Raw genomic sequence first — 56,296 nt, 5'->3', positions numbered from 1 at the left:
GTCGCCAACCTCGACATGCGCGGACACGGTGAGTCGAGCATGAACTGGACCTCGCACGACGGCAGCACCGGCATCACGCAGACCGACGTCGCGGGCGACATCCTCGACCTGATCCGCCACCTTGGCGGGCCGGCGGTCATCGTGGGAAACTCGCTGTCCGGCGGGTCGGCCACCATCGCCGCCGCCACCGCACCCGAACTGGTCACCGCCATCGTCGAGATCGGCCCGTTCACCCGCATCCAGAGCTTCACGACCGGGGCGTTCTTCACCACCGCGCGCTACCGCAAGGGCCTGGTGCGGCTGGCCGGCACCGCGCTCCTGAAGAGCCTGCCCATCTGGATGAGCTACCAGAACATCGCCGCGCCGATCAAGCCCGCCGACTACGCCGAGGCCATGGCCGGCCTGAAGGCCAAGCTGAGCGAACCCGGCCGCTTTGCCGAATTCATGAAGACCGGCAAGGCCGTCCCCGCCGAATCCGCCCCGAAGCTGGCCGACGTCAAGTGCCCAGCCCTGATCATCATGGGCACCGCCGAACCCGACTTCGCCGACCCGAAAGCCGAGGCCGAGGCCATTGTCGCGGAGCTACGGCCCGGGCTGGGCCACATCGGCCTGGTGGAAGGCTCTGGGCACTACCCACAGGCCGACTCCGCCGAGCGGGTCGCCGAACTGATCACCGAGTTCCTGAGCGGCCACGTACGTGTCTGAAATCTGGAAGTGGGCCAACCTGACGGTCGCATTCGCCGCGGAGCTGGTCGCATTCGGTGCACTCGCACTGTGGGGTTGGCACTGCGGCGACCGCTGGTCGACCGCGTTCCCATCCTTATAGTGCCCCGCCGGGGGCACAGACCTGCGCGACTTTTTCGCAGGTCAACCTGCTGCCCAGCTAGGAGCCCCCACGGGAAGCACAAAACATGGGCACCTTGGCCAGCGAACCCAAAATCGCGGTCCGCCAGCTCCCGACCACTCTGCCCGCCAATTCAACAGTGCGGCAAGCACTTTCGCCTGCACAGCCACTACACTGGCTGGCCCACCGTCCGATCCGGCCGACATGTCGCCGACACCGCAGATCCCGTCGCCCACCAATGCCCGACTCGACAACCCGCCCACGTCGGGTCCGGGAACTGACGTCCATCAGTCCGGAGATCTGCCGTCCGCCCAACCGGGTGCTGCAGGTCCACCTACATGGAAGTCCAGATGCCTGTTGACATCTGATACACCAACGATAACCAAGCGCTAACGGAAATACCCGGCCCACCCGCGCAGGAAGCGGTTGACCTCCCCCACGATCGTCTCGACCCGCAGACTCGTCCGCAGCCGGCCAGTCATGTCCCGAATCCGCAGCCCCAGAAGGGCTTTCGACACTGAGCTCCGACCCCACCCCTTACCAGATGAAGCCGCCAGTCTGCCACCGGGCCACCTGGCAGCTACCCGGACCAGACTTCCACCGGCAAGCGACGACATGCTTACGAACCAAGTCCTCGTCTGCGAATTCTTTTGTAGCAGAACAATTTTGCTGGAACGAGGGCCGCTGCTCCCGCAGCGACACGCCGAGTCCGCCCTCACCACTGGTTCCCGAATCGATAGCCGGGCCATTGCAGATCCCGCCATCGCGAAACCTACCGAGCGAAGCCGAAAAGCTGCACTCAGGCCGCTGAATAAGCCTAAATGTCTACTGGAGTCCTGCCGGGCGACTACAGTCGGCGCACATGTCGGCGTTGGACCCAAGGCGTAGAGGTTTGTCGGCGGCGGCGGGCGATTTCGTGGGCCGTGGTTCGGAGCTGGACAAGATCCGCACTTTGCTGCTCGGTTCCGCTCCGTTGATTACATTGACCGGTGCCGGTGGCATCGGGAAAACACGACTCGCGACCGAGACCCTGCGTGGATTCCAAAAGGCCAGTCGCACAATGGTCTACTGGGTCCGGCTGGCGCAGCTGGCGTGGGGCTCCGATGTCGACGCGATCGAGGCTGCGGTTGCACGGTCGGTGGTCGACGCCGACTCCTCGCGACGATCAGCCTGGGACACGATTGTCGATACGCTGACCGGTACAGATGCGGTGGGACGGAGCCTGCAGACGGTGCTGGTGATGGACAACTGTGAGCATGTCCGCCTCGCGGCTGGACAGTTCATCGCTGAGTTGCTCGAGGCGGTGCCGGGGTTAACTATCCTGGCGACCAGCCGCGAACCGGTGGGGTGGGTCGACGAGCACGTGGTCTTGGTTCCTCCGTTGACGCAGAAGCAGGCTGTGACCTTGTTTCGTCAACGTGCCGAACTCGCCGGCCACGTCGTGACCGGCGCTGGTGAGGTGGCGATGGCAACCCTGATCTGCCGTCACCTACACGATCACCCGCTGTTTATCCGGCTGGCCGCCGCACGGCTGCGGTACCAGCCGTTGGCAATGATCCTTCAGGAATTGAGCGGCGAGGCGACCGACAAGCGGCTGAAGTGGTCACACGGGCCAAGCGTCGGTGCCGAACCACGCCACCGGGGGATCCGGGATGTCATTTCCTGGTCGTATGCCCTGTGCCGGGACAACGAACGGCTGTTGCTGGATCGCATGTCGGTCTTCGCCGCCGGATACGACACCAACCTCCAAGACGACACCAGCTCTGTGCTGGATGTCGGGGCTGACCTGGAAGCGATCGAAGCGGTGTGCGCCGATCGCCCGACACCGGTCCTCGATCACAGTCATGGAGAGCGGTCGGTCAGTGTGGCACGCGAGGAGGTCGAGGGCTTGCTCGAGCGGCTCGCCGACCAGTCGCTGATCATGGTGCACATCACGCCGACAACGGTGCGATACTCCTTGCTGGAAAGCATTCGGCTATTCGCCCAGCAGCGGCTGGCAGAACGGTCCACCAGCGAGATGGACGAATCAGCGCGGATCGCCCAGCGTTACTGCCGATACTACCGAGACAAACTCGTTGAAGTGCAGTACAACTGGTACAGCCTCGACGAACAGCATTGGGCCCGCGGGGCGTGGGACAATATCGTGGCCGCGATCGAGAAAAGCATCGCTACGGGCGAGCCCGCACTCGGCCTGGAAATCGCCGCAAACTTGATCGCCTTGCCCATCTTCAAGGGTTCATCCAGAGAAATACGCCAGTGGGTCGAACGCACACTGGAGGCTAGCCGCGCGCTGACTGTGCAGCCGACCGAACTCCAAATAGCTGCAATGACTTCGATCGGGTGGTTGTCGATGGTGCAAGGCAGCTACGACGATCTGGAGCGGATGCTGGAGGAATGCGCGGCCGCCTGCATCGAAGATCCGAATGTCAGACAGAATTGGCGGAGAGCGCCGGAAACCGATATCGGCCTTCCCGCTCCGCTCGAATTCTTGTGGGGAGCGCAACTGATGTTCGCTCAACGCGATGCGAGAGCTGTCACCGTGTTGTCGCGGGCCCGCGAAAAGTTCCATTCTCTTGGTAACTCCGGTGGTGAGGGGAGAAGCGAGCTCTACGAGGCATGGGCCACTGCCATGTTCGGATCTGCTCAGCAGGCGCTGCAGATTACACGTCGCCACCTCGATCACGCCACCGCATCGGGAGCCGGATGGGCGACTGCCTGGGCCGAGTTGTGTCGTGTGGTCGCGTTGACCAAACACGGTGATCCCACCGAGGCATTGGCCATCGGCCGCACAACACTCGCGCGGCAGATGGCCGCGCACGACCAGTTCGGCGCGTCGCTGACGGTCGGTGTTCGGACATGGTCACTGGCGCAGATCATTACAGACTTGATCTCGACCGGAAGTACCGATCGGGCAAGACTCAGGACACTGGCCATTGAAATCGCTCAACTCTCCGGGGGAGCCAAGACGCTGCGAGCGGGGCCGGGTTTCGATTTGAACAATCTGGCGCTCATGGCCTATGAAAACAACAAAGCAAACGACGTCGCCCGTCAAGTATTGGGAGACGAGGTGTTCGCAGCCGCTTACCGGCAGGGCTCCCTACTGCGTCCCGAGTCTTGCGAGGTGCAGCGGCTGGCGCTGGGCACTTTGTCGATAGGCAAGATGCCGCTCGACCATCCCGCCAGAGCGAACCTCCACTCGCGCTGGGACGAGCTGTCGAAAGCCGAGCGGCAGGTCGCGACGTTGGCCGCGGCAGGATGGACGAACACCGCGATCGCGGCCCGTAGAGGTAATTCCACCAGGACGGTCGACGCACAAATGGCCGCGATCTTCCAAAAGCTGACAATCACCTCACGACAAGACATCATCAAGCTTATTCCCCAAGACCAGATCGGCCTGGTCCGGAAAGAAGTAGAAGAAGCGGCGAAGCGGCCGCCCCGTAGACGAGCGATTGCTTCCAAGGCTTAGAGCGTGTCTCACGCGGCTGCTATATTTTCGATCAACCAGCGGTGCCGACCGACCGGACTCAGCCCGGTCATATCGCCCCCTTTTTTTCGGGCTCTGTTGACCAATGTGTGGGTGCGGTCGGGTAATTCGGGGCAGTAGCCGCCGAGGGCCAGTCGTTTCATACCCGACTGTCCTCCGGAAACGACACGATCGCCGCAACCTCCCACATCGGGAGTGTTGCAGCGATCGCGTGAACCCGCGCAGACCGGGGGCCTGCCGAGGTCGGTCAGGCCGCGTAGTTGGTGGGGGGACCGAACGTGCCGTCACCGTTGCCGTAGCGCAGGGTGATGTTCCCCGAGCCGGTATTGCCGATGACGAGATCCAACTTTCCGTCGCCGTTGAAGTCGGCGAGAATCGGGGTGGACAGGGGGACGAGTCCGCCGGAGGGGTAGGTGTGGGGCGGGCCGAAGGTGCCGTTCCCGGTCCCCAGCAGGACGCTGATACTGGAGCTGCCGCCATTGGCGACCACCATGTCGAGCTTGCCGTCGCCGTTGAGGTCGCCGAGATCGAAGCACTGCGGGAGCAGGCCGCCCGTCGAGTATGCCTTGGCCGGTCCGAAGGTGCCGTCCCCCTTGTTGATGAGTGTGGACACTGTGCCGGCGGCGAGGTTGGAAAAGAGGATGTCGGGCTTGCCGTCGCCGTTGATATCGTGCGCCTTGCCGTACCAGGCGGTCAGGGCGCCCTCGCTGAACGTCGTCGGGGCGGCGAAGGTGCCGTCACCGCGGCCGCGGTAGATCTGAATGGTGCTGTTGGCGTAGTTGCCGCGGAGCAGGTCGAGGTTGCCGTCCCCATCGAAGTCCGCGGCGTCGGCGGACCCGGAGCCGACGCCAAGGTTGCTGGGATAGTTGACAGCCTTGGCGAAGGTGCCGTCACCCTTGCCCAGGAGTACCGACATCGACGGGGCCTGATTGGAGGTGGCGAGATCGGGGATGCCATCGTGGTTGAAGTCGCCGACGACCACCGCCCCAGGGGCGAGGTCGGTCGGGTAGTTGACGGCCTTGGCGAAGGTGCCGTCACCGTTGCCCATCAGAATGGACACGTCGTTCGAGGTGAAATTGGTCACGGCCAGGTCGAGCTTGCCGTCGTGGTTGAAGTCTGCGATCGCGACGTAATCCGCTTGACCACCGGTGGCGTAGCGGACAGCGGGCTGGAAGCCCCCGCCGGGCTTACCCAGGAAAACCGACACGCCGAGCCCGAGAACGAAGTCGCTGAATACGACGTCCGGGATGCCGTCGCCGTTAAGGTCGGCGACCGCAGGAACCGCAGGGCCTGGGGCGGGGAGCGCATTGGCGGATGCCGGGGTGCTCGTCAAGGTGGGTCCGGCCAGCACGGCGCCCGCTAGCGCAAGAGAGGCGAGGAGGCTGATGAAGAGCCTGGTATATGACACGAATTCTCCCGATTTGTCCGAGATTGGGCCCCGACTCTCCCAGAACCTAACGTTCACCGGGCCACGGGAATTACGGCGTATTCCCAACCTTGGGAGGAAAACCAACCGGCCTGTAGCCAAACGAGCGGCAGCGGCGGCTGGTGCTGGCCAGCGAGGCAAAGTCGCTGGGACATGGTGGGGTGCGAGCTGTTGCGTTGACGGGCGGGGTCAGCGAAAACCGAGCAGGAGCACCGGGACGAGCAGGACTGGGACGACAGCGGGGCGATCCCGACCAGTGTCGAAGCCGCCGCACTCGACAAATTCCTGTTCAACACCGACACCACCGGGTACGCGTGCTTCTCCTTGATCGTCGCCAAGGTTTGCAGCGACGGGTCCAGCAATGCCCATGCGATTGCAGGAGGCTAGCCATCAGGTGACGCTCGCCGATGCCAGAGCCTGCATGAGAGCGTGTATGCCCGCCAGCGTATGCGCGGGCATCATGATGTCGCAGTACGGCAGGGCTGCCGCCATCGCACCGGTGGCCGGCTGGAATCGGGTGTCGCCCGCACGGGGATTGAGCCAGATGACGCGCCAAGCCCGGCGTCGGATCCGGGCCATCGCGCGGGCGAGGACATCGGGGGCGTCGCTGTCCCAGCCGTCCGATGCGATGACGACGACGGCGCCGCGCACCGCGTTGCCGGACGGAGTTGCGAGCAGCGTGCCGAGGCACCGGCCGATATGCGTGCCGCCGTAGCGGTCGACCACCTTGTCGTTGGCCCGGGCCACCGCGACATCCGGGGAACGGTGCGCCAGCACCGAGGTCAGCCTGGTCAGCGAGGTGGAGAAGACGAACACCTCGGGTCGATCGGGCGAACGGCGCGCCGTCGCGGCCCGCATCAGGTGCAGGTAGATCGTCGAATACGGCTGCATCGATCGGCTGACGTCGCAGATCATGACGATTCGGCGCGGGCGGCGCCGGGGACGAGTGCGGACCAGCACCGCCGACTCCCAGCCGGTGCGACGGGAGTTGTTCATCGTCGCCCGGAAGTCGATCCGCTTGCCGTGCGGATGGTTCGCGTAGCGCCTGCTGCGGCGCTGCGGCCACAGCGCCGACGCCTGTTCCAGCCAGGCGCCGACCGTCCGCAGGTCGTCCGGATCGAAGCGGGCGAACGGCTCGGCTTCCCGTGCAGCGAACCGGCTCGGCAGCAGGTCCGGCAGCGCCACGCCCCGGTCGGTCGATCGGTCGGCACCAGTCGCTGATTGCAGTGTCGCCCACGGGACTTCACCGCCTTGCCGGGACTGCCCCCGACGGCCCGTGCCCGGCGCCGACGCACGTTCGGGCGGCAGTCCGTGCGTCCGGCTCGGCGGGTCCACACCCAGCACCGCGTCGGCGAACACCGTCGCGAAGACCGCGTCGAAGGCCGCGAGATCCTGCATGCGATCGACGAGCGTGAGTCGCGCAGCCCAGTAGAGTTCGGTGCGCGACCGCGGCACCATGCGACGCAAGGCCTGCACGAACAACGCGGGCCCGCTCGGCGCCACCGCAACGCCACCACGCCGCAGCCGCGCGACCATCGCAACGGCGAATGCGGCCAGATCGACACCGCGCAGCAGCACCGCTCGTGTCATCGCTTCCCGCGTATCCGCCTGCGTACCAGGACAATCGCGAGCACGGTCGCCAGCCCGACCGCGATCGCGGGCGCATACTTCTTGATCATCGCGGGCCCGACGAGATCGACGAGGTCGAGCGGTGCCGCCGCGGGTTGTGCAACCGGTTGGGGCCGTGCCGCTGCGCTATCCGGCCCGACCACCGGCTCCGCAGCGCCCGAATCGCCCACTGCGAGTTTCGATTCCAAGGAGGCGACGAATTGTCCGATCAGTTTCTCGGACACCTGCTGCAGCATCCCGCTGCCGAACTGGGCGAGCTTGCCGACGATCTTGAGGTCGGTGTCCACGGTGACGCGGGTCTTGTCGCCGTCTTCGCGCAGTTGCGTGGTGATGGTCGCCGCTGCGTTTCCGGATCCGCGTGAATCCCGGCCGCTGCCGTTGATGACGGCGCGATGGTCGTGTTCGTCGCGCTCGACGAAATGTGCCTTCCCGGTGAATTCGCTGGTCACCGGGCCGACTTTGACCCTCAGTTTGCCGAGGAAGTCGTCTCCCTCCCAGCCGACCATTTGTGCGCCGGGCATGAGTGGGACCACCTGTTCGAGGTCGGTCAGCACCTCCCATGCCTGCTCGACGGGTGCGTTGACGGTGAACTCGTTGGCGATCTTCATCGGAGTATCCCTCTCATCCGGTAGCCAGGCTTCGGGTGTATTCGACGAATGCCTCGTGGACGGTGGCGCGGTCGTCGGGGGTCTTCGCCAGTGCGCTGAGCGCGGCGACCGCCTCCGGCGCGGTGAGATCGGCGACGTCGAGCGTCACCAGCGCGGCGATCCAGTCGATGGTCTCGGCGACGCCGGGCGGCTTGTCGAGATCGAGATCGCGCGCGCGGCCGACGAATTGGGTGGCGTGCTCGATCAGCGCGTCGGTTGCCCCGGGCACGGTGCGTCGCACGATCGCTACCGCACGGGCCGGTTCCGGGTAGTCGATCCAGTGGTAGAGGCAGCGCCGCCGCAGCGCGTCGTGCAGGTCGCGACTGCGGTTCGAGGTCAGCACCGCGAGCGGCGGGTGTTCGGTGACAAAGGTCCCGAGTTCGGGAACGGTCACCGTGGCCTCACCGAGGAATTCGAGCAGCAGCGCTTCGAATTCGTCGTCGGCACGGTCGATTTCGTCGATCAGCAGCACCGGGGGCGTCGGGCCGCGATATCGCACACAGCGTAGGATCGGGCGGTCGACCAGATATGCCTCGGTGAACAGGTCAGCTTCGGTGAGGTCGGCGCCGCGCGCCTCGGCGAGCCGGATGCTGAGCAGCTGACGCTGGTAGTTCCAGTCGTACAGCGCTTCGCTCACGGTGAGGCCCTCGTAGCACTGCAGGCGGATCAGCGGTGCACCCAGCACGGTGGCCAGGGTCTTCGCCGCCGTCGTCTTGCCCACTCCCGGTTCACCTTCCAGCAGCAGTGGCCGGCCCAACGTGGTGGCCAGATAGAAGGCGGCGGCGGTTCCGGTATCGAGCAGGTAGTCGTCGGCGTCGAATCGCCGCACCACGTCCTCGATATCGTCGAACGGCGACATCATGGCGACGTCGCGGCGCGCAGGCGCTGGTAGTCGTCCCAGGTGTCGACGTCCAGAGGCACCGGTGCGTCGACGTCGAGTTGCGACACCGGGACGCGGCCCGACTCGATGATCTTCCACACGGCCTTGTCGCCGCGCAATCGCGCCAACTCGCCGAATATGCTGCGCCTGAGCCAAAATGGATGCCCGATACCGTCGTGGTAGCGGCAGACCGTGATCGCGGCGGACGTTCCCTCGGCGATCAGCCGCTCGACGGTCGCCGCCGACACACCCGGTTGATCACCGAGCATCAGCACGATTCCGGCGGCCCGCGGATGCACCAGGTTCAGAGCCGAACGCAACGACGACGAACAGCCTGAACCGAAGTCTTCGGCCAGCACGACCTCCACCCCGGTGAGATCGACCTGCTGGGCCACCGCCGCCGCCGCGCCACCGAGCGTGACGATGATCTGATCGAACGCGCAGGACCGCACCATGTCGAGGGTGGCGCCGAGAACCGTCGTATTCCGGTACGGCAGTAGCTGTTTCGCCGTGCCGAGACGCTCCGAGGTTCCCGCCGCGAGCACCACTCCGGTGACGACCCCGTTCGTCATGAGCCTGTCCTCGTCGCTGCGAAAGAGGTGCGGCAGCCGGAGCTGCAGAACCAGTGGTCGACACCGTCGACAATGAGATGCGGTGTGTCCGGCCCGACGGCCACGGTCATGCCGCACACCGGATCGAGCACCTCGATCGCGACCTTCGCCGCGCGGGGCGTGACGGCCAAGCCACCTTTACGGATCGCCTGGATCACTTCCGCGACAATCGAGACCGCTATCTCCGCGGACGTCTTGGCGCCGATCGGCAAGCCCACCGGGGTGCGGACGCGAGCCCGCTCGGCGTCGGTCAATTCGAGTTCGTCGAGGATCGACGCGCCCCGAATCGTGCTGGCCACCAACCCGATGTACCCCACACCCGCGTCGAGCGCGACGCGGATCATCTCGGCCTCCGGGCCACCGTGACTGGCGATCACCACCACCGTCGTATCGGCCAGCGAATCCAGCGAGCCGGCTTCGGCCACACTGCGCCGCACCCCGAAACCCACCAGTTCGCACATGTCGGCCAAGGCATCCGCGATGGGTGTCGCGCCGCAGATGCGCACCAGCGGCGCCGGAATCTGCGGCTCCAGGAAGATCTCCAGCGCGCCGCCTGACAGACAGGGATTCACCACCACCGCCGCGCCGGGCGCCTCGGGAAAATGCAGATCGCCGTCGGGCAGTACGCGCAGCAGCACACTCTCGTGCGACTGCAGGGCACCCAGCGCCGCCTTGCGGACCGAGTTCTGGGCGCACTGGCCGCCGACGAATCCTTCGATCGTCCCGTCCTGCAACAGGATCGCCTCGTCCCCGGCGTGGGCCGAGGTCGGCTGCTGGGCGCGCACGACGGTCGCGTGCACGAACGGGGTCCGGGCGCGGGCCAGCTCCTCTGCACGCTCGTTCATCTTCATCGGTGACCCCATCGCTCGGACCCCACTCAAATGGGCGGTGTGGCCCGGCCCCGCATCGCGTCCCACACCCGCGACGGCGTCAACGGCATGTCGGCGTGCCGAACCCCGAACGGCGCCAGCGCATCCACCACCGCGTTGACCACCGCCGCAGGCGATCCGACGGTGGCAGATTCGCCGATGCCCTTCGCGCCGATCGGATGATGCGGCGACGGCGTGACCGTGTAACCGGTCTCGAAATGCGGAACCTCGAGCGCCGTCGGGATGAGGTAGTCCATCAGGGATCCGCCGAGGCAGTTGCCGTCCTCGTCGAAGGCCATGATCTCCATCAGCGCCATGCCGATGCCGTCGGTGATGCCGCCGTGCACCTGACCCTCGATGATCATCGGATTGATCCGGGTGCCGCAGTCGTCGACGGCGAGGAAGCGCCGCACCTTCACCACGGCCGTACCCGGGTCGATGTCGACGACGCAGAAGTACGCACCGTAGGGGAAGGTGAGATTCTCCGGGTTGTAACAGATCTGCGCGTCGAGTCCGCCCTCGATCCCCTCGGGCAGATCACCGGCGCCGTGTGCGCGCATCGCGATCTGCTGGATCGTCACGGCCGCGGACGGATCGCCCTTGACGTGGAACGAGCCCTTCTCCCACTCGAGGTCGGCGACGGAGACCTCGAGCATGCCCGACGCGATGATTCGCGCCTTGTCGCGCACCTTCCGCGCCACCAGTGCGGCAGCGGCGCCCGAGACCGGTGTCGACCGGCTGCCGTAGGTGCCGAGGCCGAACGGTGTCTGATCGGTGTCGCCGTGCACAACGTCGATGTCGTCGGGCGGGATGCCGAGTTCCTCGGCGACGATCTGGGCGAACGTCGTCTCGTGCCCCTGCCCCTGAGTTTGAACCGATAGCCGCACAACGGCTTTGCCGGTCGGATGGACGCGCAGCTCGCACCCGTCGGCCATCCCGAGCCCGAGGATGTCCATATCCTTGCGCGGACCCGCGCCTGCGGCCTCGGTGAAGAAGGACATTCCGATGCCCATCAGCTCGCCGCGGGCGCGCCTGTCCCGCTGTTCCTTTCGCAACGCGTCGTAGCCGATCATGTCCATTGCCAGACGCATGGTCTTCTCGTAGTCGCCGGAGTCGTAGACCCAGCCGGTCTTGCTGGTGTACGGGAACTGTTCGGCGCGAAGAAGATTCCGCAGCCGCAGCTGCGCCGGATCCATCTTCAGTTCGTAGGCGAGGCAATCCACCAACCGCTCGACGAAGTAGACTGCCTCGGTGATCCGGAACGAGCACGCGTAGGCGACGCCGCCGGGGGCCTTGTTGGTGTAGACCGCGGTCATCTTGCAGTAGGCGGCCTCGATGTCATAGCTACCGGTGAAGACGCCGAAGAAGCCCGCCGGATACTTCAGCGGCGCGGCCGTGCCATTGAAGGCGCCGTGATCGGCGAGCACGGTCGACCGGATGGCCAGGATCTTGCCGTCGGTGGTGGCGGCGATCTCGCCGAGCATGATGTAGTCGCGGGCGAATCCGGTGCTGGTGAGGTTCTCGCTGCGATCCTCCATCCACTTCACCGGTTTGCCCAGCAACAGCGACCCGACGATGGCGCAGACGTACCCCGGATAGATGGGCACCTTGTTGCCGAACCCGCCGCCGATATCGGGTGAGATCACCCGGATCTTGTGTTCGGGCAGTCCGGCCACCATCGCGTAGATCGTGCGGTGGGCGTGCGGCGCCTGACTCGTCGACCACAGCGTGAGCTTCCCCGTCACGGGATCCAGATCGGCGACGGCGCCGCAGGTTTCCATCGGGGCGGGATGCACTCGCGGATAGACGATCTCCTGCTTGACGACGACATCGGCGCGCGCGAACACCGCTTCGGTCGCGGCGGCATCGCCGGTCTCCCAGTCGAAGCAGTGGTTGTCCCGCTTGCCGTCGAGATCGTCGCGGATCACCGGTGTATCGGGCGCCAGTGCGGTCCGGGCGTCGATTACCGGATCGAGCATCTCGTACTCGACATTGATGAGCTCCAACGCATCACGCGCGGAGTAGCGATCCTCGGCGACGACGAAGGCCACCTCCTGGCCCTGGAATCGGACCTTGTCCGTCGCCAGCACCGCCTGCACATCATTGGACAGCGTCGGCATCCAGGCCAGTCCCTTCGCCGCGAGGTCCGCACCGGTGACGACCGCCTTGACCTTCGGATGTGCCTGTGCCGCAGAGACATCGACGCTCACGATCCGCGCGTGCGCGAACGGGGAACGCAGTATCGCCATGTGCAGCATGCCGGGCAACTGCACGTCGTCGACGTAATTGCCGCGCCCGCGAATGAACCGCGGATCCTCCTTGCGGAGCATCCTGCCGTGACCGCACGGCTTGCGATCGTTGTCGACTCGGTCTTCGGGCCGGGGCTCGACGGCGGTCATGACGTGCTCCCTACCGGCGTCGGCGTGGCCGCGGGTTCGGGCTCCACCGCTTCGCCACGTTGCTTCGCCGCGGCCCACTGGATCGACCGCACGATGGTCGTGTATCCGGTGCAGCGGCAGATCTGGCCCGAGATCGCCTCCCGAATGGTCTGCTCGTCGGGATTCGGATTGCGGTCGAGCAGGGCGCGGGCGGTGATCATCATTCCGGGCGTGCAGAAGCCGCACTGCAACCCGTGACACTGCATGAAGCCCTCCTGCACGGGATCGAGTCGCCCGTCCACCTCGAGCCCCTCGACGGTGCGCACCGCGTGGCCGCCGGCCATGACGGCGAGCATCGTGCACGACTTCACCGGTTCGCCGTCGACCTCCACCACACAGGTACCACAGTTGCTGGTGTCACAGCCCCAATGGGTTCCGGTGAGCCGCAACTGATCTCGCAGGAAATGCACGAGCAGGGTGCGGGGCTCGACCTCCGCGGTCACCGGCTCGCCGTTGACGGTCATGGTTACCTGCATGGCTAATTCCCTTCCAGCGCAGATTCGTTCAGTGCGCGCTCGACCGCGGTACGCAGCACGCGAATCGTCAGTTCGGACGCGAGATGGCGCTTGTAGTCCGCGCTGCCGCGCGCATCGGAGACAGGTGAGCATGCTGCGCTCGCGCGGCGGCCCACCTCGGAGAAGACCTCCTCGGTAGGCGGCTCACCGAGAAGTACCTCCACCGCGGAGGCGAGCGCCGCCGGATCGGGGTTGACCGCTGTCAGACCGATCCGCGCGGCCGCGATCGTCTCGCCGCGCAGGGTCACCGTTGCGCCGGCCGCCGTGATTGCCCAGTCGCCGACCCGGCGCTCCACCTTCGCGTACGCGCTCGAGGTCCGATGCCGCAGGGGAATCCGGATCTCGATCAGGAGTTCGTTGTGCGACATGGCGGTTTCGTACGGACCGACCAGGAAGTCGTCCATCGCGATCTCCCGGTCGCCGGACGGTCCGCGCACCAGGCAGGTGGCGCCCAAGACGGTGCAGACCGTCGTGAGATCTTCGGCGGGATCGGCCTGGCACAGCGAACCGCCGATCGTGCCGCGGTTGCGCACGACCGGGTCGGCGATCACCCGCTCGGCGTCACGGAAGATCGGGCACACCGCGGCGAGATCGTCGGACTCGAGTACGTGCCGATGCCGGACCATCGCACCGATTCGCACCAGCGTCGGATCGGTGACGATGTAACCCAGTTCAGCCGCTAGGTCGTTGATGTCGATGAGATATTCCGGATTGGCCAGACGTAGCTTCATCATCGGCAGCAGGCTGTGCCCGCCCGCGACGATGCTCGCCTCCTCCCCGAGTCGGTCCAGTAGTCCGATGGCGTGATCCACGCCCGTTGCGCGCTCGTATTCGAATGGCCCAGGAACTTGCATGTGATCGACCTCACATCAATGGGAAGAAACTCAGCCTCTGTCCCGCTGATGCCGTCGTCAAGACCGAGTTAAGCAATCACTTAACTGGCCGTTTGCGCCTGGTGGTGGATGCGGCCGCCGGTCCGGGTCAGGGAGCGACCGTGCCCGCCCCAGCGGCGCGCGATGATCTCCGCCGCGATGGACACCGCCGTCTCTTCGGGTGTCCGGCCGCCCAGATCCAGCCCGATCGGGCTGGCGAGCCGGGCGAGTTGCTCGTCGGTGAGACCCGCCTGTCGCAGCCGGGCCAGCCGCTCGTCGTGTGTGCGGCGCGACCCCATGGCGCCGACATAGCCGATCTCCGGCGCGCGCAGGGCCACCTCGAGCAGTGGAACGTCGAACTTGGGATCGTGGGTCAGCACGCAGACGACGGTCTGCGAATCGATCGCGCCGGCCGCGATCTGCGCGGCCAGGTAGCGGTGCGGCCAGTCGACGACGACCTCGTCGGCGGTCGGAAACCGGGCGGAGGTGGCGAAGACCGGCCGCGCGTCGCACACCGTCACCCGGTACCCGAGGAAGGATCCCTGCTGCGCGAGGGCGGCTGCGAAATCGATCGCCCCGAACACCAGCATCCGTGGCTGCCGGGCATAGCCGGCGACGAAAACCGCCATGCCCTCACCGCGGCGCTGCCCGTCCGGCCCGTAGGACAGCACCTCGCTACGGCCTGCCGCGAGCAGCCCGCGTGCGTCATCGATCACCGCATCGTCGGCCCGCTCCGACCCGAGGGTGCCGTGCGCGGTGCCCGGCCGGATCAGCAGCCGGCGCCCTATCCGAGCGGCGTCGGGGTGCTCGATGACGGTCGCGATCGCGACCGGCCGGTCAGCAGCGATCTCTGCGGCGACCTCGCCGAGTTCCGGAAACGTTTCCCGCGAGATCGCCTCGACGAAGATGTCGATGATGCCACCGCAGGTGAGACCGACGGCGAATGCATCGTCGTCGGAGATGCCGAACCGCTCCAGCACCGGACGACCGGTCCGGATGACGTCGGTGGCGAGTTCGTAGACCGCGCCCTCGACGCAGCCACCGGAGACCGAACCACCAACCGTCCCATCCGAGGCGACGACCATGGCCGCGCCGGGCGGTCGCGGCGCCGAACGGAAGGTCCGCACGACCGTCGCGACCCCAGCCGTGCCCCCGGCGTTCCAGGTTGTCATCAGATCCGTGAGCACGTCCTGCATGGTGCGTCCTCCAGGCGCGATGCGGCTGTAGGCACTGCGTCCACCTCCAAACTAGACTCGGATTGTGACGCCCGCCCAGCTTCGGGCCTACTCGACGGTGGTGCGGCTCGGCTCCGTCCATGCGGCGGCCAGAGAGCTGGGGATATCCGACGCCGGTGTCTCGACGCACATCGCGCAGCTGCGTAAAGAGCTCGACGACCCGCTGTTCACTCGCACGGCGGCCGGTCTGGCCTTCACGCCCGGTGGGCTGCGCCTGGCCAGCCGGGCGATCGAGATTCTCGGACTCCAGCGCCAGACCGCCATCGAGGTGAGCGAGGCGGCGCACGGTCGGCGGCTGCTGCGCATCGCGGCATCGAGCGCGTTCGCCGAACATGCCGCGCCCGGCCTCATCGACCTGTTCGCGGCGCGGGCGAAGGATCTGTCGGTGGAGCTGAGTGTGCATCCCACCAGTCAATTCCGGAGCCTGATCGAGACCCGTGCGGTGGATATCGCGTTGGGGCCCGGGCAGGACGGCGCCGACACGACCATCACCGCACGGCCGTTCCTGAAGTATCAGATCATTTCGGTCGCGCGCCCCGACAGCCCGCTGGCCGACATCGCACCGCATCCCGCGCTGCTGCGGGAACAGCAGTGGATGCTGGGCCCCAGTGCCGGCAGTGTCGACGGGCACATCGCGACGATGCTGCGCGAGTTGGCCATTCCCGAGTCGCACCAACGGATCTTCCAGAGCGATGCGGCCGCCCTCGAAGAGGTCCGCCGTGTCGGGGGCATCACCCTGACGATCGGCTTCGCCGTCTCGTCCGACCTCGCGACAAATCGGCTGAGCCACATCAAGGGACCCGGCCTTCAGGTATCCGATGAGTGGTGCGCAACGACCCTACCGCCCGACACCCGCCCGCCCGCGGTATCGGAACTGCTGCGGTTCATCATTACCCCACGATGCATCCAGGCGATGATCCGCGGGTCCGGCGTGGGCGTCGCCCGGTTCCGCCCGAAAGTGCATGTGACGCTGTGGAGTTGACCACGGACTACGTCCATCGTGGCGCCACCGAGGTGGACGGTGACCGTGAAACCCGAGACAGCCGAGCAGACGTCACACATCACCGATCCGGCCGAGCATGGTCGACGCAGCGAGATACACTGCGCCACAGAACAGTTGAGGAGGCCGTCCGGCGAGGTCTTGACCACCGACGATCGGTCAGTTCTGGATGTGCAGGTCTTGGATTTCCGCATAGCTGGGGATGCCTGTGGGTAGGGCGCTGTTGTGGCGCACCGTCAGTGCGGTTTCGACTGCGGCGCCGATGGCGGCGCGGAACAGAAGCGACCCGGTGCTGACGCGTCGGACACCGAGTTCGCCGAGCCCGTCGACGGTGTGGCCGCCCGGTTGGTAGAGCAGATTGATCGGCACCGGCACCGAGGCCACCAGCGACGCGATGGTGGGCTCATCGAGTGCGCCGGGAACGAAGACGCCGTCTGCTCCTGCCTCGGCGTATCGTCGGGCGCGGGAGATGGTGGCGGGTGTGTCGATGTCGAGCCAGTATGTGTCGACGCGGGCGTTGAGGAACAGCTGGGGCGCAGCGGATTTCACCGCCGCGATCAAGTCGGCTTGATCGTCGGGGTCGGCGAGGCTGGTGCCCGCGCGACTGTCCTCGAGGTTGATCCCGGCGACACCGGCATGGGCCAGTTCCCTGGCGAGGGTCACGGGGTCGTCGAATCCGGCCTCGATGTCGATGGTCACCGGTACCGGCAGCGTGGCGAGCCGCCGCGCCAAGGCGAGTGTCTGGTCGCGGGTCGATCCGACACCGTCGACCAGTCCGGCGATCGCGGCGACACCGAGGCTGGTGGTACCGATGGCGGGGAATCCCGCGGCGACGAGGGCGGCGGCCGAAGCGCAGTCCCACGCGTTCGGCAGAACGAGCGGATGCGGCATGTGATGGAGGCGACGGAAGGTCTCTTGGACGGTCATCGGCGGCCCGTCACGATTCCGGTCGCGATGGCGATGGCGTGGTCGCGGCCGGGGCACTCGTGTGGTCCCGCGCCGAAGCCGAGACCGGTGCCGGCCAGATCGACCTCGACGAGTTCGCCTCGGTATATCCGGCGAGTCCGACGCACCGGCGGGTCCACGCGCAACGTCTCGGCGACCGCTTCCTCCGGGCTGCTGGACGGTCTGCGTTCAAGGGCAGCTGTAACCAAAGCGTCGGTTGCCTGACAGGCTTGGACCAGCAGTCCGATGCGAGCGGCGGTGCGCTCGTCAGCGACGCCGCCACAGGCGGCGACCAACCCTGCGACGGCGCGGTCGGCGTTCGGTCCGGCCGGGTTGTGCGGCTGATACGCGGCCGCCACCTCAGCGACCAACTCCAGGTCGATGCTGGAGAACCCGAGCGCTTCGGCGAGGACCCGTACCGCCAGCAACCGGTGTGGTTGGTCCGCCAGCTCTGACGCGCGCTGCCGCAGCACCGTAGGCGATACGGTGTCCAGCTCGGCGACGGCTCGAGCGCGTCGTCGCGCGTGATCGACGCCATCGCTGAATCTGGCGACGTGCGCGCGCAGCCATCGCATTCCGACACCCGCTGGTTCACGGTCGACCGAGGGCACTGGGCACTCGGTCAACACCTCGCGGGCTTCACCTGGTTGCGTGATCACGTGCATGCCATGGACGGTATCCTCGCAACAGTTCGGTGCCCGCCGAACCGTTGTCGCGACAATGGAGGACATGTCCGATCTCCCGCGACGGCAACCCCACATCGTTGGGCATTGCCATCGCCCACTACGGGCGGATCTTCAAAACCATCCACATCCTGGGATAGTTGCTGATCAGTCGCAGCAACCGCATTCGTGTCTGTGATTGCTGACGGTTTGCCTGGCGCCTTGGGGCGCAACAGGTGTCGCCGTTCCAGGATTGACGCGTTCTCTCGTTGCAATGATGGCGGCTAGCGCTGCCGCCATCGGGTTCCGTGCGTCGCGGTACCGCTGGAATGCCTGACCTCGGGCTTACTCATTGCGCCCCGCTTCGACCCGTCGCACCTCGGTTGTCGATGCCGAGCAGTGTCGGTGCGTTGCCGTCGAGGATTAGTTTGGTGGCGGCAGGATCGATGGATGGGTCGTTGATGTAGTCGATCGCGCGCAGGAAAATGTCGCCGGCTTCGTAGGGGAAGTCGGTACCTAACAGGAGGCGATCAGCGCCCAGCGATTCGATAGCGGCGCGCAGGGCGGGGACGTGACCGTGTCCGACAGTGTCGTACCACATGCGGCGAGCGGTGACACTGGGCAGCTCGGGGGTTTGTGGCGCTTCCCATCGATATTGGTTGTCGATTCGTTGCAGCAGCATCGGCAGCGCGCCGCCCAGGTGAGAGTTGATGATCTTGATGTTCGGGTAGCGGGTCGGGATGCCATTGGTGATCAGTTGGATCACCGAGATCGTGTCCTCGACCGGGGCGCCGACCATCCAGGTCATGTGGTGGTCTGCGATCAGCGGTGTGCAGGCACTGTTGCCCGCAGGGTGCAGATACAACACGGTGCCGCGGCGGTCGAGTTCGTCGAAGATCGGCGCGAACTGCTCCTCCACGAGGGCGCGGTTGAGGATGGTGGTGTTGAGCACGACGCCGATCATGCCCAATTCATCGAGCGCTCGGCCCATTTCGGTGATCGACTCCTCGATGTGGGGCATCGGGAGGGCAGCGAAGGCGCGAAAGCGATCCGGGTGGTCGGCCACCATCGCGGCGTATTGATCGTTGACGAATCGCGCGGTCGATACGGCCTTGTCGCGTTCAGTGAAGTGCGGCAGCAACGGAGCGGCCGACAGGATCTGCATGTCCACTCCCGCACGGTCCATCAGTCTCAGCCGGGCGTCCATCTCACTGCCGCCGCCGGCGCCTTGGCCCCGTTGCGCGTCGGTGTCGGTTCTACCGAACTCGACCAGCAGGTCGAGGTAGTCGTCGGTCCAGTAGTGCGCGTGTACATCGATCCTCATCTGTTGCAGCCTTTCGTGGTTGTTCTGTTCGACGAGTACGACTTTGCGCCCGGGGTTTTGGAGGGCACTTGGAACCGACTTGCAGCCCCGTCGCGAGCCGCGCCCTACCATCGACCGGGACATGGAGTCGGTCCGGGTTTTGGGCTCCTTCGCGGCCGAGGCCGGCGGAGCCTGAGGGATGTCGGGCTGCCGTCGATCTGCTCACGCACGCTCGGGCTGGCGGAAGTCCTCAGTTCATGTGGCCCACCGATACCGACTCCATTCCAGCGCCCACAGCAGCGACCTCACCGGCGTAGTCCTTGCCGAGCACCACGGGGAACTCGTACTCGTAAACCCCCTGCAGCGCACCGCCGAGTACACCCGGGTCGAAGCCGTTGACCGATGCGGCCTGCACCCGCACCAGCACCTCGCCCGGACGCGGCTCGGGAATCGGCAGCTCGGTGAGTTCCGGAGCGGCGCCGAACTTTTCGAAAGCGATGGCCTGCATGATTGTCACTGCTCCTCGATGGGCGTGGTGGCCTGCTCATAGGAGGCCTGGAGTACGGCGACGGCGACGGCGAGCTCGTCCGCATCGCGCGGGGCGTAGAGCATCACGATGGAGTCCGGCCATTCGGGGCGACGGGTGATCGGATGCGGCTCGGCCCAGCCGGCCTCGATCAATGGCGCGACCAGGGCCCGCGGCACCGTCAGATGCATGAATCCGGCCCGGTGAATGTGCCCGAATTCGTCCCGGCTGGGAAACAGGAACGCTTCCCAGGGGCCTGTCGGATGTTGCATCCGCAGCGCCAGCGACGACGGCTCGGAAACCTGGCTCGGTCCGGTGAACACGCCGGGCAGCGCATCGGCGGCCGCGACCAGCGCGGCGCGGATCTCCGGCGGGGAGAACTGGTCCAGCTGATCGTGCGGAATCTCGCGACCAGTCGTGGTCGGGCGGGCGCCGGCCCGCCGGGGCAGTGTAACTGTATCGATAGTCATCTCACACACAACACTTTCCGTATGTTGCGCACATATTGTGCGTAGCACAAGCCTGTTTCAGAATGGCGAGATGGCACAAGAAGGCACTTCGAATATCGCAACGAACACCGCTGTGCGCGAACCGATTACGCCGATCGATCACCGGTGTCAACTGCGTGAGGTGTTGGACCGGGTGGGCGACAAGTGGAGCATGCTGGTGCTGGACCTGCTCGCCGGCGGCCCGAAGCGCTACTCCGAACTGCAGCGCGCCATCGACGGCATCTCCCAGCGCATGCTGACCCTCACCCTGCGCAGCCTCGAACGCGACGGACTGGTACGCCGCACCGTCACGCCGACCTCACCGCCGCGCGTCGACTATGCCTTGACCTCGGTGGGAGCCACCCTCTCCGACCGGGTTCGGACGCTCATCGAATGGTCGGAGCAGCATCGCGACTACGTGGCCGAGTCGCGGCTCCGGTACGACGACGCCGCCGCCGACTGAAGGCCACTGCCGACCGATCCGGCGCGGTCGATCCGACAGTTGGTGCCGCAGGCCACGGGATGGTGGGGGTGGCCGAGCGAATTTACACCACTGGTGAGATAGGCCCCACTACACCGGATCGAGCTCCCAGCTGTCCGATCGTTGTCGGTCAGTAGAGCAGGGGCCCGAGTAAGGCTGCGTAATTGCGGGCGGGCTTGCTGTGGGATTCGAGGGTGTCGAGCCGGTTGCTGGGGCCGGTGAGGCACAGTGCGCCGGTGATGGTTCCGGATTCGTTGTGGACTGGATACGCCAAGCATGTCAACCCCGGTACCAGTTCGTCGGCAGCGCGGGCGTACCCGCTGCCGCGGATGGTTTCGATGTCTGCCGAGAGGCTGCCGTGGTCGACAAGCGTGCGTGTGGTGAGCCTGGCCGGAGCGGGTATCAGCAGCCGCCATTGGGTCCGTGAAGACAGCAGGAGTTTTCCGGCGGCGGAGGCGTGCAGGTGTTTGGAGAGTTGACGTTCGACCGTTACCGGATGATCGGGGTCCTGGTCGATCACCCGGACGGTGCTGTGACCGAAATGCATCAGGGTTACGGCGAATCGGGTCGAGTCGCGGAATTCGGCGAGGCAGCGGCGGGCGGCGGTCGGTACGGTGGGGGTGTTCAGGGCTTCGGCGAGTCCGCGCAACCGCATGCCCAAACCGAATCCGCGCAGGTCGGCGGTGCGGATCAGGAATTCCTCGGCAACCAGGGAATTGAGCAGCCGATAAACAGTGGCGGGCGCCATGTCCAGGCGCTGCGCGATCTCCTTCGCGGTGATTCCGACGCCGTATTCGGCCACGATCTCCAGAATGGCGATCGTGTTGGTAACGGAGTTGCTGCGCCGGGCATCCTTCACGATGGCTACCGGAACATGGCCGTCTGGAGCAGCTGTTCGCATTGTGGCTCGTCGAAGATGCCGACGCGGCGCAGCCGGTCCGGCGCGAATCGGTGCAGGCCGGCGGTGAAGACGATCGCCGCCAGCATGATGGTGAGATATGTTGCGACGACCACCTGGTTGCCCGCTTGGCGCGAGAATGCGGCGGCAACGACCACCAGCACCATCATTGCCGCGCCGGATACCCCGAGCACCAGCAATGGTCTGCTCGGTTCATCGATGCGGCGCAGCAGCATCGGGCCGGCCAGGCAAGCGGCCAGATAGGAGCCCAGGTAGCCGAACGAGCTGAGGGTCAGGAACAGCCGGATGCCGTCCTGCGGCGACATCGCCGACCACAGCACCGCGATCGCGCATCCGGCGACCACGGCTGTCGTCCCTAGGATGGCGGGAACGGGAGTATGGAACCGGGGATGCGTGTGACCTGTCGCACGCGGGGCGATTCCCTCGCGGCCCATCGTGAACAGGATCCTGACCAGGGCGTTGAGCGAGGCCACGGTGCATGCGAAAAACGATGCGGCGACGCCGAGGTCGAGGATGGTGGCCAGGATTGGTGAATCGTCGCGCAGCAGCAGATCCGACAGCGGTGTGGCGCTGGCGGCTGCGGGGGCGATGACCAGCGCGATGGCCTCGGCGCCGACCGCGATCAGATAGATCACGCCCGCTGCCAGCGGTGTCCACAGCAGTGTCCTGGGGACAGAGCGGAACGGGCGGAACGACTCCGCCGACAGCGTTGTCGCACTCTCGAAGCCGACGAACGCGCTGATCGCTACCACGGCGCCGGCCGCGTAATCGCCGATGCCGCCCCGCCAGGCGACAGCCTGCCGCATATCGGCGGTGTGTCGTGTGTTGGTGAGCAGGTAAACCAGCAGCGCCAGGATCGCCACCGCCGAAACGCATTCCACGAGCAGGGTGACAACCGCGGACAGTCGGATGCCGCGCACCATCAGCACCAGTGCGACAGCCGCGGCAAGGGCGGCGATGACCGTCAACGTAGCGGTGGTGGCGCCGGTCGCGGCGCTGGTGATCGATTCGACGTTGCCGAGGTAGCTAGCCACAGCGAGCAGTCCTGCCACGCTGACGCTGGCATAGCCGACGATCGCCGACCAGCCGACCGGGATCGCTGCGACCGGGCCCAGGCCCTTGGCCACATAGGTGTACAGCCCGCCGGTGATGGCGAGCCGTTGTGCCATCGGGCGGATGACCAGGGCGATGCACCAGGTCAGCACCGCGGCCGCGAGGAAGGCGAACACGCTCGCGCCGCCCCCGATGGTGGCGATGACGAACGGCGGGGTGACCGCGGCGGTCCCGGACGGTGCGATGGCGGCCACCGACTGCGCGAACACCGGCACGAAGGTCAGGGTGCGGCGGCGCAGCCCGCTGATCGATGATCGGTCGACCACCAGTGGTGGTGTCGATGTGGGTACGTTCAACGGGGACAGCCGTTCTGTTTTCACCGTGGGCCGTTCGCCCGCGAAAGAGTCCTAGTGTGCTGGCCCCCTATTTCGTTTTCGTTACTCACGGTTACCGGAGTCTTTCCGGGGGTGAGAAATATTCGTTCGATAATTCTCGGCGCCGGTCATCGCGGAGCCCACATTGCCGTAACAGCACCTCATTAGCGTTTCGGCCCAGCGGAATTCATGACGGACCGCACATCTCGGTGCCGTCACGGGTGCGAGAGAGAAAGGGTTCACGGTGAGCTTTCGGCAAGTAATCGGTGGACGGACATACAGTTTCGACGGCCTCGCCCAGTTGCTGGCAAAGGCCACTCCGGGGCGTTCCGGGGACGAATTGGCCGGGTGCGCAGCTGAATCGGATGCCGAACGAGTCGCTGCACAATGGCGGCTCGCCGAGGTACCGCTGGTCGATTTCCTGAACGAGCCGGTGGTGCCGTACGAGAGCGACGAGGTGACCCGGCTCATCGTCGACACCCACGACCTTGCCGCCTTCGCGCCGGTGAGCGGGCTGACCGTCGGGGCGTTCCGTGACTGGTTACTCACTGAAGTCACTGCGGGCACAGCGGAATTCACAATTCCGGCGATCGCGCCCGGGATCACTCCGGAGATGGCCGCAGCGGTGTCGAAGCTGATGCGGAACCAGGATCTCATCACCGTCGCCGGGTCGTTCGCCCCGCAGGCGGCATTCCGCACAACTATCGGCATGCCGGGCAGGCTCGCGACTCGACTGCAGCCCAACCATCCCACCGACGACCCACGTGGTATCGCCGCCGGTATCCTCGACGGACTGCTGCTGGGCTGCGGTGACGCGGTGATCGGCATCAATCCGGCCACCGACGCCCCCGACACCGTCGCGCAGCTGTTGCACCTGCTCGACGACATCCGGCTGCGGTACGACATCCCGATGCAGTCCTGTGTGCTGACTCACGTGACGACCACCCTCGATCTGATCGAGCGTGGCGTACCGGTGGATCTGGTGTTCCAGTCCATCGCGGGTACCGAGGCTGCCAATAGCGGGTTCGGTGTCACCCTCGAACTGCTGCGAGAGGCCAACGAGGCGGCGCAGCAGTGCAACCGCGGCACCGTCGGCCGCAACGTCATGTACTTCGAGACCGGGCAGGGGGCCGCGCTGTCGGCCGACGCCCACCGCGGCACCGGTGGCCGGCCGATCGACCAGCAGACCCTGGAGGCGCGCGCTTACGGTGTCGCCCGCGCCTTCGACCCGTTGCTGGTCAACACCGTCGTCGGCTTCATCGGCCCGGAATATCTCTACGACGGCAAGCAAATCACCCGGGCAGGACTGGAGGACAACTTCTGCGGCAAGCTGCTCGGCCTGCCCATGGGTGTGGATGTCTGCTATACCAATCACGCCGAGGCCGACGCCGATGACGCGGACCTGCTGGCGACCGCGCTGGCGGTGGCCGGGACGGCCTTCGTCATCACCGTGCCAGGGTCCGACGACACCATGCTCGGCTACCAGAGCCTGTCCTTCCATGACGCGCTGTACCTGCGCCGGACCTGTGGGCTGCGACCAGCGCCGGAATTCGAGGCATGGCTGCACCAACTCGGGATGGCCGACGAATTGGGGCGTGTCCTTCCGAAAGGTCCGGCCGCATCGCCGCTACGTGCGCTGGCAGGTACCCGATGAGCACCGCGTTCACGCCCGATACCGGTGCTGCACCGCTCGCCGAGCCCGCTGGCACCAGCACCGTCCCGCCCACCGGAACTTCTGCCGGCCTCGGCAGTACCAGCGAGGTTCCGCCTATCTCGGGTGCGGCGGCCGATGATCTTTGGCGGCCGCTGCGGGCCCACACCCGGGCCCGGATAGGGCTGCGTCGTGCCGGTGACACTCTGGCCACTACAGAAGTGCTGGCGCTGCGCGCATCGCATGCGCTGGCTCGCGATGCGGTGCGTACCGCACTGGACACCGACGCACTGCGCGCGACGCTGGCCGGGCTCGGCCTGAGCAGCCCGGTGCACGTGCGCAGCGCCGCCGGGGACCGCGACCGGTACCTGCGCCGGCCCGATCTGGGCCGAACACCGGCCGATCTCACGCAGCTGGCCCCCGCCGGCGCCGACCTCGCGCTGGTCGTGTGCGACGGGCTCTCGGCCACCGCGGTCCACGATCACGCCGCTGGGTTGTGTGCCGCGCTCGTCCGGGAGTTCATGCCGGATTACAGCTTCGCGCCGCCGGTGCTCGCCACCCAGGCCCGGGTCGCGCTGGGTGACCACATCGGCCAGGCGCTCGGTGTGCGGGTGGTGCTGGTGGTGATCGGGGAGCGGCCCGGGCTGTCGGTCGCCGACAGTCTCGGCATCTACCTCACCTACCAGCCGCGTCCCGGTCGGGTCGACTCCGAGCGCAACTGCATCTCCAACATCCATCCGCCCGATGGCCTCGGCTACACCGGTGGCGCCGTCATCGCCCGCGATTTGGTCGACCAGATGATCCGGACCGGCCGCTCCGGCGTCTCGATCAAGGCTCGGGCCGCACCGACCCTGCCGCCAGGTCAGTCACTCCGCATCACTCACACACCGGAAAACAGCTAGCAGAGAGAGCAATTCGATGACACAGCAAATCACCCGCGAGGCCGCCGCGCCGCCGCCCGGGCCGGAATCCGATGGCGTGCACCGGCTCAAACCCAACGCCATCGGACTACTCGGGGTGGTGTTCATGGCCATCGCCACCGCCGCGCCGATCACCGCCATGACCGGCAACGTGCCGTTCATGATTTCCGCCGGCACCGGCAAGGGCACGCCCGCAGCGTTCCTGATCGCCATGGCGGTGTTGGCGGTGTTCTCGGTGGGCTTCACCACCATGGGCAAGCACATCACTGCCACCGGCGCATTCTACGGCTTCATCTCCCACGGTCTAGGCCGAACTGTCGGCCTGGCGTCGGGCCTGCTGGCGACCTTCGCATACATGGTGTTCGAGCCGTCGCTGGTCGGCATCTTCGCCAGCTTCGGGACCAATACCGTACTGGCTCAGTTCAATACGCACGTGCCGTGGTGGGTGTTCGCGATCGCGATGCTGGCGATCAACGCGATCGGAACCTGGTTCGGTGTCGCGGTGGCCGAGAAGCTGCTGGTGCTACTGCTGTTCACCGAGATCACGGTGCTGGCGGTGATGGCATCTGCCGTCGCCGCCCATGGCGGTGGCCCGCACGGCTTCTCGTTGTCGCCGCTGAACCCGGTCGCAGCGTTCACCGGGCCATCGGCGGGGCTGGGCCTGTTCTTCGCGTTCTGGTCCTGGGTCGGGTTCGAGTCGACCGCCATGTACGGAGAAGAGTCCAAGAATCCCAAGAAGATCATTCCCAAAGCGACCATGATCGCTGTGCTCGGCGTCGGCGTGTTCTATGTGCTGGTGTCCTGGATGGCCATGTCCGGCAACGGACTCGACGAATCGGTCGCCCTGGCCGGCTCGGATAACCCGATGAATGTGTTCTTCCACCCGACCACCACGTACGTTGGCCACTGGGCGGTCACCGCGATGCAGTGGCTGATGATGACCGGTTCGCTGGCCTGCGGTATGGCCTTCCACAACTGCGCCGCCCGCTACCTCTACGCCCTTGGCCGCGAAGGCGTGCTGCCCGCCCTGCAGCGCACCATCGGCCGCACCCACCCCAAGCACGGCTCGCCGCATATCGCCGGCCTGGTCCAGACCATCGTCGCCGCGCTAGTGGTGTTGGCCTTCGGCCTGGCTGGTAAGGACCCCTACTCGGGCACCTACACCCTGCTGGCCATCCTGGGCACCATGGCCATCCTCATTGTGCAGGCACTGTGCTCGTTCGCGGTGCTGGCCTACTTCCGCACCAACCACCCGGAGACCCGGCACTGGTTCAAAACACTGGTCGCGCCGCTGCTGGGTGGTCTGGCAATGCTGGGCGTAGTCGTGCTGCTGGTGATGAACATGGGCACCGCCGCCGGGACCGAATCCGGCTCGCTGGTGCTGCGCGCCACCCCCTGGCTGGTGGCCCTGGTCGCCGGGGCCGGCATTGGTTACGCGCTGTACCTGAAGAAGCGTGACCCGGCCCGCTACGCCTTGCTCGGACGGACCGTTCTCGAAGAATCGCACGAGCGGTAACACACCAACCGGCCACTCGAAAACCACAGGCCAGACCCGTTCCTATGTTCACGGTGCCCCCGCGGGGGCACTGTGAACATAGGGATCGGTCGGCTGACCCAGGGCACGTTCAATGCATCGGGATTCCGCGGGGTACCGAAGATTGGTCAGGCTCAGTGACTTTCGGATGATGCTCGGATACCGAGGATTTCGAGGAAGGCGGTTGCAGCAGGGGTGCGGCCTTCGCGGCTCCAGACGATGTATTCGACGCGGGTGGGTGCGTCGGTTACCTCGACGGTGGTCAGGCCGGTCAGTTGCGGCACGTACGCCGAGGCGAGCATGGCGATGGCGAGGCGTTGTTCGACCAGTCGGTTGATGAGATAGGCGGTGGTGACTTCGAAGGCGACATCGCGTGTGAGGCCCGCTGCGGCGAAGGCCTGATCGGCCTGGGCGCGGCCGGCTGTGCCCTCGGGCAGATCCACGAAAACTTCGGAGGACAGTCGGGACAGATCGACGGCCGATTCCGCCGCGAGCGGGTGGTCGGGGGCGACCACGGCGACCAGGCGGTCATGCGCGAGGACACGGGCCCCGACGCCCTGGGGTTGCGTGGTGGTTGGCAGCCCCAGAAAGGCGATATCGAGGGCACCGTTCTTGACCTTGTCGACGAGGCCCTCGCTCGCGCCGGCGCACAGGCCGATGCGTACGTGTGGGTAGCGTGAACGGAATTCGGACAGGACCGTCGGCACATCCACCGCGGCGACGGTGGGGATGAGGCCCACTGCCAGGCGTCCGCGGATCTCGCCGACGGCAGCCGCGACCTCCGAAGCGGCACGATCGGCAGCGGCGAGGCACTGACGTGCCGCGGGAAGAAAGGCCGCGCCCGCGGGTGTCACACGCACACGGCGGCTGGTGCGTTCAAAAAGCTTGGCACCCAATTCCTTTTCCAGGCGGGCGATCTGGTGGCTGAGTGCGGATTGGACGACCAGGCAGCGCTCGGCCGCACGGGTGAAGCTGTTGGTCTCGGCGACCGCGATCACATAGCGCATCTGCTGCAACTCCATGGATCAATCGTGAATCACGATTGATGGATTGACAAACATGTGTTGGACTCATGGATCGCATGGGCTGAGACTTCAATGGTCACCGGTTCACCAGACCAAAGGATCTCCTCAGTGCACGAGACTTCGCAGATTCAGTCCACCACCGCCGTCGACCTCTGGTTCGACCCGCGATGCCCGTGGGCCTGGATCGCTACCCGGTGGCTGCTCGAGGTCGAACAGGTACGGCCCGTCGAGACGCGCTTCCACGTGATGAGCCTGTCCGTTCTCAACGACGGTCGCGAACTGCCGGAGAAGTATCGGCAGGGCCAGATCGACGGCTGGGGTTGCGTCCGCGTCTGTATCGCGGCCGAACAACAGCACGGACCGGAGGTACTACGTCCGCTCTACCTGGCCATGGGTACTCGAATTCACCACGAGAAGGCCGGCCTGGGCCGCGACATGATCCTCGCCTCCCTCGCCGAATGCGATCTACCGGCCGAACTCGCCGACGCCGCGGACAGCACCGGCTACGACGAAGCCTTGCGCGCCAGCCACTACGCCGGCATGAATCCGGTCGGCGATGCCGTCGGCACACCCGTCATCCACGTCCCGACCGCCGAGGGCGCACCGATTGCCTTCTTCGGCCCGGTCATCTCTCCCGCGCCGCGCGGCGCGGCGGCCGGTCGGTTGTGGGACGGCGTCTTCGCCATGGCATCCACCGATGGCTTCTTCGAACTGAAGCGGGCCCGCGATCGGGACCCGCAATTCGACGCAGCCTGACCGGTCAACCCCAGAAAGTAAGCAGGGAAAGCTATGTCCGCATACGAGCAGCATCCGCTCTCGCCGTTCCGTTCCTGGCTGGGCGTCGCCGTCATCACCGCCAGCCTGTTCACCTTCGTCACCACGGAGCTGATGCCCGTCGGGCTGCTCACCCCGCTGAGCTCCAGCCTGCACGTGGCCACGGGTACGGCCGGGCTCATTGTCACACTCTTCGGCATCTCCGCCGGCCTGGGCGTGCCGTTTCTCGTCGCATGGACCCGGCGCATGAATCGCCGTGCGCTGCTACCGATCCTGCTGGCCGTGCTGGCGATCGGCAACCTCGTCATCGCCGTCGCACCGAGTTTCGCGCTGGTCCTGATCACCCGACTGATCATGGGTTTCGCGCACGGCATGTTCTGGGCCATCGCCGTGAGCATGGCCATGCGGCTCGTGCCGGGGCAATACGCGAACCGAGCTGCCGCGATCGCATTGTCGGGCATCTCCATCGGCACGGTCGTCGGGATTCCGCTGGGTACCTTCATCGGCGGCTTGACCAGCTGGCGCACCACATTCCTGATCTGGAGCGCATTGGCCGCCGTCATCCTGGTCCTGGTTCTCGCGACGATTCCGTCACTGCCGTCGGAGAACGCGGTCTCGGCCCGGGAGGTCTTCGCACTCCCCGTCCAGAACCCCGCGCTGCGCATTGTGATGCTCACGGTTGTTCTCTACGTACTCGGGCATTTCGGTGCATACACCTTCATCCGCCCCTTCCTGGAAAAGACCGATTCGGCATCAACCGCCTTCATCACGGTATTGCTGGTCGTCTACGGAATCGGCGGCGCGGCAGGCAACTTCATCGCCGGGCACACCGTGAACAAGAACCCGAGAGCCAGCTTCAAGGTCGCCTGCGGCGGACTGATGGTCTCGCTACTCCTGCTACTCACCATCGGTCATTCGCACGCTGGAGCCCTGGTGGCCATGGCGCTGTGGGGTGTCTCGTTCGGTGCGGCGAACCTGTGCCAGATCAACCTGACGCTCGCGGCCGCTCCCGACACCTTCGAGGCCGCCATGTCGATCAACACCCTCGGCTACAACCTGTCCATCGCTCTGGGCGCCCTCATCGGCGGCCTCTTTGCCGACAACCTCGGCGTGCGCAGCACGCTGTGGTTCGGGGTCGCGCTCACCGCGGCGTCCCTGGCACTCGCGATGGCCATGGTGCGTGCGACCCGCAATACAAGTGATCTCGAACGCTCGTCGGGCCGAGCCGACGTGACAGTGGAGGCCTGATGACTACCGCGACATTTCGCCAGAACACGACCTTTCCCACGCCGAACGGTCAGGGCCACGGCTACCTGGCCGTACCGGAGAGTGGACGAGGGCCCGGAGTGCTCGTAATCCAGGAATGGTGGGGACTCACCGATCAGATCGCCGGTGTGGTCGACCGACTGGCCGCTGAAGGATTCGTCACGTTGGCACCGGATCTGTTCGGCGGCAGGGTGACTCACAACGCCGCCGACGGAGCGAAGTGGATGCGCGAACTCCCGATCGAACGCGGTGTCGCACAACTTTCCAGCGCTGTCGACTACTTGCTCTCCCACGATACCGTGACCAGCGAAGCCCTCGGCGCAGTCGGCTTCTGCATGGGCGGCGGCTTCGTCGTCGCCTTGGCCGCCGCGGTCGGTGACAAGATCGCCGCAGCCGTTCCCTACTACGGCGCGAACACCGGCGACAATGCCGACTTCTCCAGTTTGCGAGCAGCCATTCAAGGGCATTTCGGCGCGTACGACACGGCGGTGACACCCGAGCACGCTCGACACATGGTCACCAGCGTGCGCGACCACAGTGACGCGGCAGTGGAATTGCACTTCTACCCCGCCGGCCATGCCTTCGCCAACGAGGAAAACCACTCAGGCAACTACGACAAGACCCAAGCCGACCTTGCCTGGGAGCGCACCCTCGAATTCCTGCGTGAATCGCTCCACTGAGCGCACCATCTCGCGCGCGTGAACGCACAGTCACTCGATGGCTCGACGGACGAAAGCGCGCCGACGAAAGGATTTGCCGAGCATGGCAACAGAATTGAAGCCGTCGATCGGGCTGCTCTCGGAGCGCGGACCGATCCTGGCCGCCATCATGCTGGCGAACTCCCTGGTGGCCTTGGATTCCACCATCATTGCCACGGCGGTATTGACCATCACCAAGGATTTGGGCGGATTCACGCAGTTTCCTTGGCTTTTCAGTATCTACCTACTGGCACAGGCGGTCACCGTGCCGATCTACGGCAGCCTCGCCGACTCGCTGGGCCGTAAGCCGATCATGCTCTTCGGCATCGCCGTTTTCGCGCTGGGATCCCTGCTGTGTGGGATAGCGACCAATATGGCCGAACTCATTGCCTTCCGCGCAATCCAGGGAATCGGCGCCGGAGCCGTCGGCCCCATGTCCATGACCATTGCCGGTGACATCTACACCTTGCGCGAACGCGCCAGGGTGCAAGGCTATCTCGCGGGAGTGTGGGCCCTCGCCTCGGTGCTCGGCCCGCTACTGGGCGGAATATTCTCCCAGTACGTCAGCTGGCGATGGATCTTCTTGATCAACCTTCCGCTGGCGGGGATCGCCGCATGGATGATCCTGCGCCAGTTCACCGAACGCGCACCCCGCAATACCCGACGCATCGACTATCTCGGCGCCGGTCTGCTCACCGCCGGAGCCGGCGCACTGATTCTCGCCCTGCTCGAAGGCGGGCAAGCCTGGACATGGAACTCGCCCACCAGCATTACGCTCTTCGCCGCGGGAGCGATCGCGCTGGTCGTCTTCGGCAGATGCGAGCAGTGGGCCACGAATCCGATTCTGCCGCCATGGATCTTCACTCGCCGCATCATCCTCGCCAGCAGTCTGGTGTCCCTGCTGGTCGGCGCGGTGCTGCTCGGGCTCACCACCTATGTCGCGACCTTCGCCCAAGGTGTGCTCGGCAAAGGCGCACTCATCGCCGGTTTCACCGCGTCGACGCTGACGCTCGGCTGGCCGATGGCCGCATCACAAGCCGGAAAGATCTACCTGCGCATAGGTTTCCGCGCGACGGCCCTCATCGGTAGCTCGCTGGCCGCGCTCGGCGCGGCCTCGCTGATCCTGGCGAACAGCGGGTCGGCACTGCCCCAGCTCGCGGTGAGTTGTTTCGTCGTCGGCCTGGGCTTGGGCATGATCGCCACTCCCACCCTCATCGCCGCTCAAACCAGCACCGAGTGGACCGAACGTGGCGTGGTGACCTCCACGAACATGTTCGCCCGCAATATCGGAAGTGCCGTGGGCGTGGCGGTTTTCGGCGCCATCGTGAATGCCCGCACCGAGCACAGCGCGCATCCTGCTCCCAACGCGCTGGCCTCGGCGGTGCACTGGGTGTTCATCGTTACGGCGATCATGGCGCTGATCATGGTGCTCGCGTCGGCGATGATGCCCCCGAAGACCCAGCCGATCAGCTGATCGCGTTGAGATTATCAATGAGGAGCTACCGATGATCGCGACACGTGCTGGAGCCGCCGGACTTGCCGGGACGCTCGTCCTCACCGGGCTCGCGCCGCTGGTCTGGGGGTCGACCTACGCCGTCACCAGTACGTTCCTGCCGCCGGAGCGGCCCATGTTCAGCGCACTCATGCGGGTGCTGCCCGCAGGCCTGCTGTTGCTGGCCGTCACCCGGAAACTGCCACAGGCGCAATGGATTCCGCGGATATTCGCGCTGGGGTCGCTGAATATCGGAATCGTTACGGCGCTGTTGTTCGTCGCCGCCTACCGGCTGCCGGGTGGGGTGGCGGCGGTATTGAGCGCATCCGCGCCGCTGTTCGCGGTGGGTTTCGCGGTGCTTGCCGGGTTCGAACGGCTCACCGGTCGGAAGGTACTGGCCGCAGTGATCGGCCTGGCCGGAGTCGGACTCGTAGTCCTGAAGGCCACAGCATGTCTCGACACCCTCGGGGTACTCGCCGGGCTGGGAGCGGCCGTATCAAGGGCCGGCGGCACTGTGATGACCAAGCAGTGGGGTCGCCCGGACGGGGTCGGTCCGCTGGCCATGACGGGCTGGCAGCTCACCGCGAGCGGATTGCTGCTGCTGCCGGTGGCCGCGATCGTGGAAGGTGCACCGCCCGCGCTGGATGCCCCCGCTATCGGCGGGTACCTCTACCTCGGGCTGATCGGCACCGCCGTCGCGTACGCGCTCTGGTTCCGCGGCATCGCCAAGACCAACGCCACCTCGGTAACTTTCCTCGGCCTGCTGAGCCCGCTGTCGGCGACCGTCATCGGCTGGGCCGCGCTCGGCCAGTCCCTGTCTCCGCTACAGGTCCTGGGGACGGCGATCGCGCTGGGCGGCACCCTGCTCGGCCAGAGCGGAACCGCTTCCCGCGCAACGGAATCCGCATCCGAGCCCGCGACTGGCGCACCTGGGCCCGGTTCCGCGGCGTCGTGAGGGGCCCGGTACCCGATGGTGGGCCGAGTCTGGTTGGGGTAGAGCAGGTTCTGGATCTGGGGGTCGTGGTGGCTAAATAGCAGACTCTCTGCTCTCACCAGTTCGACATTCGGGGTGCTTGCTCGCCGGCGCCGATGTAGACGCGGGTCACCATCTCGGCGACGCAGACGGGCCGCCCGGGTCACCTCGCCCAGTCGGTCACACTCAACTCCCGGCCAACCTATTGCCGAACCTCGTTCTAGTCGCCGCCCATCGACATCCACTGCGATGCAGTCGATCTGGTCGCCGCTGGCCACAGTGGCCGGTAATCTACTTGGGTTGCTCATATGAAGTTGGCTGGAGGGGCTGTGTCGTCGAGCGCACGGGATCGGGACCAGCTACCGGAGGCAAGGGAGTTGGCCGACCGCAGCTCACGCTTGTTCGAGCTCCTGTCCAAGAGTCAGGCGCTGCGCACCATCAAAGTTCAGGACATAGCGAATTATTTCGGCGATGGGCACGTGCTGTGGATTGCAGATTTGCCGGCAGCTGCCCCCGCAGGGTTGCCCACCTGGCAGTCCCCGGCGATCGGTGCGGTACGGCGTCACGTCCTGACGATTCCAGTGAGCCTGGAAGTCGACACCAGCTACGGTGCCCTGTCGGCGCGGACGGACAACTCCGCGACCGGCTACGCCCCCGAATTGCAAGAGTTCGTCGAAGCCACGCGGATGGCCGCTCCGACCGAACTGCTGAAGGCAGAGCGGTCCGGCCGGGAGGACAACATAGAGCCGTTCGACCGTGACGAGCCGACCTGGGTTTCCGAGACCCAAGGCTTCCAAGCATTTCTGGACGGACGGCGCTCCAGTCTGCCGCGGCCCCGACTGAAGATCATCGACCGTTGTCTGAATGAAGGCACACAACCGGAGGCGATCATGCACTACTTCGGCCGCATGGACCACGAGCTCGACGGACTCGGTCTCATCATCATCCGCAGCATCGCCCACGATCGGTCGCGGGCTGCAACCGAGTCCGGTGAGAAAGGTAACCACCGTGAGTAGGCCTGCCCGACCGACCCCGTTGACGGCGCGGCGACCTAGCCGTCCCACCCCACGACCGGCGCTTAAGCGCGAATCCGAGGACCCCTACCAAACTTTCGTCCGCTTCGATTCCGACAGATCATCGATGGACTTCATTGTCCGCGAGTTCGAGGAGTGGGTGCGGGGCAAGGGGTGGCGGCAGACCGTCACCGAACCCGGTGTGCGGGAACAGAACGAGTACCGCCTGAGCGTGGCTCGGCAGTCACTGCCCACAGATGAACTCATCCGGTTCCGCTGGTCCGAGACCCGAGCGGACAACATTTGGCGGACCGAACTCGCTGCCCACACCAGCAAATCAGGTGATGGCTGGTTCCTGCTGCAGGTCCGTAACGAACGCGGCTGGTTTGTCGACGCCCCACGGATCGCCCGTGAACTCGTCGAAGGCTTGACCATCAAGCCCAGCGAGTCGCTTCAACTGGCCCGCACCGCACAACAGGTGCCGTACTTGGGCGTCGCCGAACTCGTCGCGCGCGTGCAGGCGCCCGAACGCCACGGCCTGATATTCGTCGCCGGAACCAATGACCAACTGCCTTTCGACATGTTCCTGGAGAAAGCCAGGAAGTGGTCGAAGGAGCTCACCGCGCAAGCCGAATTCGCGGTGCTCGATCCGGTCGCCACCACAGAGTTCCGGTCCCTCGCCGGTGAGCGGCATGCGGTGGCGCCGGGCACAATCCGTAACTTCCTGCCGGGCACCGACTTCGAAGACCCGGACGATGCCCTGCGGCATCGTTATCTTGCAACCGCCACTCTTACCAAACTTCATGACCGTGCACTGCAGCAGTTGCTCGGGCGGATCGCCCGCCGGCACGCCGCGACCCACAAACTACCCAAAGACCTGATTGCGGACCTGCGCACTCTGGACCGGCTCGAGAACAAATACGTCCTCGAGGGCGGTAGCATCGCCACGGCCTACGACACTCCCGCAGTGCCGGCCCTCGCGAATCCGGTCATCGAGCCGGTCCCACCCTTACTTCCGACTACACCGCCTGCACCGGCAGCGGCACAGACCACAGCGCCAGTCCCGACCGCAGAGCCCGCAACTGGTGTTGATACACCGACCGGTAACGACACGGCAACAACGCTGCCCAAGCCAACCACGGACTCGGTCCCTGCCGCTATGTCGGCGGCAACGCTCAGCGATCCCGAGCTCGCGCTGGTTCGGGAAGTCCTCGGACTCACCGCAATCACCCGAGACGCGCTGCAGGCGATCAAGATTCGTGCCGACGCGGACCACAACGCAGCTACCCTGCTACGCGCCGACCGGCTGGTCGAGGAGAAACAAGAAGAGATCAACCATCTAGAGGACCTGCTCAGCGAACGCAACGACGGCATCGAGCAGTTGGAATACCAGCTGGGCCTGGAGAGCGAGGACGTCAGAGACTCACCGACACCACCCACTCGCAACAGCTGGAAATCTCCGTTCTGCGACGGCAACTCGCCGAGGCCGGTGCCTACAGCGTCGTCGTTCCGGCACCCGAGCGAACCGAATACCCTGGCTCCTACCTCCAATTACTGGACCAGCTGGAGCAACTCACGCCGGACGGCATCGTTTTTACGGGTGACCAGGACATCTGTGGCGATCTCGACCGTCACGACGCACACGGCACGACTGCCAACGTCGCCTGGGAAGTCGTCCTGACTCTCCGCGACTATCTCCGAGCCCGCACCGACAACCTGTCCTACAGAAGCGTCCACGCGTATCTGAGCGACCCGCCACCCGGCTACCGCACTGTTTCGTTAGGAAAATTCGCCGCCGCTGAATCCCCGAAGACGATGCAGCAGTGGAGCCACGAACGCATCTTCCCCGTGCCCAGCTGCGTCTCACCGTCCGGACACATCACCATGCAGGCCCACTTCCGCCTCGGACGCGGCAGCCAGATCAGTCCCCGCCTCTACTACCTGGACAACTGGTCCACAGACCGCAAGATCTACATCGGCTACATCGGCCCCCACCTCACCAACACCAAAACCAGCTGATGCGCTCGAAGCCAATTCGGTCAGCGCCCGGTTATTTTCGTGACCAATGGGTACGAGATCCAAAATCGCTTGTCAGTGCAGGTCCCATCCTTATAGTGCCCCGCCTGGTACACCTAGAGGTTGCATCCATTGCGCTAAAGGCCAGGGCACAGGTCCCATACCCGCTTGGGTCGCACGTCACTACAGTCGGTCAGCTACCAGCGAACCAAGATGAAAAATTTCCGGTATCCAGAGGGCGCAGCTGCTCACGATCAACCCCGTATCGCCTGAAGAGCGCAAACAGGTCGGCAAAATTTTCGTCGTCGACTGCCGCAGGGTCTACCTCCATGTAAAGCGTATTACCACGCCCGACATAGGATTTGACGCAGGGGATCTTGTCCAACCACCCGAAGAATGCGGCTTCATCGTTGTATGAGTAGTAGAGAACCTCGCGAGCTTCCAGCGTCGTCCCGCCGACTGGGTTCATCGTGTCGCTCCTCCCGGGTAAACATTCGTGTAACCACCAGATTTCTGCTGCACATCCCAGTGGGGACCGCCGTGCGCCAAGGCTCCTGGGCCCGTGGGAACCCAGACGTTGCCATCCGCGTCTTCCCATCCCATTCCGCGCCCATTTGATGCGGGCACCCAACGATCACCGCCCCTTGGCGGATTGAATCCCTCCGCTTTACCAGGCCTACCAGGAGCCTTCGCACCGGAAGGGTCATACGCATTCGTTGGTGGTTTTGTTGACGCCGGGCTGATCATTGCGCCATCTGCACCGATTATCACCTGCATAGCGATGATCATGCCGAGGTTCGTGATAGCCCGATCGAGGTCGATGTCAGGTAGGGCATGGAAGGCATCGACGACACCGACCGCGCCGGCAGCCATAGCCGCGATGCCGATGATCCTCGGCATCTGACTGGCCTGAAAGGCGGTCTGGAGCGTGTTGGCAGTTTCGAGCACCTCGGCGTCGACCGCAACCTCCGCAACGGCTGCGGACCCGCCCAGACTGAACAAAGCCAGCGCTCCACCGATAACCGCAGCGACGCCGATGGAGAGCTCGAGCGCATTGATTGAGCTGGTGGTCTGATTGCCGAGAGCGACGGTGGCGTCGTGGTAATCCTTCACCGGCGCGGCCATCTTCTGCGCGGCGGTTGTCACGGTGTCGGCACCGGTCTTCAGCGTCGCGAAGTGACCCTGAATGAGTTGCAGATTGGTGGCATCGTCCATCCCATCAAACTTGGCCGAGATCTGCGCGATCTGGCTCGCTGCTCCGGTGAGAGTGGCATGTCCAGCGAACGTACTCCAGGCCGACTGCGCTTTGTCCAGCTTGTCCTTGTCTCCGTTCGGCAGCTTCCCGAATGCGGAGAGCACCTTTGCGACCAACTGGTCGAAGAATGCCTTCACTCCACCGTGGTCGTCGAACCCGATCCCATTGCCGCCAACCGACGATGGGTAACTGACCTTGTATTCGCTGACCTGGTCCACGTTCGGCCTAGACGGGGCCGGATTACTCTTGTTGGCTCCGCCATAGTTGTAGCCCATCGCATACAACACAGCACCGTAGTTGGTGAGCGCGTTTGCCAGGCTGGCGGAGGTCTGCAGCGTCTGCTGCGCGGCCGTGTCGTACGCCTTACCCCACTCGGCGCAGCCCGGGGCGTCGCCAGCCATGCCGACGCAATCGCTCCTGACTGCATCATGAACCGGCCTATCGGCCTTGCGTAGCTCGTCGGCGAGGTTTTGACAGGCTTTAGCGGCGTCGTAATAGGTTTGCCAGTCGACTCGCATCATCGACCAGAATTCAGCATGCGCCGATTGTTGTCTCGTGCACCGGTATAGCGCTCATGCATCTTCCTCGTCGCATCACCGGCCTCGGCGATTCCATCCGTGAACTCGCGAGCCTCGGCCGACCACTGAGCCTGTGCCGCGGTGTAGGCGCTGGCTGCGGCCGACTCCCAACTGCCGTTGGACAGGGTCTTCACCTTGCGGTCCAGCTCGTCCAGGTGCTCACGCAGGAATCCGGATAGGCCGGTGAGCCGGGAAACGATCCGATCCAACTGCTCGAGGTCGACGGTGAACTCGGAACTCACGGCAGATCCAGACTGGAGATGTTCGACGCGCTGGCCGCATCGATGTTCCGGTAGTTAGCCGCGGTTACGCCCAGCTTCTCGGCCAAGCTGGTCAGGGATTGCATAAGTTTGGTTCCGCCATCGCGGGTTTCACCCCACCCGGCGGAGAACTCGTCGGCCGCGTCGCCGATCCAGCCACTCGCCAGCAGGCTGTCCACTTCACGTGCAGCCGAATCCAATGCCTGCTTCATGGTGTCGGCGATGTTGTAGACGTACTGCCCAATCGCCTGCACATCATCCGGAACGACCGATACATTCGGGCCGGGCCCTGACGGTCCCCCGCTACCGCTCATGCACCGACCATAACGGCGGACCTGTCACGACGTCCAGCGCGCCCAAGGAAACGATGCTGGCGAATCGTGCACCTAGAAGCTGGGCTGAAGCACGTAGCGACCGCGCGTGCCCCCCTTGGCGACGGCTCGGTGGGCGTCGGGGGCCTCGGCCAGCGGCAGGACCGCGTGTACGCGCGTCGGCAGCAGGCCGGACTCCGCGCGGGTCAGCAGTTCCCGCAGTTGCGGACCGTCGGAGTGCAACATCAGCACGTGCACGGTGATCCCATGCTCTGCCTCGGGCGCCAGGTTGGGCCGGACTCCGACGAAGGCTCCGCCGTCACGCACCACGGCCAGCCCCCATCCCTGCTGCGACGTGGTGTCTACAACCGCATCCCAGCCCCGCTCGGCGTGGGTGAGGAAGGCGGCGCCCAAGCCGCGCACAAACCCCTCATCCGCCGCTCGCGCCAAACCTGTTACCTGCCAACCACGTTCGGGTGCAAGCACCACCACATTCGCCCCGATCGCACCGGCCGCACCGGTCACCAGCAGCCGAACAGACAGCAAACTCTTCGACAGCTCATTGCAGCGGACCGAGCTCGGCCGCAAGCGCTTCCAACAGCTCGACCTGCTGCTCAGGTGCGGAGGGCAGGAGGTGGAGCGCGATGTGCACCTCGTCGGCGCCGACGGAGACGGCACGATCGAGATCCCTCAGCACCGTGTCGGTGAAGGCGCGGGCAGTCAGTTCATGGCGGGCGGGGATCACGTTCACCATCACGGTGCCGGTGCCACCGGCCGCTCGGTACCACCCGACCTGCACACGCGTGACCTCCCAGTCGATCGCGGTGGTGACGAAGCCGTCGCCGATGTCGGCCGCACGTTCGATGGTGTGCTGGTTTATCGCACCGACAAACAAGGGAATTGTGCCTCGGGAGGGTTTCGGACCGACCAGGGATGGTGGGATTCGGTAGTGCTTACCGCAGAACTCGACGGGGTCGGGTGTCCAGCAGGCCCGCAGCGCGGCGATGTGCTCGATGAATCCCATACCTCGGCGGCTCGCCGGGACACCCGCCGCGACGAACTCCTCGGGAATGTAGAACGGCGGCTTCCTCGTTCCGCCGCCTTGGCCGACGCCGACATCCAACCGCCCTCCGGATAGCCGGTCGAGGGTGGCCAGTCTGCGGGCCAGGAGGATGGGCGGGTGGAAGATCGAGTTCACGATATCCGTGGTCACCCGAATCCGTTGGGTATGCGCGGCCGCCCAGGTCAGCATCTCCAGCGAGTCCCAGGCGTGAGATTCGGGCAGACCGGCGTCGTTGTCCCAGTGCGGTCCGACCGGGATCAGGAGCCGATCGCTGGCAGACACGGCGTGAAAGCCGAGCCGTTCGGCGGCCCGGGCAATGGTGACTACCGCGTCCGGGCCGGCGTAGGGGTCGATGTAGGGGAGGCTGACGCCTATGCGAGGCAGATTCATTCATACACTCCGGTGATCGCCGTTGGGGTTCGGAACGTCCCAGGTGGGGCGCTCTTCGCAGGAGTAGTCGGAGCGGGTGACAGATTCTTGCGGTCTCGTCCCGCAAGAATCTGTCACTAGTTCCGACTTGATGGTGTGCGGTGCCAGAGGGGCGCTGCTCGGCCAGTCGAAGGAGACGACGTGAAATTTCTATTGATCATGCACAGCAACCCGCAGATCTGGGAGGCGCTGACCGAAGAGGAACGCACCGCGGTGATGAGCGGCCACGGTGCGTTCATGGAGACCATCACGAAGTCGGGGGAGATGATCGGCACCACCGCATTGGCCGACCCGTCGCAGAGCGCGGTGGTCAGGGTCCGGGGCGGTGTCCCCGCCGTCACGGACGGCCCCTATCTCGAGGCCAAAGAGTACCTCGGTGGCTACTACCTTGTGGAGTGCGAAAGCCGGGAACGCGCCGTGGAACTGGCGGCGCTCATCCCGGACGCGGGCGTCGTGGGCCTCGGCATCGAGGTGCGGCCGGTGGTCTTCGCGGGCACGGCCGACAGCTGAGCACCGCGGTGAAGTTCCTACTGAACATCTACGTGAGCGCCGCGGACCCACCGGGAGAAGTGTTCGCCCACCAGCAGTTTCTGGCTGTCACCGGACAGGCGGGGGAACTCATCAGCGGTCACCTGTTCGCCGATCCATCGATCAGCGCCGTGGTTCGGGTTCGAGACGACGTGGTGACGGTGACCGAGGGGCCGTATCTTCCGGCCGCGGACCACGTCGCAGGCCAGTTCATGGTCGACTGCGAAAGCCGCGAGCGCGCTGTGGAATTGGCTGCCCTGCTGCGGCGCGGCGCGAACGGCGACGTGGAGGTGCGACCGTTGATGGACTGGGCCGGGATGGAGATGTGAGTACACCCGAAGGGCTCGAGGACCTGCTGCGTGAACTGGCGCCGCAGGTCCTCGGCGCGCTCCTCCATCGCTACGGCGGGTTCGAGGAGTGCGAGGACGCGGTCCAGGAGGCATTGCTCGCCGCGGCGGTGCAATGGCCTGCCGAGGGCATCCCGGAAAGACCGCGGTCGTGGCTGGTCACAGTTTCCGCCCGCCGCCTGGTCGATCAGATCCGCAGTGAGCAGGCGCGCCGCCGCCGAGAAGTCGGTGCGGCAAGGCTCGAAACATCGGATGCTGAGTTCGCGCGGCCAGCCGACGACGAAGGTCCCGCCGGCCAGGACGACACTCTCGCGCTGCTATTTCTTTGCTGCCACCCGGAACTGACACCCGCCGCCCAGGTCGCGCTCACTCTCCGTGCGGTCGGCGGGCTCACCACCGCGGAGGTGGCGCGGGCATTCCTCGTGCCGGAGGCCACCATGGCCCCGAGAATCAGCCGGGCCAAGCAGAGAATACGGTCCGCCGGAGCATCATTCGCGATGCCGAGCCCCCAGGAGTGGACCAAACGACTGGACACGGTCCTACAGGTGCTCTACCTGATCTTCAACGAGGGCTACACCGCGAGCTCCGGACCCGACCTGCACCGCGGGGAGCTCACGACAGAGGCGATCCGGCTCACCCGCATGCTGCACCGATCCTTACCCGAGGACGGTGAAGTGGCCGGGCTGCTAGCACTCATGCTGCTGACCGAAGCACGTCGATCAGCGCGCATCAGCGCGGACGGCGCGCTCATACCGATGGCCGAGCAGGACCGGAACCAGTGGGACGCCACCATGATCGAAGAAGGCAGCACGCTGGTCACCAACGCCATGTCCGCGTCGCCCCTGGGTCCGTACCAGCTCCAAGCCGCCACCGCCGCACTGCACGTCCAGGCACCGCGAGCAGAGGACACCGACTGGGAACAGATCCGCATCCTTTACGGAATCCTCGGCCGGATCGCACCGAACCCCATGGTCACACTCAACCATGCCGTCGCGGTCGCGATGACCAACGGCCCGCAGACCGGACTCGACCTGCTCGAGGGACTCGACCACGATCCCAGGATGGCCCACCACCACCGCGTCCACGCCGTCCGCGCCCACCTCCAAGAGCTGGCCGGTGACTTCGCCGCCGCCCGCGCCAACTACGAACGGGCGGCCCGCTGCACCACAAGCCTCCCCGAACAGCGCTACCTCCAGGACAGAGCGAGCAACTTGACTGACGGTGACGTGACCGCATAACCCAGGGTCCGAAGGCCATCTCGACCGACGACGTCGGGCCGGGGCATCTACGACTCCCCCGACTTCGTATCCAAACGCTGCGCAATGCTGCGGGCCATGGCCTCGGGATCCTCCGCAAGTTCCGACGGCAGCGCGCCCATGTTCCAGAGGGTGGCGAAGCCGTGGACCAGCGACCAGGCCGCCACGACGGCCGAGTTGTCCGGGGGCGATACGGGGTCGTTGCCGGCGACCCCTTCTGTCAGTTGCGCGAAGGCGCGCTCGCCCGCGCGGTCCAGGATCGGATCGCCCGCGCGGTGCAGGTCGGGGCTGAACATCACCTCGAAGTGCGCCCGGTGGCCGATGGCGAACCGGACGTAGGCCACCCCCATCTCGACGATGTCGCCGCCGCGCGCCCGGACCTCCGCGAGGGCGTCGCCGAGCAGTTGGAAGCCCTCGGCCGCGACAGCCGTGAGCAGACCCGCCTTGTCACCGAAATGGTGGACGGGCGCGGCGTGCGACACCCCGACCGCGCGGGCCAGCTCGCGCAGGCTCACCGCTCCGGGGCCTCGCTCGTCGATGGCGGTCACCGCCGCATCCAGCAGGGCGCGGCGCAGGTCGCCGTGGTGGTATTGGCGCTGAGTGGGCATCCCTCGACCCTAGCGCAATCTTTCCATTGACAATATCGGGTTCGCCATGGGATCTTTCCAATGGAAAGTTCACACTGGGCTAGGAGGAACCCATGGCCCCACTCGTCATCCTCGTCGTCGTCACACTCGTGGCACTGCTCGCTCGACGTCTCGGCATCACGATGCTTCCCGGGCCCGCGGTGCCCCTGCGCATCGGGCTCGCCGCGATGTTCACCGCCACCGGGCTGGCTCACTTCATCGGCATGCGTGCGGAATTGATCCGGATGGTGCCACCGGGGCTGCCCGCACCGGGATTTCTGGTGACGCTCACCGGCGTGCTGGAGTTGGCGGCGGTCTTCGGGCTACTGATCCCGCGCACGGCGAGATGGACGGCGATCGGCCTCACCGTCCAACTTGTCGCCATGTTCCCGGCCAATGTGCATGCGGCACTGGCGCACCAGTCGTCCGCGCCGGAAGACCAGCTGCTACCCCGCACCCTCATGCAGCTGGTCTTCCTGGCCGCAACGGTCGCCGTCGCCGCACACCGCACGGCTGCGTCCGGTCTGCCACCTCATCCTCGGTTCAGCGGACCGCACCGGCCACCCGAACTCGGCCGGGAGAAACGGTGATCGCCGCCGCGGATTGCGTTATGCAGGCGTAATCTACTGCACCGCAGCGTATTACGATCCGCCCGCCGTGACCTTGGTATCGATGAGCCCGAGGTATTCGCCCTGCGGCGCCTGGATCACGCCCATACGGCCGAAGGGACTGTCGTCCGGGCCCATCAGGACTGTGGCGCCGAGTTCAGCGGCGCGGTTCAGTCCGGAATCCACGTCGTCGAACTGGAACCAGGTGAGCCAGTAGGTCTGATCCTGGCCCGGAACCTTCGCCGAATCCATCATGCCGCCGACCCCGTCCGCGCTGCCCGGCGTCGCAAAGGTCGAGTAGATCATGTTCTGGCCGTCGCCGATCTCGGTGAAGTTCCAGCCGAAGACCTGGCTGTAGAAGTCCTGCGCGGGCTTGTAGCCCTGGGTGTGCAGTTCGTTCCAGGTGTAGGCGCCGTGTTCGTTGAACACACCGGCGCCCTTGTGCGCCTTGGCTTCCCAGACACCGAAAACGCCGCCGCCGGGATCAGCCGCGACGAACATCCGGCCGACATCCATGACGTCGAACGGGGGCATGAAAACCTGACCGCCCGCGGCGGTGACCTTGGCCGCGATATCGTCCGCACTGTCGGCGGCGAAGTAGGTGGTCCAGGCCGAGGGCATCGGCATCCCCTGCGGCTTCGGGCCGATGCCCGCCGCGGGCCTGCCGTTGACCATCGCCATGAGATACCCGCCCGCCTCGGGCGGGCTATCCATAATGTCCCAACCGAAAAGATTGGCGTAGAACTCGCGGGCCTTGCCCGTGTCATCGACCTGACAGTCGATCCAACACGGCGTGCCTTGTGGCCAGGTGCTGTCGCGAGTTGGCATCGTGCGTCCTTCCTGAGCGGTGAGGCCGCGCACCAGCGCACTCAGGCCGATCGCTGGCCGGCGGCAGTGATCGAAAACGGTGATCCGACGAGCGAATCACCACGGATCATGCTTCCAGATCGAGAACGTTTCCGCAGTCGATCTCGACCTCGAACCGCCAGGAAGTACGGGTATTCCGACCCTATCGAAGGCCGTGTCCGATGACTTTCGCTCCGCGATCGCCTCTCTATTGGTAGGAGGTGGTCGCAATGACCGGAGCGGTCCGCTGCGGGGTCCATCTCGGGAAGAAGACAATCATGCACATCGGAGTCATCGGCGCGACCGGCGCCATCGGCAGCCGCATCGTCACCGAAGCCCTCGACCGCGGGCACCAGGTCACGGCATTCAGCCGCGACATCACCAACATTCACGACAATCGCGAGAACATCCGTTGGCAGAGCATCGATGTCACCGATGCCGGCAGTATCGCCGCGGCCGTGCCCGGCCTCGACGTCCTGATCAGCGGATTCGGACCGGGCAACGCCGCCGCCGATCCCGTCGATGCCGTCGCCCGAGCCATAGCCGACCCCGGCATCTATGCCCGCGCCGCCACCGCGCTGCTGACCGCGCTGGACAGGCATTCGCGGGTCCGGCTCATCGTCGTCGGCGGTGCCGCAAGTCTCGAGGTCGAACCGGGAGTCGTGTTCGAGGACTCGGATGAGCTGCTCAATGCCGCGATCGATGGCTTCGGCCTGCCCAGGGAGTACGCCGCGGTAATGCGCGGCCACGGCGAGGCGCTGAAACTGTTTCGCGCCTCCAACCGACTGTGGACCTACCTCAGCCCGGCCGTGGAGATCGCCCCCGGCGAACGCACCGGCCGTTTCCGAATCGGCGGCGACCAACCCGTCATGGACGCCGAGGGCCGCAGCCGGATATCCGCCGAGGACGCGGCCGTCGCCGTCCTCGACGAGGTCGAGCTCCCACGTTTCGTGCAGCGCCGCTTCACGATTGGGTATTGACCACGGAGCCGACCGGATTCGTACCGCCGGCTACCACGGATGGGGTATACATCGGTGGTACGGATCTCGAATCTCAGCACACAATAGGAGACTTGCCGTGTCCGAGGGTCCTGTCGACCTGCGCACCGACGTGCCGCACTCGGCCCGGATATACGACTATTTTCTCGACGGCAAGGACAACTACGCGGCCGATCGCGCGGTCGCGGAGCAGGCGCTGCAGCAGTTTCCCGCGGTCCGGATGACAGCGCGCACCAATCGCGAATTCATGTGCCACGTCACGCGTTACCTCGCAGGGGAGGGCGTTCGCCAGTTCCTCGACATCGGCACGGGCATCCCGACCGAGCCGAACCTGCATCAGGTCGCCCAGGAGGTGGCCCCGGAGTCCCGGGTGGTGTACGCCGACAACGATCCGATCGTGCTCACCCACGCCAGGGCGCGGCTGATCAGCACGCGCGAGGGCCGCACCGCCTACGTCCAGGCCGACGCCGCGGATCCCGAGAGCATCCTCACCTCACCGGAACTGCTTGGCACACTTGACCTTTCGCAGCCCGTCGCGGTGTCTCTGATGGCTCTGCTGCACTTCGTGCCCGGCGATGTGTACGAGGTGGTGAACACGTTGATGAAACCCATGGCGCCGGGTTCCTACCTCGCGATCTCGCATGTGACAACGGATTTCGACGAGGGCGCCGACGATCCTGAGGGCATGGCGCGGCTGTTGCAGGTCTGCATCGACTACGGCATCCCCGTGCAACCACGCACCCGCGCCGAGGTCGGGCGGTTCTTCGACGGGCTGGAACTGGTCGAGCCGGGTGTCGAGGTGATCCACCGCTGGCGCCACGAGGGCATCCGACATCCGCGCAGCCACGACAAGCAGGTCTCGCTCTACGGCGCTGTGGGCAAGAAGGTTTGAGCGCAACGAAGGCTAAGTCCTCAGCGTTAGGCGTGGGCACCGACCCGAGGGTCGGTGCCCACCTTTCTGTTCGGGGTCGAGACGATGCCCGACCAGCAGCGATTCCGTAGCAACCAGACCGGGGCGGGCTGCTCGACGACCGGTTTCAGCCCTCGACGAGCTCGGCCAGGTTGTCCAGGGAGGCGCGCAGCTGGTCCGGTCCGGTGGCCCGGGCACGGACCTGGCGCTTCTCGTCCTCGAGCGTGGACCAGTCGTAGGTGTGCGTGACCCGGATGTGTTCGCCGTCAACGGATTCGATTTCCCAGCGCCACAGGTGCCCCGGCGGTTCCTTGCCCACCTCGGCGGGCCGCCAGGCGATGCGCCGCCCCTCCTCGAACTCCACCACGTGATTCTCGCGGACCATGCCGTTGGTGAGAGTCATGGTGAAGACATCCCCGACGCGCCGGGGGCGCTGCGCCTCAGCGGCCTGCGACAGGTTGTCGTTGCCGTCCCAGCGCGGCTGCTGCGCGGGATCGGCGATCAACTCGAAAACGCTCGCCGCATCAGCGGCGATCACGCGAGTCACACTCACGACGCGCGGAATCTGGGTGTCATCGGTCATGCCGCTATCCAAACACGCGGCATGGGCGTGTCGCGAGGGTCGCGGCTGCGGATCGAGCGTCGTTGCCGGGCAGACGATTCCGATCACGGTCACAGGTCCAGCAGCCACCATCCGGCTTCTTCGCTCATCCATGAGGAATCCGATGGTGGTGTGGATGCGTACAGCGCCTCATCGAACATTGAAAGGCCCGGATCATCTTGCCCGGTGAGGCCTTCCACGTCGGTGGTGCTGGCGGTGGTGATCTTCAGATTTCTGGGTATGCGGGGCATGAAGCCGACGTCGATGAGCGCGGCCTGTTCGGCCGGTGTCGGTTTCGTGCTGTCGAGGGACAAGTAGGCGCCGACGCCGTGGTCGAATCCCTCGGACTCCATATACGCCAGCACATGCCGTGCGACCAGAGCGGACCGGCCGAGCCCGCCCAGGACGGCGGGCTTGTCGCCTGAGCGCCGTCTTTTCGTTTCCAGTCGTGCGAAACAGTCTGTGCGGGAGGTCGGGATGAAGGCGAGTTCACCGCGGACGGTGTGGGAGGTGCGTGATGTCGGCAAGCGCGATGCCGGTGAGGCCGGGGCCGAGGTGCACCAGTTCGGTGTCGAGGCCGCTGTTCAGGTTGACGTGGCGGATGCTGCCACCGAGATCGCTGATGTAGTACTCCGATTCGGAGACGGCGGTCAGGCCGATTGCTTCCTGGTAGCCGGTGGAAAGGATCTGGGGTGTACCGATCCTCGGCTGCACGATTGCGCGGTTGAGCGTATTGCCGGAGGGTTCGGCGCCACGATCGGTCCACACCAGGGTTGCACCGCCGGCCAGATGCAGGTCTACGGGTTCGGGCAGGTCCTTCCACAGCAGTGTGATGTCGTCGCGGTGTTGCGCGCTGGTTCCGGGCGGCAGATCGATCGGGGCGCGAAAGATCCTGCCCTGCCCGGCTTTCGGCGCGCCTTTCTGTGTCCAATACAGCAGACGCCGATCCAGATCGACAGCGATGCCGACACAGTGATTGGTGGGGATGTGCGCGGCCTGTTCGCCAACTGCCGCGATCACCAGCGGACGCAGATCGCTACCGTCGAGGTTGCTGCACAGCACCTGCATGCCTTCCCGGTCGCACCAGTACAGTACGCCCTGGTCGAAATCGGCGGTGAGCTGTTTGCCGCTGGTAAACGCCCCGCGCGCCAGGATCGTGACGCGGTTCCCGCCGTCGAGGTCGGCCCGTTCGAGCGAGGCGTTGCGGGTGTAGGCCGCTTCTGGACGCGGGCCACTGCCGGGATCGGGGGCGCCCATATTGGTCCAGTACACATGGCCCCGCGATTGGTCGACGACGATACCGTCCGGCCTCTCATCGAGTCCGGCGATCAAGGTCCGCACCCGGGTGCCGTCCACCGACACCGCCTGCATCTCCTGTTCGGCTACGTTCAGTACCAGCAAGTCGGTCATCGGTATCGCTCCCTAATCCGATTCGGGGGCTGGCGCATTCGGACCAGGAGGCGTTGCCGAAGTGTGAACTGCGGCGAACGAGGGCACCGCGTCGCAGATCGCTCGGGTATCCCGGCCGGCCTGCATCACGGTGCCGTCGGGCCTGATGATCGCGGCGCTCGCCCGAGCATCCTGTAGCCAGTCGGCGAGTTCACTTTCCGGGGCTGCGGAGACGACGACGGCGCCACGGCGCTCCAGTTCGTTGCGCTGCTGCTCGCCCAGCGCTGTGGAGGTGATCAACGCGAATCGGTTTGCGATCACCTTGTCGAGCCGAACACCCTGCGGCAGAACGGGATTGGGGCACAGCCTACCGGCGAGGTCTCGTCGGCCGTCGGACTTGGCCACCAGAGCGGAGGTGTGCAACGTCGGGGCAACGTCCGGGGTGGCGAAGCGACGTATAGGAGGGAGGTGAAGCATCCGCGGGAAGACCACCCCTCGGAAATAGTCTCCCATCCGCCCGCCGGCGGTCATTGCCCGTCCCAAGGAGATCGCGAGCCGAATCATCGTGCGGACGTGGGGTTCTCGTTCTTGCTGGTAAGTATCGAGCGCGCTGTCTGGCAGGCCCCCGCCGAGCACACCGGCCAGTTTCCAGGTCAGATTCATCGCATCGCGCAGGCCCGCACACAGGCCTTGGCCGATGAATGGCGGTGTGGTGTGGGCGGCGTCGCCGAGAAGGAACACGTTGCCCTCGCGCCATCGGTCGGCGACTCGGGCACGGAAGGTGTACTCGGCCACCCGCACCAGGCTCAGCTGCTCGGCGGGGACCGTTGCCAACCAGGGCGAGATCAGCGGAACCACGCCGGCGATGCTCTGGTAGTCCGCGGCGGTCTCCCCGTCGAGCAACTCGAATTCCCAGCGGTAGCGGGTGTCGCCGACCCGCATGTAGCTGCCGGCGCGCACGGAGCTGCAGAGTTGGTGCAACCCGTCCCATTGGTGCAGGTCCGCGTCGGTGTCCACGTCGATCACCAGCCACCGCTGCTCGAAGTGCAGATCGGCCATCACCGCGCCGATCGCGGAGCGGACTGTGCTGTTGGCGCCGTCACAGCCCAGGACATAGGTGGCCACGACACTCTGCTCGCTGCCGTTGGGGCGGTCGGTGAAGCTGACTCGCACGCAACCGTCGCCTTGTTGGGTGATGCCGGTGACTTCGGCGTTGCCCCGCAACAGGATGCCGGGCTGTTCGGTGAGGTTGGCGCGTAGCAATGCCTCCAACTCGGGCTGGTCGTACATGTTGGCCTTGGGAAAGCCATGCGGGCTGTTCGGTGGCACCGGGTTTTCGTCCAGCACCCTCATCTGCGGGTCCACCAGCCGGATGCCGAGGCTGGGCCGGGAGATGGCAGCGAATTCCTCGTAGACGCCCAGGCGGGCCAGGATGCGGCAGACCTCGTCGTCGCAGTGAACTGCGCGCGGCTGCGGGTAGATGTCCGGGTAGCGCTCGAGAATCAGACAGGAGACGCCGTACTGGCTCAACAGCGTGGCCGCGGTGACGCCAGCGGGACCGGCGCCGACGATGACGACCGGCACCGACGCCAGCGTGGCGTGGCCCGGTGCGCTCACGCTCACGCGTACCTGACCACGTTGCGTTGAGTGCCGAGGTCGATGGTGCCGTCGTCGGTGGCCACGGTCGCCTCCACCACGTCGCCGTCGTGCAGATACAACCGATTGTGGGCCTGGCTGGCTAGGAATCCCTCCAGCGTAGGCGGGCCGGCAGGCACACCTTCGGGCTTGCGGACCGCGGTGCCCACCGGCGTGCCGGTGAGCACCAGGTCGCCGGCCTCGAGGCACTGGAAACGGGAAATCGCCTGCAGGGCTTCGAGGGGGAGGAAAATCATGTCGCCCTTGACCACACTGTTCTGGCGTTCCTCGTCGTTGACCGACAGCTTCACCCTCAGCTCACCGAAGCGCTCGAGTTCACTCGCGTCGAGCAGCACCAGCGCCGGCCCGACCGGAGTGAACGTCGGGTAGGACTTCGCTTCGTAGTACTGCCCTTTGGCCTGTTGCACATCGCGCGCCGACACATCGTTGGTCACCACCAGTCCGCACACGAACTCGGCCAGGTTCGCTTCGGTGACCTCGGTGCCCACCGGGAGCTCGCGGCCGATGACCAGCCCGATCTCCACCTCGTAGTCCAGCAGCTGGACGTGCGGGGGTTTGACGATGTCACCGAACGGTCCGGTGATCGAACCGCCTGCCTTGCGAAAAAAGGTCAGCTGCGTCTTGGCGGGGTCGCGGCCGACGTCTCGGACATGGGAGGCGTAGTTGACGGCCTGGGCCACCACCCGGCACGGCACGGTCACCGGTGACAGCGGCTTGAGGCGGCTGACCGGCACGGTGTAGGAGCTGCGCGCGGCGTCGTCGATAGCCACGCGGTCGGCCAGTAGCTCGCGGGTGGTGGCGGCGTCGGTGGCGATGCGGGCGGCCCCGGACGCGGTGTGCACCCACCACGCGTCGGCGGTGCGCAGGATCGAGACAGTCATAACGGGTCCACCTTTCTCTCGGTCCGGTGGTGCCGGTCAGGAATTGGCCATGGCGAATAGTCCGCGCAGCGCGGCCAGGTCGAATTCGTTGTCCTTCTGACGCAGCGCGTCCAGCATCATGGCAACTTCGCGCGCAGTTTCGCGGCCCGGGTTGATGCCGAGGAAGTCTTTGCTGATCTTGGGTCCCCATTGATACAGCCCGGAGGCGGTGAGCGGCCCCCAGCCGGGTTCGAGCGTGCAGTCGAACATGTCGCCGTCGGTGAAGTGCTCGACCAGGAAACCCTCCGGGTCGCGCCAATAGTCGAAGATCTGACTGCCCTGAACGTGGCGGCCGATCCCCCATGAGCGGCGATACCCATGCTCAGCCAGGTATTGTCCGCCGGCAGCCAATGCGTCGAGGTCACATACCTGATAGGCGGAATGCACGTAGCGGTTGGCAGGGCCCAGCGCCAACGCCAGGGTGTGGTGATCGGCCGGGGTTGTCCCGCGGTCGCAGCGGTTGAAGCTCATGATCGGTCCGCGCTCGCGCTGGCCGGGGAAGAAATGAAAGTCGCTCACGATCAACCCCAAGTGGTCGAGAAACCAGTTCAGCGATTCGCGGTACTTGGTGGTCTGCCACACGACGTGCCCGAGTCGTTGTATCCGGGTGGGGACCCGCGGCGGGCGCTGGGCGACGTTGACCCGGACCAGTTCGTGGCCGAAGTTGAACACGTGGGGCTCCTGGGCGGGCAGCGCCGGAAGCTGATGCATGCCAGCGGCCACCCGCACTGGCAACCCGCTCGGGTCGACCAGATCGACCGCCACACCGCCGAGGGTTTCGGGCATCGCAACCATCCCGACCCCCGTCGCCTCAGCCAAGCGCCGTACGTCGGATTTGTCGGCCGCGGCGAACGTCGGACCGACAAACCGCGCGCTCGGGCCACGGCGGATCACCAGACACGCAGGGCCCGCGTCGCTGCCCCGCAACTGCAGCTCATCATCGGTGCGCAACGCGGTGGTGAAGCCGAACGCGTGGGCGAAGGCCTCGGCGGCGGACAAGTCGGGCTTCTCGAACTCCAACCAAGCCACGTCCTGCACCTTGATGATCGGGTTGCGCGAGCGTCCGGGATGCTCACCCTTGTGTGCACCCTCATCGCTGTGCAGGTCTTTGTGAGCACCGGCGACATGTTCGCCCATTGGTGATGCTCCTCGTCGACTCGAACACGGTTGCTACGCGGAGTTGACTCAAAACAAGGTTGCTCTGCGGAAACTACCCCTCAGCAATTCGATCGGTGGCCGAATGGTGGTCCGAGCAGTAATCCACGCTACGCCGCCACCCCGCACACCGATGCGCTGTTCGCCCGATCCCCCTCACGCAGCCGCGCGGCGGTCGGCTCCCTTCCTTCGCCGGTGTACCCGCCCATTCAGATCAGGACCAACGCCGCAATCAGGCCGAGGAACATCACCGCGCACCCGATGGGACCCCGACGGGCTGTTCGTCTCCTGGCTGGGCCGGCCGGACTAACCACCACCGGCCCGGCAACGACTTTGCCGCACTCAGCAGGAAAGATCGGCGAAACATGCCGAAACCGGACCTCGGCCGAAATCCGCCGCGGCCCGCCGTCTGGAAGAGTGTCGGCGGTGGTGGCGGAACGACGACAGCGGGCCGGGATGAACCGGATGTGGGCATACGCGCTCTGCGCGAACTCGATCGTGGCTGTGGTGGTGTCCGGGGCGAACATCCGGCTGCGGATGTTGTCGTCCGGCCATCGCTTCACGGTGGCGACGGTGCCCCGGGTCCCGGTCGTGATCGTGCCGGGCGCGAAGGTCGGCCCGGACGGGCAGCCGATGACGTACCTGCGCGGGCGGCTGGATATCGCGATCGAACTGCTGGCAGCCGGGAAGGCCGACGAGATCCTGATCTCCGGCGATGCGGCGGGCACCTCCGGCGACGAAATCGCCTGCATGCGAACATACCTGCTGGATCACGGCGTCGACCCCACCCTGATACGAGAGGATGGCCTCGGCCTGTCGACCCGTGCGACGTGCGAACGAGCGCGCGACCTGTTCGGCATCGACCGCGCGATCATCGTCACCCAGCCCCGGCACGCCGCGCGCGCGATCGCCCTGTGCCGCGGGGCGGGTATCGACGCCGACGGCGTCGACGCCTATTGCGACTGCAAGCGAACAACCCTGGTGCGCAACAACATTCGCGAATGGCTGGCCGCACCGAAAGCGGTTGCCGCCCTGCTGGCCGCACCCCGTCGACCAGCCGGGGAAGCACACCGCCCGTCGCGATAACGTGTGATCTTCAGAGCTGATCGGCGTTGAATCTTCAGCGCTATCTGGCAGTCGGGCGGTCGCGGTAGTGAGCGAGCGTTCGACGCCGGCATTGTGAGCTACGGCGGGTGGGCCGCGGGCGTCCGGGCTGCCGAGGCATTGCGGCTCGTACTCGCCGAACGGGATGGCTCGCCGGTCAGGACGCGGGGACGGGCTGCAGCCGGTAGGCGTCCCCGTGGGCAACGACCCGGCCGGCGGTGGGCGGGGCGAAGTGGGTGCCCAGCAGGAGGGTGTCCGTGCCGGCGAGGGAGGCGAGCAGCGCGCGACGGGTGGCCTCGGACCGCTGGGGGTCGATGTCGACGCAGGCGCCGATGGCGGGGTGGGCGAGCTGGATCGGGTGGTGGACGCAGTCGCCGGTGATCAGTGCCGTTTCGCCCCGGCTGGTCAGTTCGACGGCGACATGGCCGGGGGTGTGACCGGGAGTCGGGAGCAGGCGCAGTCCGGGGACGATCTGCACGCCCTCGGACGGGACGTCGACCCGGTCGAGCAGGCCGGCCTGCTCGACCGGGATCACCGAGTCGCGGAACATCTGGCGGCGCGATTCCTCCATGTCGTACCCGGCCCAGAACTCCCGTTCGGCGCGGGCGGTGAGGTAGCGGGCGGCGGGGAAGGTGGGTACCCACTCGCCGTCCACCTTCCTGGTGTTCCAGCCGACGTGGTCGGCGTGCAGGTGGGTGAGGACCACCAGGTCGACGGATTCCGGCGGGAAGCCGGCCGCGGTGAGTCGCTCCAGGTAGTCGGTGCGCAGGTCGTGCCAGGCCGGGTTGGCCCGCTCCTTGCCGTTGCCGATGCCGGTGTCGACGAGCACGCGCAGCCCGTCCACGACGAACGCGAAGCTGTGGCTGTCGAGATGGAGGATGCCGTCGTGGCCGGCGAAGTCGGGGCGCAGCCAGTCCTGGCCGGCCACCACCTCGGGGGTCGCGTCGGGCAGCAACCACGGCCCGGTCGCGGGCGGCAGCAGGACCTCGTCGATGCGGTGGACGGTGACGTCGCCCACGGTCCAGGAGGGGATGGCGACGGCGGGAGTCTGCATGATCTGTCGTTCCTTTGCTCTTCAGTGGAGGTGTTCGGTTGCGGGGTGAGTCACGGCCGCGCGGCGCGGTGACACGGCGAGCGCCGCGAGGGCGGCCACGGCGAGGAGGGCGGCAATGAGGGTATAGGCGTGGGAGGTAGCCCCGAGCCCGTAGTGCCGGGTGGCGACACCCGCGGCGATGGCGGGCAGGCTCATGGAGAGGTAGCTGAGCACGTAGTAGGCGGCCAGCGTCGCGGCGCGGTCCCGCTCGTCGAGCGAGGCGAGGAGCAGGCGCAGCGTCCCCTGCGACACGGCGCCGAAGGCCGCGCCGGCCAGGGCCGCGCCGCTGTAGACCGCGGGCAGTCCGGCGCCGTGCAGTCCGCTCAGGGTCAGGGCCGCGGCCGGCAGGACGGCCAGGCACCCGCCGATCGCGGTGGCCAGGGGCTCCGCGCGGCGCAGCGCCCACACGGTGAGTGCGGCGGTGGCGCTGAGGGTGAAGAAGACCATGCCCCGGGCCGCCTGCGGGGCGTCAGGGGCCACCAGCCGTACGAGGGCCGGACCGAGCGAAGAATAGAAACCTCCCAGTGCCCAGATGGCGACGACCGCGGTACCGGTGGTCAGCAGGGTGCGGCGCACCGCGGGCGGGACGCCGAGGTGCGGGCGCAGCGATCGCAGCGCGCCCGGGCGGCGGTGGGCCGTCTCCGCGGTGAAGGCGACCGCGATCGCCTGGGCCGCGAACAGCGCCGCCAGCAGTGCGTAGACGGTGACGGTGGGCGCCGGGGCGAAGTGGATGACGAGGGTGGCGGCGAGGACGCCCGTGGCCATGCCGGCGACCGGGGCGATGGTGTTCGTCAGGGCCGACCGCCCCGGGCGCCGGGGATTTTCCAGGTCGAGCAGGGCCGCGCCCGCGGCGCTCGTGGCCGCGCCGGTGGCCAGTCCCTGCAGCAGGCGGGCCGCCGTCAGGGAGCCCGCGCCGTCCGCCGAGGCCAGGAGCACCATGGCGGCGGCCTCCGCGACCAGTGCGCCCGCCAGGACGGGACGCCGCCCCAGATGGTCCGAGAGCGCTCCGGTGGTGAGCAGGGCCGACAGCAGCGCCAGTGCGTACGCGCTGAAGACCACCGTGACGGCGAGCGCGGACAGGCCCCATCGGTCCTGGTAGAGGGGGTACAGCGGGGTCGGGGCACTGGATGCGGCCAGGAGAGCAGCCAGGATCGACGTGTCGAGGGCGAAGGACGCCGCGCGGTTCTTCCCGCGCTCACGATCGGCCCGGAGGACGCAGTGCGCGGATGTCCCGGACATGACGCCGGACATAGAACCCCTTTCCATAAAAGCTATGCATTTGCTTTAAGTGACGATAGAACTTACGATCGCACTAAAGCAAATCATTAGCCTTTGGTAGGGGTGCTTCGTCGCTCCAACCCCGATCAGAAGAGGGATCCGTGTCCTCCACCGAACTCACGCCGCCCGAGGCCGCCCGCTGGGCGGCCAGGGCCGGGCTTCCGCTGCCCGACGACCGCCACGCCGTGGTCGCGGCCACCGCCAACCACATCCACTCCGTCGTCGCGGTCCTGCGCGAGCTGGACTTCGGGGACACCCCGCCCAGCAGCGCCTACCGCGCGGGAGAGGAGAAGCCCGATGCAGCCGCATGAGCTGACCCTCGCTGCCGCCGCGACCGAGATCCGGGAACGACGGCTGTCCCCCGTCGAGCTGGTCGACTCCGTCCTCGAACGCATCGACCGGGTGGAGCCGCACGTCGAGGCCTACGTCACGGTCACCGCGGAGCAGGCCCGCGGCACGGCACGCGAGGCCGAGCACGAGATCGCCAGAGGGGGGCGCCGAGGGCCGCTGCACGGCATCCCG

The 56,296-nt window shown here is 66.2% G+C and carries 59 protein-coding genes (2 of these 59 only partly in view); 24 read left to right on the top strand and 35 right to left on the bottom strand.

Features of this window, described 5'->3' with window-relative positions; genetic code table 11:
• A protein-coding gene (locus KO481_RS05800) for an alpha/beta fold hydrolase (RefSeq protein ID WP_215915803.1) crosses the window boundary here: on the top strand, positions 1 to 705 show its 3' portion. It extends 147 nt beyond the left edge of the window; only the last 705 of its 852 coding nucleotides appear in the window; the start codon falls outside the window, past its left edge; it ends in the stop codon at positions 703 to 705.
• A 528-nt stretch (positions 706 to 1,233) separates the two neighbouring features.
• Here the strand turns inward: KO481_RS05800 and KO481_RS42770 are convergent.
• Positions 1,234 to 1,326 (bottom strand): group II intron maturase-specific domain-containing protein, encoded by a 93-nt coding sequence (locus KO481_RS42770; protein WP_245400281.1) that lies wholly within the window; start codon positions 1,324 to 1,326, stop codon positions 1,234 to 1,236.
• A 380-nt stretch (positions 1,327 to 1,706) separates the two neighbouring features.
• On the opposite strand from KO481_RS42770, the gene KO481_RS05790 reads away from it, so the two are divergent.
• A complete protein-coding gene (locus tag KO481_RS05790) occupies positions 1,707 to 4,310 on the top strand; it encodes a LuxR C-terminal-related transcriptional regulator (RefSeq protein ID WP_215915801.1) in 2,604 nt (867 codons plus the stop codon).
• 265 nt (positions 4,311 to 4,575) lie between these two features.
• On the opposite strand, the gene KO481_RS05785 is transcribed toward KO481_RS05790, so the two are convergent.
• The 10 genes from KO481_RS05785 to KO481_RS05740 all read right to left on the bottom strand — a co-directional run bounded on the left by KO481_RS05785 (position 4,576) and on the right by KO481_RS05740 (position 15,411).
• Positions 4,576 to 5,736, bottom strand: a complete 1,161-nt coding sequence (locus KO481_RS05785; protein ID WP_215915800.1) for an FG-GAP repeat domain-containing protein — start codon at positions 5,734 to 5,736, stop codon at positions 4,576 to 4,578.
• Positions 5,737 to 6,144: 408 nt separating this feature from the next.
• On the bottom strand, positions 6,145 to 7,344 hold the full coding sequence (locus KO481_RS05780; RefSeq protein WP_215915799.1) for a vWA domain-containing protein: 1,200 nt from the start codon (positions 7,342 to 7,344) through the stop codon (positions 6,145 to 6,147).
• A complete protein-coding gene (locus KO481_RS05775) occupies positions 7,341 to 7,991 on the bottom strand; it encodes an SRPBCC family protein (protein ID WP_215915798.1) in 651 nt (216 codons plus the stop codon). Before KO481_RS05775 ends, KO481_RS05780 begins: the two co-directional genes overlap by 4 nt.
• Before the next feature lie 13 nt (positions 7,992 to 8,004).
• Entirely contained in the window at positions 8,005 to 8,892 is an 888-nt protein-coding gene (locus KO481_RS05770) for an AAA family ATPase (RefSeq protein ID WP_215915797.1), read from the bottom strand.
• Positions 8,889 to 9,482 carry a nucleotidyltransferase family protein gene (locus KO481_RS05765; protein WP_215915796.1) on the bottom strand — a complete coding sequence of 198 codons (594 nt, stop codon included), beginning with the start codon at positions 9,480 to 9,482 and terminating at the stop codon, positions 8,889 to 8,891. Before KO481_RS05765 ends, KO481_RS05770 begins: the two co-directional genes overlap by 4 nt.
• Positions 9,479 to 10,372, bottom strand: a complete 894-nt coding sequence (locus tag KO481_RS05760; RefSeq protein WP_215915795.1) for an XdhC family protein — start codon at positions 10,370 to 10,372, stop codon at positions 9,479 to 9,481. Before KO481_RS05760 ends, KO481_RS05765 begins: the two co-directional genes overlap by 4 nt.
• Before the next feature lie 26 nt (positions 10,373 to 10,398).
• Positions 10,399 to 12,789 carry an aerobic carbon-monoxide dehydrogenase large subunit gene (locus tag KO481_RS05755; protein ID WP_215915794.1) on the bottom strand — a complete coding sequence of 797 codons (2,391 nt, stop codon included), beginning with the start codon at positions 12,787 to 12,789 and terminating at the stop codon, positions 10,399 to 10,401.
• Positions 12,786 to 13,304, bottom strand: a complete 519-nt coding sequence (locus KO481_RS05750; RefSeq protein ID WP_215915793.1) for a (2Fe-2S)-binding protein — start codon at positions 13,302 to 13,304, stop codon at positions 12,786 to 12,788. Before KO481_RS05750 ends, KO481_RS05755 begins: the two co-directional genes overlap by 4 nt.
• A gap of 2 nt (positions 13,305 to 13,306) precedes the next feature.
• A complete protein-coding gene (locus tag KO481_RS05745) occupies positions 13,307 to 14,197 on the bottom strand; it encodes an FAD binding domain-containing protein (protein WP_215915792.1) in 891 nt (296 codons plus the stop codon).
• Between the two features lie 80 nt (positions 14,198 to 14,277).
• A complete protein-coding gene (locus tag KO481_RS05740; protein ID WP_215915791.1) occupies positions 14,278 to 15,411 on the bottom strand; it encodes an XdhC family protein in 1,134 nt (377 codons plus the stop codon).
• A gap of 64 nt (positions 15,412 to 15,475) precedes the next feature.
• Between KO481_RS05740 and KO481_RS05735 the strand changes: the two genes are divergently transcribed.
• Positions 15,476 to 16,432 carry a LysR family transcriptional regulator gene (locus tag KO481_RS05735; protein ID WP_215915790.1) on the top strand — a complete coding sequence of 319 codons (957 nt, stop codon included), beginning with the start codon at positions 15,476 to 15,478 and terminating at the stop codon, positions 16,430 to 16,432.
• A 177-nt stretch (positions 16,433 to 16,609) separates the two neighbouring features.
• Here the strand turns inward: KO481_RS05735 and KO481_RS05730 are convergent, their stop codons facing one another.
• The 5 genes from KO481_RS05730 to KO481_RS05710 form a co-directional block, all read right to left on the bottom strand.
• Positions 16,610 to 17,377 (bottom strand): isocitrate lyase/PEP mutase family protein, encoded by a 768-nt coding sequence (locus KO481_RS05730; protein WP_215915789.1) that lies wholly within the window; start codon positions 17,375 to 17,377, stop codon positions 16,610 to 16,612.
• Entirely contained in the window at positions 17,374 to 18,060 is a 687-nt protein-coding gene (locus KO481_RS05725) for a cytochrome P450 family protein (RefSeq protein WP_215915788.1), read from the bottom strand. Before KO481_RS05725 ends, KO481_RS05730 begins: the two co-directional genes overlap by 4 nt.
• Positions 18,061 to 18,406: 346 nt before the next feature.
• Entirely contained in the window at positions 18,407 to 19,381 is a 975-nt protein-coding gene (locus tag KO481_RS05720) for an amidohydrolase family protein (RefSeq protein WP_215915787.1), read from the bottom strand.
• Positions 19,382 to 19,610: 229 nt separating this feature from the next.
• On the bottom strand, positions 19,611 to 19,868 hold the full coding sequence (locus KO481_RS05715; protein ID WP_245400513.1) for an alcohol dehydrogenase catalytic domain-containing protein: 258 nt from the start codon (positions 19,866 to 19,868) through the stop codon (positions 19,611 to 19,613).
• 5 nt (positions 19,869 to 19,873) lie between these two features.
• Entirely contained in the window at positions 19,874 to 20,356 is a 483-nt protein-coding gene (locus KO481_RS05710) for a luciferase domain-containing protein (RefSeq protein WP_215915785.1), read from the bottom strand.
• Between the two features lie 70 nt (positions 20,357 to 20,426).
• On the opposite strand from KO481_RS05710, the gene KO481_RS05705 reads away from it, so the two are divergent.
• Entirely contained in the window at positions 20,427 to 20,837 is a 411-nt protein-coding gene (locus KO481_RS05705; protein WP_215915784.1) for a winged helix-turn-helix transcriptional regulator, read from the top strand.
• Positions 20,838 to 20,985: 148 nt separating this feature from the next.
• Here KO481_RS05705 and KO481_RS05700 read toward each other — a convergent pair whose 3' ends face one another.
• A complete protein-coding gene (locus KO481_RS05700; RefSeq protein WP_308166340.1) occupies positions 20,986 to 21,714 on the bottom strand; it encodes an IclR family transcriptional regulator in 729 nt (242 codons plus the stop codon).
• A gap of 5 nt (positions 21,715 to 21,719) precedes the next feature.
• A complete protein-coding gene (locus KO481_RS05695) occupies positions 21,720 to 23,153 on the bottom strand; it encodes an APC family permease (RefSeq protein WP_308166339.1) in 1,434 nt (477 codons plus the stop codon).
• Positions 23,154 to 23,445: 292 nt separating this feature from the next.
• Here KO481_RS05695 and KO481_RS05690 point away from each other — a divergent pair, with 292 nt between their 5' ends.
• The 3 genes from KO481_RS05690 to KO481_RS05680 are packed head-to-tail and all read left to right on the top strand — an operon-like array spanning position 23,446 to position 27,288.
• Positions 23,446 to 24,855, top strand: a complete 1,410-nt coding sequence (locus tag KO481_RS05690) for an ethanolamine ammonia-lyase subunit EutB (protein WP_215915781.1) — start codon at positions 23,446 to 23,448, stop codon at positions 24,853 to 24,855.
• Positions 24,852 to 25,754 (top strand): ethanolamine ammonia-lyase subunit EutC, encoded by a 903-nt coding sequence (eutC, locus tag KO481_RS05685; protein ID WP_215915780.1) that lies wholly within the window; start codon positions 24,852 to 24,854, stop codon positions 25,752 to 25,754. The genes KO481_RS05690 and eutC overlap by 4 nt, the downstream gene beginning before the upstream one ends.
• A gap of 16 nt (positions 25,755 to 25,770) precedes the next feature.
• Positions 25,771 to 27,288: an APC family permease gene (locus KO481_RS05680; RefSeq protein WP_215915779.1), complete on the top strand. Its 1,518-nt coding sequence runs from the start codon at positions 25,771 to 25,773 to the stop codon at positions 27,286 to 27,288.
• 152 nt (positions 27,289 to 27,440) lie between these two features.
• Here the strand turns inward: KO481_RS05680 and KO481_RS05675 are convergent, their stop codons facing one another.
• Positions 27,441 to 28,328, bottom strand: a complete 888-nt coding sequence (locus tag KO481_RS05675; protein ID WP_215915778.1) for a LysR family transcriptional regulator — start codon at positions 28,326 to 28,328, stop codon at positions 27,441 to 27,443.
• 111 nt (positions 28,329 to 28,439) lie between these two features.
• On the opposite strand from KO481_RS05675, the gene KO481_RS05670 reads away from it, so the two are divergent.
• The 8 genes from KO481_RS05670 to KO481_RS05635 all read left to right on the top strand — a co-directional run bounded on the left by KO481_RS05670 (position 28,440) and on the right by KO481_RS05635 (position 36,566).
• Entirely contained in the window at positions 28,440 to 29,087 is a 648-nt protein-coding gene (locus KO481_RS05670; RefSeq protein ID WP_308166338.1) for a mycothiol-dependent nitroreductase Rv2466c family protein, read from the top strand.
• A gap of 33 nt (positions 29,088 to 29,120) precedes the next feature.
• Positions 29,121 to 30,353, top strand: a complete 1,233-nt coding sequence (locus tag KO481_RS05665; protein WP_215915777.1) for an MFS transporter — start codon at positions 29,121 to 29,123, stop codon at positions 30,351 to 30,353.
• Positions 30,353 to 31,051, top strand: coding sequence for a dienelactone hydrolase family protein (locus tag KO481_RS05660; protein ID WP_215915776.1), 699 nt, complete (start codon positions 30,353 to 30,355; stop codon positions 31,049 to 31,051). Before KO481_RS05665 ends, KO481_RS05660 begins: the two co-directional genes overlap by 1 nt.
• Before the next feature lie 82 nt (positions 31,052 to 31,133).
• Entirely contained in the window at positions 31,134 to 32,543 is a 1,410-nt protein-coding gene (locus KO481_RS05655) for an MDR family MFS transporter (RefSeq protein ID WP_215915775.1), read from the top strand.
• Positions 32,544 to 32,574: 31 nt separating this feature from the next.
• The gene (locus KO481_RS05650; RefSeq protein WP_215915774.1) at positions 32,575 to 33,516 is read left to right on the top strand and encodes an EamA family transporter; all 942 of its coding nucleotides are present in this window, start codon (positions 32,575 to 32,577) and stop codon (positions 33,514 to 33,516) included.
• A gap of 395 nt (positions 33,517 to 33,911) precedes the next feature.
• Positions 33,912 to 34,550, top strand: a complete 639-nt coding sequence (locus KO481_RS05645) for a hypothetical protein (RefSeq protein WP_215915773.1) — start codon at positions 33,912 to 33,914, stop codon at positions 34,548 to 34,550.
• Positions 34,543 to 36,228 (top strand): hypothetical protein, encoded by a 1,686-nt coding sequence (locus tag KO481_RS05640; RefSeq protein ID WP_215915772.1) that lies wholly within the window; start codon positions 34,543 to 34,545, stop codon positions 36,226 to 36,228. The genes KO481_RS05645 and KO481_RS05640 overlap by 8 nt, the downstream gene beginning before the upstream one ends.
• Before the next feature lie 134 nt (positions 36,229 to 36,362).
• Positions 36,363 to 36,566: a hypothetical protein gene (locus KO481_RS05635; protein WP_215915771.1), complete on the top strand. Its 204-nt coding sequence runs from the start codon at positions 36,363 to 36,365 to the stop codon at positions 36,564 to 36,566.
• A 190-nt stretch (positions 36,567 to 36,756) separates the two neighbouring features.
• On the opposite strand, the gene KO481_RS05630 is transcribed toward KO481_RS05635, so the two are convergent.
• The 6 genes from KO481_RS05630 to KO481_RS42765 all read right to left on the bottom strand — a co-directional run bounded on the left by KO481_RS05630 (position 36,757) and on the right by KO481_RS42765 (position 40,420).
• Positions 36,757 to 37,032, bottom strand: a complete 276-nt coding sequence (locus tag KO481_RS05630) for a hypothetical protein (RefSeq protein WP_215915770.1) — start codon at positions 37,030 to 37,032, stop codon at positions 36,757 to 36,759.
• Positions 37,029 to 38,339 carry a polymorphic toxin type 37 domain-containing protein gene (locus tag KO481_RS05625; RefSeq protein WP_215915769.1) on the bottom strand — a complete coding sequence of 437 codons (1,311 nt, stop codon included), beginning with the start codon at positions 38,337 to 38,339 and terminating at the stop codon, positions 37,029 to 37,031. The genes KO481_RS05630 and KO481_RS05625 overlap by 4 nt, the downstream gene beginning before the upstream one ends.
• The gene (locus KO481_RS05620) at positions 38,336 to 38,638 is read right to left on the bottom strand and encodes a WXG100 family type VII secretion target (protein ID WP_215915768.1); all 303 of its coding nucleotides are present in this window, start codon (positions 38,636 to 38,638) and stop codon (positions 38,336 to 38,338) included. The genes KO481_RS05625 and KO481_RS05620 overlap by 4 nt, the downstream gene beginning before the upstream one ends.
• A complete protein-coding gene (locus KO481_RS05615; protein WP_215915767.1) occupies positions 38,635 to 38,970 on the bottom strand; it encodes a WXG100 family type VII secretion target in 336 nt (111 codons plus the stop codon). Before KO481_RS05615 ends, KO481_RS05620 begins: the two co-directional genes overlap by 4 nt.
• Before the next feature lie 72 nt (positions 38,971 to 39,042).
• Positions 39,043 to 39,513 carry a zinc-binding dehydrogenase gene (locus KO481_RS05610; RefSeq protein WP_245400280.1) on the bottom strand — a complete coding sequence of 157 codons (471 nt, stop codon included), beginning with the start codon at positions 39,511 to 39,513 and terminating at the stop codon, positions 39,043 to 39,045.
• Between the two features lie 13 nt (positions 39,514 to 39,526).
• On the bottom strand, positions 39,527 to 40,420 hold the full coding sequence (locus KO481_RS42765) for a TIGR03619 family F420-dependent LLM class oxidoreductase (protein WP_245400279.1): 894 nt from the start codon (positions 40,418 to 40,420) through the stop codon (positions 39,527 to 39,529).
• A 180-nt stretch (positions 40,421 to 40,600) separates the two neighbouring features.
• Here KO481_RS42765 and KO481_RS05605 point away from each other — a divergent pair, with 180 nt between their 5' ends.
• Genes KO481_RS05605 through KO481_RS05595 form a run of 3 tightly spaced genes read left to right on the top strand, consistent with a single transcriptional unit; the run spans position 40,601 to position 42,572 of the window.
• On the top strand, positions 40,601 to 40,969 hold the full coding sequence (locus KO481_RS05605) for a YciI family protein (RefSeq protein WP_215915766.1): 369 nt from the start codon (positions 40,601 to 40,603) through the stop codon (positions 40,967 to 40,969).
• 8 nt (positions 40,970 to 40,977) lie between these two features.
• A complete protein-coding gene (locus KO481_RS05600) occupies positions 40,978 to 41,316 on the top strand; it encodes a YciI family protein (RefSeq protein ID WP_215915765.1) in 339 nt (112 codons plus the stop codon).
• Positions 41,313 to 42,572 carry an RNA polymerase sigma factor gene (locus KO481_RS05595; protein ID WP_215915764.1) on the top strand — a complete coding sequence of 420 codons (1,260 nt, stop codon included), beginning with the start codon at positions 41,313 to 41,315 and terminating at the stop codon, positions 42,570 to 42,572. Before KO481_RS05600 ends, KO481_RS05595 begins: the two co-directional genes overlap by 4 nt.
• Before the next feature lie 47 nt (positions 42,573 to 42,619).
• On the opposite strand, the gene KO481_RS05590 is transcribed toward KO481_RS05595, so the two are convergent.
• On the bottom strand, positions 42,620 to 43,198 hold the full coding sequence (locus tag KO481_RS05590) for a TetR/AcrR family transcriptional regulator (protein WP_215915763.1): 579 nt from the start codon (positions 43,196 to 43,198) through the stop codon (positions 42,620 to 42,622).
• Positions 43,199 to 43,290: 92 nt separating this feature from the next.
• On the opposite strand from KO481_RS05590, the gene KO481_RS05585 reads away from it, so the two are divergent.
• Positions 43,291 to 43,806 carry a DoxX family protein gene (locus KO481_RS05585; RefSeq protein WP_215915762.1) on the top strand — a complete coding sequence of 172 codons (516 nt, stop codon included), beginning with the start codon at positions 43,291 to 43,293 and terminating at the stop codon, positions 43,804 to 43,806.
• 51 nt (positions 43,807 to 43,857) lie between these two features.
• Here the strand turns inward: KO481_RS05585 and KO481_RS05580 are convergent, their stop codons facing one another.
• A complete protein-coding gene (locus KO481_RS05580) occupies positions 43,858 to 44,652 on the bottom strand; it encodes a VOC family protein (protein WP_215915761.1) in 795 nt (264 codons plus the stop codon).
• A gap of 248 nt (positions 44,653 to 44,900) precedes the next feature.
• Between KO481_RS05580 and KO481_RS05575 the strand changes: the two genes are divergently transcribed.
• Together KO481_RS05575 and KO481_RS05570 are read left to right on the top strand one after the other, a co-directional pair.
• The gene (locus KO481_RS05575; protein WP_245400278.1) at positions 44,901 to 45,650 is read left to right on the top strand and encodes an NAD(P)-dependent oxidoreductase; all 750 of its coding nucleotides are present in this window, start codon (positions 44,901 to 44,903) and stop codon (positions 45,648 to 45,650) included.
• A gap of 97 nt (positions 45,651 to 45,747) precedes the next feature.
• Positions 45,748 to 46,560, top strand: a complete 813-nt coding sequence (locus tag KO481_RS05570; protein WP_308166336.1) for an SAM-dependent methyltransferase — start codon at positions 45,748 to 45,750, stop codon at positions 46,558 to 46,560.
• Between the two features lie 145 nt (positions 46,561 to 46,705).
• On the opposite strand, the gene KO481_RS05565 is transcribed toward KO481_RS05570, so the two are convergent.
• The 6 genes from KO481_RS05565 to KO481_RS05540 form a co-directional block, all read right to left on the bottom strand.
• Positions 46,706 to 47,161, bottom strand: a complete 456-nt coding sequence (locus KO481_RS05565) for an SRPBCC family protein (RefSeq protein WP_215915760.1) — start codon at positions 47,159 to 47,161, stop codon at positions 46,706 to 46,708.
• A gap of 89 nt (positions 47,162 to 47,250) precedes the next feature.
• A complete protein-coding gene (locus KO481_RS05560) occupies positions 47,251 to 47,532 on the bottom strand; it encodes a hypothetical protein (protein WP_215915759.1) in 282 nt (93 codons plus the stop codon).
• Between the two features lie 136 nt (positions 47,533 to 47,668).
• Positions 47,669 to 48,535 (bottom strand): hypothetical protein, encoded by an 867-nt coding sequence (locus KO481_RS05555; RefSeq protein WP_308166334.1) that lies wholly within the window; start codon positions 48,533 to 48,535, stop codon positions 47,669 to 47,671.
• Positions 48,536 to 48,601: 66 nt separating this feature from the next.
• Positions 48,602 to 50,185 (bottom strand): bifunctional 3-(3-hydroxy-phenyl)propionate/3-hydroxycinnamic acid hydroxylase MhpA, encoded by a 1,584-nt coding sequence (gene mhpA / locus KO481_RS05550; RefSeq protein ID WP_308166333.1) that lies wholly within the window; start codon positions 50,183 to 50,185, stop codon positions 48,602 to 48,604.
• Between the two features lie 2 nt (positions 50,186 to 50,187).
• Complete coding sequence (locus KO481_RS05545; RefSeq protein ID WP_215915757.1) at positions 50,188 to 51,105, bottom strand: fumarylacetoacetate hydrolase family protein; 918 nt, start codon at positions 51,103 to 51,105, stop codon at positions 50,188 to 50,190.
• Between the two features lie 36 nt (positions 51,106 to 51,141).
• Positions 51,142 to 52,281 carry a VOC family protein gene (locus KO481_RS05540; RefSeq protein WP_215915756.1) on the bottom strand — a complete coding sequence of 380 codons (1,140 nt, stop codon included), beginning with the start codon at positions 52,279 to 52,281 and terminating at the stop codon, positions 51,142 to 51,144.
• A gap of 447 nt (positions 52,282 to 52,728) precedes the next feature.
• Between KO481_RS05540 and KO481_RS05535 the strand changes: the two genes are divergently transcribed.
• Complete coding sequence (locus KO481_RS05535; RefSeq protein WP_308166332.1) at positions 52,729 to 53,385, top strand: SanA/YdcF family protein; 657 nt, start codon at positions 52,729 to 52,731, stop codon at positions 53,383 to 53,385.
• A 175-nt stretch (positions 53,386 to 53,560) separates the two neighbouring features.
• On the opposite strand, the gene KO481_RS05530 is transcribed toward KO481_RS05535, so the two are convergent.
• Both KO481_RS05530 and KO481_RS05525 read right to left on the bottom strand, forming a co-directional pair.
• Positions 53,561 to 54,457: an MBL fold metallo-hydrolase gene (locus tag KO481_RS05530; RefSeq protein ID WP_215915755.1), complete on the bottom strand. Its 897-nt coding sequence runs from the start codon at positions 54,455 to 54,457 to the stop codon at positions 53,561 to 53,563.
• A 21-nt stretch (positions 54,458 to 54,478) separates the two neighbouring features.
• The gene (locus KO481_RS05525) at positions 54,479 to 55,735 is read right to left on the bottom strand and encodes an MFS transporter (RefSeq protein ID WP_215915754.1); all 1,257 of its coding nucleotides are present in this window, start codon (positions 55,733 to 55,735) and stop codon (positions 54,479 to 54,481) included.
• A 140-nt stretch (positions 55,736 to 55,875) separates the two neighbouring features.
• Here KO481_RS05525 and KO481_RS05520 point away from each other — a divergent pair, with 140 nt between their 5' ends.
• Together KO481_RS05520 and KO481_RS05515 are read left to right on the top strand one after the other, a co-directional pair.
• Entirely contained in the window at positions 55,876 to 56,085 is a 210-nt protein-coding gene (locus KO481_RS05520; protein ID WP_215915753.1) for a hypothetical protein, read from the top strand.
• A protein-coding gene (locus KO481_RS05515) for an amidase (protein ID WP_215915752.1) crosses the window boundary here: on the top strand, positions 56,072 to 56,296 show its beginning. 1,167 nt of this gene lie beyond the right edge of the window; only the first 225 of its 1,392 coding nucleotides appear in the window; its start codon is at positions 56,072 to 56,074; its stop codon lies off the right edge, out of view. The genes KO481_RS05520 and KO481_RS05515 overlap by 14 nt, the downstream gene beginning before the upstream one ends.

Origin of the sequence: Nocardia albiluteola, assembly GCF_018860155.1 — a bacterium.
GTDB lineage: Bacteria > Actinomycetota > Actinomycetes > Mycobacteriales > Mycobacteriaceae > Nocardia > Nocardia albiluteola.
Note: the sequence above shows the minus strand (reverse complement) of the source record. Positions and strands in the feature narration are given on the sequence as shown.

Bases quoted from the DNA above. Each gene is read 5' to 3' on its own strand.
- KO481_RS42770 (WP_245400281.1), bottom strand. From the start codon at position 1,326: ATGACTGGCCGGCTGCGGACGAGTCTGCGGGTCGAGACGATCGTGGGG.
- KO481_RS05790 (WP_215915801.1), top strand. From the start codon at position 1,707: ATGTCGGCGTTGGACCCAAGGCGTAGAGGTTTGTCGGCGGCGGCGGGC.
- KO481_RS05780 (WP_215915799.1), bottom strand. From the start codon at position 7,344: ATGACACGAGCGGTGCTGCTGCGCGGTGTCGATCTGGCCGCATTCGCC.
- KO481_RS05775 (WP_215915798.1), bottom strand. From the start codon at position 7,991: ATGAAGATCGCCAACGAGTTCACCGTCAACGCACCCGTCGAGCAGGCA.
- KO481_RS05770 (WP_215915797.1), bottom strand. From the start codon at position 8,892: ATGATGTCGCCGTTCGACGATATCGAGGACGTGGTGCGGCGATTCGAC.
- KO481_RS05765 (WP_215915796.1), bottom strand. From the start codon at position 9,482: ATGACGAACGGGGTCGTCACCGGAGTGGTGCTCGCGGCGGGAACCTCG.
- KO481_RS05760 (WP_215915795.1), bottom strand. From the start codon at position 10,372: ATGAAGATGAACGAGCGTGCAGAGGAGCTGGCCCGCGCCCGGACCCCG.
- KO481_RS05755 (WP_215915794.1), bottom strand. From the start codon at position 12,789: ATGACCGCCGTCGAGCCCCGGCCCGAAGACCGAGTCGACAACGATCGC.
- KO481_RS05750 (WP_215915793.1), bottom strand. From the start codon at position 13,304: ATGCAGGTAACCATGACCGTCAACGGCGAGCCGGTGACCGCGGAGGTC.
- KO481_RS05745 (WP_215915792.1), bottom strand. From the start codon at position 14,197: ATGCAAGTTCCTGGGCCATTCGAATACGAGCGCGCAACGGGCGTGGAT.
- KO481_RS05740 (WP_215915791.1), bottom strand. From the start codon at position 15,411: ATGCAGGACGTGCTCACGGATCTGATGACAACCTGGAACGCCGGGGGC.
- KO481_RS05730 (WP_215915789.1), bottom strand. From the start codon at position 17,377: ATGACCGTCCAAGAGACCTTCCGTCGCCTCCATCACATGCCGCATCCG.
- KO481_RS05725 (WP_215915788.1), bottom strand. From the start codon at position 18,060: ATGCACGTGATCACGCAACCAGGTGAAGCCCGCGAGGTGTTGACCGAG.
- KO481_RS05720 (WP_215915787.1), bottom strand. From the start codon at position 19,381: ATGAGGATCGATGTACACGCGCACTACTGGACCGACGACTACCTCGAC.
- KO481_RS05715 (WP_245400513.1), bottom strand. From the start codon at position 19,868: ATGCAGGCCATCGCTTTCGAAAAGTTCGGCGCCGCTCCGGAACTCACC.
- KO481_RS05710 (WP_215915785.1), bottom strand. From the start codon at position 20,356: ATGACTATCGATACAGTTACACTGCCCCGGCGGGCCGGCGCCCGCCCG.
- KO481_RS05705 (WP_215915784.1), top strand. From the start codon at position 20,427: ATGGCACAAGAAGGCACTTCGAATATCGCAACGAACACCGCTGTGCGC.
- eutC (WP_215915780.1), top strand. From the start codon at position 24,852: ATGAGCACCGCGTTCACGCCCGATACCGGTGCTGCACCGCTCGCCGAG.
- KO481_RS05680 (WP_215915779.1), top strand. From the start codon at position 25,771: ATGACACAGCAAATCACCCGCGAGGCCGCCGCGCCGCCGCCCGGGCCG.
- KO481_RS05675 (WP_215915778.1), bottom strand. From the start codon at position 28,328: ATGGAGTTGCAGCAGATGCGCTATGTGATCGCGGTCGCCGAGACCAAC.
- KO481_RS05665 (WP_215915777.1), top strand. From the start codon at position 29,121: ATGTCCGCATACGAGCAGCATCCGCTCTCGCCGTTCCGTTCCTGGCTG.
- KO481_RS05660 (WP_215915776.1), top strand. From the start codon at position 30,353: ATGACTACCGCGACATTTCGCCAGAACACGACCTTTCCCACGCCGAAC.
- KO481_RS05655 (WP_215915775.1), top strand. From the start codon at position 31,134: ATGGCAACAGAATTGAAGCCGTCGATCGGGCTGCTCTCGGAGCGCGGA.
- KO481_RS05650 (WP_215915774.1), top strand. From the start codon at position 32,575: ATGATCGCGACACGTGCTGGAGCCGCCGGACTTGCCGGGACGCTCGTC.
- KO481_RS05635 (WP_215915771.1), top strand. From the start codon at position 36,363: ATGCAGCAGTGGAGCCACGAACGCATCTTCCCCGTGCCCAGCTGCGTC.
- KO481_RS05630 (WP_215915770.1), bottom strand. From the start codon at position 37,032: ATGAACCCAGTCGGCGGGACGACGCTGGAAGCTCGCGAGGTTCTCTAC.
- KO481_RS05625 (WP_215915769.1), bottom strand. From the start codon at position 38,339: ATGATGCGAGTCGACTGGCAAACCTATTACGACGCCGCTAAAGCCTGT.
- KO481_RS05615 (WP_215915767.1), bottom strand. From the start codon at position 38,970: ATGAGCGGTAGCGGGGGACCGTCAGGGCCCGGCCCGAATGTATCGGTC.
- KO481_RS42765 (WP_245400279.1), bottom strand. From the start codon at position 40,420: ATGAATCTGCCTCGCATAGGCGTCAGCCTCCCCTACATCGACCCCTAC.
- KO481_RS05590 (WP_215915763.1), bottom strand. From the start codon at position 43,198: ATGCCCACTCAGCGCCAATACCACCACGGCGACCTGCGCCGCGCCCTG.
- KO481_RS05585 (WP_215915762.1), top strand. From the start codon at position 43,291: ATGGCCCCACTCGTCATCCTCGTCGTCGTCACACTCGTGGCACTGCTC.
- KO481_RS05580 (WP_215915761.1), bottom strand. From the start codon at position 44,652: ATGCCAACTCGCGACAGCACCTGGCCACAAGGCACGCCGTGTTGGATC.
- KO481_RS05575 (WP_245400278.1), top strand. From the start codon at position 44,901: ATGACCGGAGCGGTCCGCTGCGGGGTCCATCTCGGGAAGAAGACAATC.
- KO481_RS05565 (WP_215915760.1), bottom strand. From the start codon at position 47,161: ATGACCGATGACACCCAGATTCCGCGCGTCGTGAGTGTGACTCGCGTG.
- KO481_RS05560 (WP_215915759.1), bottom strand. From the start codon at position 47,532: ATGGAGTCCGAGGGATTCGACCACGGCGTCGGCGCCTACTTGTCCCTC.
- KO481_RS05545 (WP_215915757.1), bottom strand. From the start codon at position 51,105: ATGACTGTCTCGATCCTGCGCACCGCCGACGCGTGGTGGGTGCACACC.
- KO481_RS05540 (WP_215915756.1), bottom strand. From the start codon at position 52,281: ATGGGCGAACATGTCGCCGGTGCTCACAAAGACCTGCACAGCGATGAG.
- KO481_RS05530 (WP_215915755.1), bottom strand. From the start codon at position 54,457: ATGCAGACTCCCGCCGTCGCCATCCCCTCCTGGACCGTGGGCGACGTC.
- KO481_RS05525 (WP_215915754.1), bottom strand. From the start codon at position 55,735: ATGTCCGGGACATCCGCGCACTGCGTCCTCCGGGCCGATCGTGAGCGC.